General features: G+C 73.1%; 55 protein-coding genes, 1 pseudogene and 1 riboswitch (1 of these 57 cut by a window edge). Of the genes and pseudogenes, 32 read left to right on the top strand and 24 right to left on the bottom strand.

Going from position 1 to position 55,099, the window contains the following annotated elements:
* Both ACFYMO_RS06680 and ACFYMO_RS06675 read left to right on the top strand, forming a co-directional pair.
* Positions 1 to 555: the end of an iron ABC transporter permease gene (locus ACFYMO_RS06680; protein ID WP_388544732.1), read on the top strand. Its footprint begins 1,539 nt before the window's first position; 555 of the gene's 2,094 nt are visible here — the last part of the coding sequence; its start codon lies beyond the left edge, outside the window; it ends in the stop codon at positions 553 to 555.
* Positions 556 to 776: 221 nt separating this feature from the next.
* Entirely contained in the window at positions 777 to 1,187 is a 411-nt protein-coding gene (locus tag ACFYMO_RS06675; protein WP_366774844.1) for a DUF1992 domain-containing protein, read from the top strand.
* A 45-nt stretch (positions 1,188 to 1,232) separates the two neighbouring features.
* On the opposite strand, the gene ACFYMO_RS06670 is transcribed toward ACFYMO_RS06675, so the two are convergent.
* The 10 genes from ACFYMO_RS06670 to ACFYMO_RS06625 form a co-directional block, all read right to left on the bottom strand.
* The gene (locus ACFYMO_RS06670) at positions 1,233 to 2,546 is read right to left on the bottom strand and encodes an alpha/beta fold hydrolase (RefSeq protein ID WP_388544729.1); all 1,314 of its coding nucleotides are present in this window, start codon (positions 2,544 to 2,546) and stop codon (positions 1,233 to 1,235) included.
* Positions 2,547 to 2,584: 38 nt separating this feature from the next.
* Complete coding sequence (cobC, locus tag ACFYMO_RS06665) at positions 2,585 to 3,700, bottom strand: Rv2231c family pyridoxal phosphate-dependent protein CobC (RefSeq protein WP_366774842.1); 1,116 nt, start codon at positions 3,698 to 3,700, stop codon at positions 2,585 to 2,587.
* Positions 3,697 to 4,212 carry a cobalamin biosynthesis protein gene (locus tag ACFYMO_RS06660; RefSeq protein WP_388544725.1) on the bottom strand — a complete coding sequence of 172 codons (516 nt, stop codon included), beginning with the start codon at positions 4,210 to 4,212 and terminating at the stop codon, positions 3,697 to 3,699. The genes cobC and ACFYMO_RS06660 overlap by 4 nt, the downstream gene beginning before the upstream one ends.
* Positions 4,209 to 5,591, bottom strand: a complete 1,383-nt coding sequence (locus ACFYMO_RS06655) for a cobyrinate a,c-diamide synthase (RefSeq protein ID WP_366774321.1) — start codon at positions 5,589 to 5,591, stop codon at positions 4,209 to 4,211. Before ACFYMO_RS06655 ends, ACFYMO_RS06660 begins: the two co-directional genes overlap by 4 nt.
* Positions 5,592 to 5,625: 34 nt before the next feature.
* On the bottom strand, positions 5,626 to 6,234 hold the full coding sequence (cobO, locus tag ACFYMO_RS06650) for a cob(I)yrinic acid a,c-diamide adenosyltransferase (protein WP_388544722.1): 609 nt from the start codon (positions 6,232 to 6,234) through the stop codon (positions 5,626 to 5,628).
* On the bottom strand, positions 6,234 to 8,399 hold the full coding sequence (locus ACFYMO_RS06645) for a putative cobaltochelatase (protein WP_366774323.1): 2,166 nt from the start codon (positions 8,397 to 8,399) through the stop codon (positions 6,234 to 6,236). The genes cobO and ACFYMO_RS06645 overlap by 1 nt, the downstream gene beginning before the upstream one ends.
* 196 nt (positions 8,400 to 8,595) lie before the next feature.
* The gene (locus ACFYMO_RS06640; protein WP_388544718.1) at positions 8,596 to 10,206 is read right to left on the bottom strand and encodes a cobyric acid synthase; all 1,611 of its coding nucleotides are present in this window, start codon (positions 10,204 to 10,206) and stop codon (positions 8,596 to 8,598) included.
* Complete coding sequence (locus ACFYMO_RS06635; protein WP_388545220.1) at positions 10,203 to 11,177, bottom strand: cobalamin biosynthesis protein; 975 nt, start codon at positions 11,175 to 11,177, stop codon at positions 10,203 to 10,205. Before ACFYMO_RS06635 ends, ACFYMO_RS06640 begins: the two co-directional genes overlap by 4 nt.
* A gap of 156 nt (positions 11,178 to 11,333) precedes the next feature.
* Positions 11,334 to 11,460: riboswitch (cobalamin riboswitch) on the bottom strand.
* Between the two features lie 187 nt (positions 11,461 to 11,647).
* Complete coding sequence (locus ACFYMO_RS06630; protein ID WP_366774325.1) at positions 11,648 to 11,860, bottom strand: hypothetical protein; 213 nt, start codon at positions 11,858 to 11,860, stop codon at positions 11,648 to 11,650.
* A 17-nt stretch (positions 11,861 to 11,877) separates the two neighbouring features.
* Positions 11,878 to 13,203, bottom strand: a complete 1,326-nt coding sequence (locus tag ACFYMO_RS06625) for an inorganic phosphate transporter (protein WP_366774326.1) — start codon at positions 13,201 to 13,203, stop codon at positions 11,878 to 11,880.
* Positions 13,204 to 13,490: 287 nt separating this feature from the next.
* On the opposite strand from ACFYMO_RS06625, the gene ACFYMO_RS06620 reads away from it, so the two are divergent.
* From ACFYMO_RS06620 to ACFYMO_RS06600, 5 genes are all read left to right on the top strand, one after another.
* Complete coding sequence (locus tag ACFYMO_RS06620; protein ID WP_366774327.1) at positions 13,491 to 14,648, top strand: alpha/beta fold hydrolase; 1,158 nt, start codon at positions 13,491 to 13,493, stop codon at positions 14,646 to 14,648.
* A gap of 354 nt (positions 14,649 to 15,002) precedes the next feature.
* The gene (locus ACFYMO_RS06615) at positions 15,003 to 16,268 is read left to right on the top strand and encodes a hypothetical protein (RefSeq protein ID WP_366774359.1); all 1,266 of its coding nucleotides are present in this window, start codon (positions 15,003 to 15,005) and stop codon (positions 16,266 to 16,268) included.
* A 196-nt stretch (positions 16,269 to 16,464) separates the two neighbouring features.
* Entirely contained in the window at positions 16,465 to 18,063 is a 1,599-nt protein-coding gene (locus ACFYMO_RS06610; RefSeq protein ID WP_388544714.1) for an ABC-F family ATP-binding cassette domain-containing protein, read from the top strand.
* A 356-nt stretch (positions 18,064 to 18,419) separates the two neighbouring features.
* Positions 18,420 to 18,641, top strand: a complete 222-nt coding sequence (locus ACFYMO_RS06605; RefSeq protein WP_019358282.1) for a helix-turn-helix domain-containing protein — start codon at positions 18,420 to 18,422, stop codon at positions 18,639 to 18,641.
* Between the two features lie 75 nt (positions 18,642 to 18,716).
* The gene (locus ACFYMO_RS06600; protein WP_366774329.1) at positions 18,717 to 19,496 is read left to right on the top strand and encodes an enoyl-CoA hydratase/isomerase family protein; all 780 of its coding nucleotides are present in this window, start codon (positions 18,717 to 18,719) and stop codon (positions 19,494 to 19,496) included.
* A gap of 22 nt (positions 19,497 to 19,518) precedes the next feature.
* Here the strand turns inward: ACFYMO_RS06600 and ACFYMO_RS06595 are convergent, their stop codons facing one another.
* Positions 19,519 to 20,337 carry a hypothetical protein gene (locus ACFYMO_RS06595; protein WP_366774330.1) on the bottom strand — a complete coding sequence of 273 codons (819 nt, stop codon included), beginning with the start codon at positions 20,335 to 20,337 and terminating at the stop codon, positions 19,519 to 19,521.
* Between the two features lie 217 nt (positions 20,338 to 20,554).
* Between ACFYMO_RS06595 and ACFYMO_RS06590 the strand changes: the two genes are divergently transcribed.
* The 5 genes from ACFYMO_RS06590 (at position 20,555) to amaP (ending at position 23,062) form a co-directional block, all read left to right on the top strand.
* Positions 20,555 to 21,007, top strand: a complete 453-nt coding sequence (locus tag ACFYMO_RS06590) for an Asp23/Gls24 family envelope stress response protein (RefSeq protein WP_366774331.1) — start codon at positions 20,555 to 20,557, stop codon at positions 21,005 to 21,007.
* 73 nt (positions 21,008 to 21,080) lie between these two features.
* Complete coding sequence (locus ACFYMO_RS06585; RefSeq protein WP_026004925.1) at positions 21,081 to 21,269, top strand: hypothetical protein; 189 nt, start codon at positions 21,081 to 21,083, stop codon at positions 21,267 to 21,269.
* 4 nt (positions 21,270 to 21,273) lie between these two features.
* Entirely contained in the window at positions 21,274 to 21,654 is a 381-nt protein-coding gene (locus tag ACFYMO_RS06580; protein WP_366774332.1) for an Asp23/Gls24 family envelope stress response protein, read from the top strand.
* Between the two features lie 164 nt (positions 21,655 to 21,818).
* Positions 21,819 to 22,454 carry a DUF6286 domain-containing protein gene (locus ACFYMO_RS06575; protein WP_366774360.1) on the top strand — a complete coding sequence of 212 codons (636 nt, stop codon included), beginning with the start codon at positions 21,819 to 21,821 and terminating at the stop codon, positions 22,452 to 22,454.
* An 11-nt stretch (positions 22,455 to 22,465) separates the two neighbouring features.
* The gene (gene amaP, locus ACFYMO_RS06570) at positions 22,466 to 23,062 is read left to right on the top strand and encodes an alkaline shock response membrane anchor protein AmaP (RefSeq protein WP_366774333.1); all 597 of its coding nucleotides are present in this window, start codon (positions 22,466 to 22,468) and stop codon (positions 23,060 to 23,062) included.
* A 37-nt stretch (positions 23,063 to 23,099) separates the two neighbouring features.
* Here the strand turns inward: amaP and ACFYMO_RS06565 are convergent, their stop codons facing one another.
* The 3 genes from ACFYMO_RS06565 to ACFYMO_RS06555 all read right to left on the bottom strand — a co-directional run bounded on the left by ACFYMO_RS06565 (position 23,100) and on the right by ACFYMO_RS06555 (position 25,821).
* Positions 23,100 to 23,879 carry an SDR family oxidoreductase gene (locus ACFYMO_RS06565; RefSeq protein ID WP_366774334.1) on the bottom strand — a complete coding sequence of 260 codons (780 nt, stop codon included), beginning with the start codon at positions 23,877 to 23,879 and terminating at the stop codon, positions 23,100 to 23,102.
* A 65-nt stretch (positions 23,880 to 23,944) separates the two neighbouring features.
* Positions 23,945 to 24,745, bottom strand: coding sequence for an SURF1 family protein (locus ACFYMO_RS06560; RefSeq protein ID WP_366774335.1), 801 nt, complete (start codon positions 24,743 to 24,745; stop codon positions 23,945 to 23,947).
* Positions 24,746 to 24,771: 26 nt separating this feature from the next.
* A complete protein-coding gene (locus tag ACFYMO_RS06555; protein WP_366774336.1) occupies positions 24,772 to 25,821 on the bottom strand; it encodes a DEDDh family exonuclease in 1,050 nt (349 codons plus the stop codon).
* Positions 25,822 to 26,133: 312 nt separating this feature from the next.
* Here ACFYMO_RS06555 and ACFYMO_RS06550 point away from each other — a divergent pair, with 312 nt between their 5' ends.
* Positions 26,134 to 27,018 carry a sterol desaturase family protein gene (locus tag ACFYMO_RS06550; RefSeq protein WP_366774337.1) on the top strand — a complete coding sequence of 295 codons (885 nt, stop codon included), beginning with the start codon at positions 26,134 to 26,136 and terminating at the stop codon, positions 27,016 to 27,018.
* A gap of 124 nt (positions 27,019 to 27,142) precedes the next feature.
* Here the strand turns inward: ACFYMO_RS06550 and ACFYMO_RS06545 are convergent, their stop codons facing one another.
* Positions 27,143 to 28,693 carry a S8 family serine peptidase gene (locus ACFYMO_RS06545; RefSeq protein WP_366774338.1) on the bottom strand — a complete coding sequence of 517 codons (1,551 nt, stop codon included), beginning with the start codon at positions 28,691 to 28,693 and terminating at the stop codon, positions 27,143 to 27,145.
* 249 nt (positions 28,694 to 28,942) lie between these two features.
* Here ACFYMO_RS06545 and ACFYMO_RS06540 point away from each other — a divergent pair.
* The 3 genes and pseudogenes from ACFYMO_RS06540 to moaA all read left to right on the top strand — a co-directional run.
* Positions 28,943 to 29,278, top strand: a pseudogene (locus ACFYMO_RS06540) (DUF485 domain-containing protein); the annotation flags it as partial.
* A gap of 98 nt (positions 29,279 to 29,376) precedes the next feature.
* Positions 29,377 to 31,023 (top strand): cation acetate symporter, encoded by a 1,647-nt coding sequence (locus tag ACFYMO_RS06535; protein ID WP_366774339.1) that lies wholly within the window; start codon positions 29,377 to 29,379, stop codon positions 31,021 to 31,023.
* A gap of 409 nt (positions 31,024 to 31,432) precedes the next feature.
* Positions 31,433 to 32,422, top strand: coding sequence for a GTP 3',8-cyclase MoaA (gene moaA / locus ACFYMO_RS06530; RefSeq protein ID WP_366774340.1), 990 nt, complete (start codon positions 31,433 to 31,435; stop codon positions 32,420 to 32,422).
* 27 nt (positions 32,423 to 32,449) lie between these two features.
* Here moaA and ACFYMO_RS06525 read toward each other — a convergent pair whose 3' ends face one another.
* From ACFYMO_RS06525 to tyrS, 3 genes are all read right to left on the bottom strand, one after another.
* The gene (locus ACFYMO_RS06525) at positions 32,450 to 32,713 is read right to left on the bottom strand and encodes a hypothetical protein (RefSeq protein WP_388544705.1); all 264 of its coding nucleotides are present in this window, start codon (positions 32,711 to 32,713) and stop codon (positions 32,450 to 32,452) included.
* Positions 32,714 to 32,887: 174 nt separating this feature from the next.
* Complete coding sequence (locus ACFYMO_RS06520; protein ID WP_366774341.1) at positions 32,888 to 33,271, bottom strand: DUF3099 domain-containing protein; 384 nt, start codon at positions 33,269 to 33,271, stop codon at positions 32,888 to 32,890.
* A 116-nt stretch (positions 33,272 to 33,387) separates the two neighbouring features.
* On the bottom strand, positions 33,388 to 34,806 hold the full coding sequence (gene tyrS / locus ACFYMO_RS06515; protein ID WP_366774342.1) for a tyrosine--tRNA ligase: 1,419 nt from the start codon (positions 34,804 to 34,806) through the stop codon (positions 33,388 to 33,390).
* Positions 34,807 to 35,067: 261 nt separating this feature from the next.
* Between tyrS and fabG the strand changes: the two genes are divergently transcribed.
* Together fabG and fabI are read left to right on the top strand one after the other, a co-directional pair.
* Positions 35,068 to 35,772 (top strand): 3-oxoacyl-[acyl-carrier-protein] reductase, encoded by a 705-nt coding sequence (fabG, locus tag ACFYMO_RS06510; protein ID WP_388544702.1) that lies wholly within the window; start codon positions 35,068 to 35,070, stop codon positions 35,770 to 35,772.
* Positions 35,773 to 35,774: 2 nt separating this feature from the next.
* Entirely contained in the window at positions 35,775 to 36,545 is a 771-nt protein-coding gene (gene fabI / locus ACFYMO_RS06505; RefSeq protein WP_276474627.1) for an enoyl-ACP reductase FabI, read from the top strand.
* Positions 36,546 to 36,704: 159 nt separating this feature from the next.
* Here fabI and ACFYMO_RS06500 read toward each other — a convergent pair whose 3' ends face one another.
* Complete coding sequence (locus ACFYMO_RS06500) at positions 36,705 to 37,415, bottom strand: FCD domain-containing protein (RefSeq protein WP_366774344.1); 711 nt, start codon at positions 37,413 to 37,415, stop codon at positions 36,705 to 36,707.
* Positions 37,416 to 37,438: 23 nt separating this feature from the next.
* Here ACFYMO_RS06500 and ACFYMO_RS06495 point away from each other — a divergent pair, with 23 nt between their 5' ends.
* The 4 genes from ACFYMO_RS06495 (at position 37,439) to ACFYMO_RS06480 (ending at position 40,050) form a co-directional block, all read left to right on the top strand.
* Entirely contained in the window at positions 37,439 to 38,857 is a 1,419-nt protein-coding gene (locus ACFYMO_RS06495; RefSeq protein ID WP_366774345.1) for an MFS transporter, read from the top strand.
* 17 nt (positions 38,858 to 38,874) lie between these two features.
* Positions 38,875 to 38,991 carry an SGM_5486 family transporter-associated protein gene (locus ACFYMO_RS06490; RefSeq protein ID WP_254693415.1) on the top strand — a complete coding sequence of 39 codons (117 nt, stop codon included), beginning with the start codon at positions 38,875 to 38,877 and terminating at the stop codon, positions 38,989 to 38,991.
* 173 nt (positions 38,992 to 39,164) lie between these two features.
* Complete coding sequence (locus ACFYMO_RS06485; RefSeq protein WP_366774346.1) at positions 39,165 to 39,419, top strand: hypothetical protein; 255 nt, start codon at positions 39,165 to 39,167, stop codon at positions 39,417 to 39,419.
* Positions 39,420 to 39,534: 115 nt separating this feature from the next.
* Positions 39,535 to 40,050: a histidine phosphatase family protein gene (locus ACFYMO_RS06480; RefSeq protein ID WP_366774347.1), complete on the top strand. Its 516-nt coding sequence runs from the start codon at positions 39,535 to 39,537 to the stop codon at positions 40,048 to 40,050.
* Positions 40,051 to 40,093: 43 nt separating this feature from the next.
* On the opposite strand, the gene serB is transcribed toward ACFYMO_RS06480, so the two are convergent.
* Positions 40,094 to 41,338 (bottom strand): phosphoserine phosphatase SerB, encoded by a 1,245-nt coding sequence (gene serB, locus ACFYMO_RS06475; protein WP_366774348.1) that lies wholly within the window; start codon positions 41,336 to 41,338, stop codon positions 40,094 to 40,096.
* A gap of 377 nt (positions 41,339 to 41,715) precedes the next feature.
* On the opposite strand from serB, the gene ACFYMO_RS06470 reads away from it, so the two are divergent.
* The 4 genes from ACFYMO_RS06470 to ACFYMO_RS06455 all read left to right on the top strand — a co-directional run bounded on the left by ACFYMO_RS06470 (position 41,716) and on the right by ACFYMO_RS06455 (position 46,816).
* Positions 41,716 to 44,415 (top strand): FHA domain-containing protein, encoded by a 2,700-nt coding sequence (locus ACFYMO_RS06470; RefSeq protein ID WP_366774349.1) that lies wholly within the window; start codon positions 41,716 to 41,718, stop codon positions 44,413 to 44,415.
* A gap of 169 nt (positions 44,416 to 44,584) precedes the next feature.
* On the top strand, positions 44,585 to 45,751 hold the full coding sequence (locus ACFYMO_RS06465; protein ID WP_388544695.1) for a GAF domain-containing sensor histidine kinase: 1,167 nt from the start codon (positions 44,585 to 44,587) through the stop codon (positions 45,749 to 45,751).
* A complete protein-coding gene (locus tag ACFYMO_RS06460) occupies positions 45,744 to 46,382 on the top strand; it encodes a response regulator transcription factor (protein ID WP_366774350.1) in 639 nt (212 codons plus the stop codon). The genes ACFYMO_RS06465 and ACFYMO_RS06460 overlap by 8 nt, the downstream gene beginning before the upstream one ends.
* Positions 46,383 to 46,576: 194 nt before the next feature.
* The gene (locus ACFYMO_RS06455) at positions 46,577 to 46,816 is read left to right on the top strand and encodes a chaplin (protein WP_388544692.1); all 240 of its coding nucleotides are present in this window, start codon (positions 46,577 to 46,579) and stop codon (positions 46,814 to 46,816) included.
* 38 nt (positions 46,817 to 46,854) lie between these two features.
* On the opposite strand, the gene ACFYMO_RS06450 is transcribed toward ACFYMO_RS06455, so the two are convergent.
* On the bottom strand, positions 46,855 to 47,685 hold the full coding sequence (locus ACFYMO_RS06450) for a hypothetical protein (RefSeq protein WP_366774351.1): 831 nt from the start codon (positions 47,683 to 47,685) through the stop codon (positions 46,855 to 46,857).
* 105 nt (positions 47,686 to 47,790) lie between these two features.
* On the opposite strand from ACFYMO_RS06450, the gene ACFYMO_RS06445 reads away from it, so the two are divergent.
* The 4 genes from ACFYMO_RS06445 (at position 47,791) to ACFYMO_RS06430 (ending at position 50,958) form a co-directional block, all read left to right on the top strand.
* Positions 47,791 to 48,582, top strand: coding sequence for an ABC transporter ATP-binding protein (locus ACFYMO_RS06445; RefSeq protein ID WP_276474617.1), 792 nt, complete (start codon positions 47,791 to 47,793; stop codon positions 48,580 to 48,582).
* 21 nt (positions 48,583 to 48,603) lie between these two features.
* Positions 48,604 to 49,026, top strand: coding sequence for an NfeD family protein (locus ACFYMO_RS06440; RefSeq protein ID WP_074998031.1), 423 nt, complete (start codon positions 48,604 to 48,606; stop codon positions 49,024 to 49,026).
* A 73-nt stretch (positions 49,027 to 49,099) separates the two neighbouring features.
* Complete coding sequence (locus ACFYMO_RS06435) at positions 49,100 to 50,065, top strand: SPFH domain-containing protein (RefSeq protein ID WP_019358248.1); 966 nt, start codon at positions 49,100 to 49,102, stop codon at positions 50,063 to 50,065.
* Positions 50,066 to 50,190: 125 nt separating this feature from the next.
* Complete coding sequence (locus ACFYMO_RS06430) at positions 50,191 to 50,958, top strand: sulfite exporter TauE/SafE family protein (RefSeq protein ID WP_366774352.1); 768 nt, start codon at positions 50,191 to 50,193, stop codon at positions 50,956 to 50,958.
* 24 nt (positions 50,959 to 50,982) lie between these two features.
* Here the strand turns inward: ACFYMO_RS06430 and ACFYMO_RS06425 are convergent, their stop codons facing one another.
* Both ACFYMO_RS06425 and ACFYMO_RS06420 read right to left on the bottom strand, forming a co-directional pair.
* Positions 50,983 to 51,492 (bottom strand): HNH endonuclease, encoded by a 510-nt coding sequence (locus ACFYMO_RS06425; RefSeq protein ID WP_388544686.1) that lies wholly within the window; start codon positions 51,490 to 51,492, stop codon positions 50,983 to 50,985.
* Between the two features lie 546 nt (positions 51,493 to 52,038).
* Entirely contained in the window at positions 52,039 to 52,578 is a 540-nt protein-coding gene (locus ACFYMO_RS06420; protein WP_366774354.1) for a YbhB/YbcL family Raf kinase inhibitor-like protein, read from the bottom strand.
* 179 nt (positions 52,579 to 52,757) lie between these two features.
* On the opposite strand from ACFYMO_RS06420, the gene ACFYMO_RS06415 reads away from it, so the two are divergent.
* Entirely contained in the window at positions 52,758 to 53,189 is a 432-nt protein-coding gene (locus ACFYMO_RS06415; protein ID WP_388544683.1) for a barstar family protein, read from the top strand.
* A 36-nt stretch (positions 53,190 to 53,225) separates the two neighbouring features.
* Here the strand turns inward: ACFYMO_RS06415 and ACFYMO_RS06410 are convergent, their stop codons facing one another.
* Positions 53,226 to 54,008 carry a sporulation protein gene (locus ACFYMO_RS06410; protein ID WP_366774356.1) on the bottom strand — a complete coding sequence of 261 codons (783 nt, stop codon included), beginning with the start codon at positions 54,006 to 54,008 and terminating at the stop codon, positions 53,226 to 53,228.
* Between the two features lie 106 nt (positions 54,009 to 54,114).
* Between ACFYMO_RS06410 and ACFYMO_RS06405 the strand changes: the two genes are divergently transcribed.
* Positions 54,115 to 54,819, top strand: a complete 705-nt coding sequence (locus tag ACFYMO_RS06405) for a DNA-3-methyladenine glycosylase (RefSeq protein WP_366774357.1) — start codon at positions 54,115 to 54,117, stop codon at positions 54,817 to 54,819.
* Positions 54,820 to 55,099: the final 280 nt, after the last annotated feature.

The raw sequence follows: 55,099 nt of genomic DNA, 5'->3' as shown, positions 1-55,099 counted from the left end.
CGGCTGGTCCTCGTCGGATTCGGCTTCGCCACCGGGACCGCCGCGCTGATCAGCCTGCTCATCATCCTCACCGACCCGTTCAACGCCATCAAGGCCCTCACCTGGCTGTCGGGTTCCACCTACGGGCGGACCCTGGCCGACGCGGTACCGCTCGCCGCGGTGCTCGCCGTCGGCGTCGCCGTCGCGGTCGCCCGGCGCAGGGAACTCGACCTGGTGTCGCTCGACGAGGACACCCCGCGGCTCCTCGGGCTGAACCTGGGGCGTGCCCGGCTCGGCTTCCTCGTCCTGAGCGTGGTGCTCAGCGCCTCCGCGGTGGCGGCCGCCGGTGCCATCGGCTTCGTCGGGCTCGTCGCGCCGCACGCGGCCCGCGCCCTGGTGGGCAGGCAGCACCACCGGGTGATCCCGGTCGCGGTGCTGCTCGGCGCCATTCTGGTCGGCTCCGCCGACCTGCTGGGCCGCACCGTGATCGCCCCTGCCCAGCTGGGTGCCGGACTGGTGACCGCCGTGATCGGTACGCCGTACTTCCTGCACCTCCTGGCCCGCAGCCGCCGGTAGCGCACCGGACCGGGCGCGTTCCCGCCGTGCGGCAGCGGCGGGACGGCGCGGCCGCACGGTGTCCGCACCCCGCCACCGGGCCGCCCCGGAGGGCCGGTTGCCGACGCGGTGTGCCAGCCGTCTGTCCGCCCGCGCCTCCGCCTGGGACAATGGGAGCGACGCCCGCCACGGCGACCGTCGGCAGCGACCACCGACGGCGAACCCGAAGCGAAGGATGCGCCATGACGGAACGCAAGCCACCCGGAATCAGCTTCGAGAGCTGGGCCGACCGGCAGATCAGGGAGGCCCAGGAGCGCGGCGATTTCGCGGACCTGCCCGGCACCGGGAAGCCGCTGCCCGGCCTGGACAAGCCGTACACCGAACAGTGGTGGGTCGAGCGCAAGATGCGCGACGAGAACCTCTCCTACCTGCCGCCGTCCCTCGCGCTCCGCAAGGAGGCGCAGGAGGCCCGGGAGCAGGCGGCGCGGGCGCGCTCGGAGGCGGAGGTGCGGCGGATCCTCACCGAGATCAACGAGAAGATCGACGAGGCAGTCCGCCACCCCCCGGAAGGCCCGCCGCACCGGCTGGTCCCGTTCGACGTGGAGAGCGCGGTGCGCGAGTGGCGCTCGGCCCGCCGCACCGAGGGCCGCTGACACACCCGACGGGCACCCGGGCCGGCCGGCCCGGTTCGCGGTGCCTCACACCTCGCCGCGGGCCATCGCCACCAGGCGCTCCAGCACCGTGCCCTCGCTGACCCGCAGCCCGTCGTGCTCCCACTCGTCGGTCACCCAGGTGCGCACCCGGGCCACGGCGCGCGCGGTGGCCAGCGAGTCGTCGCGGTCGACGTACATGTCGTCGTGGTAGACGGCGGCGTACACCGGCACCTCGTTGCGGGCCAGCCGCCGCGTGTCGTACAGGTCCGGCCAGTCGCCCCGCTCCGCCAGCAGCCGCGCCGCCTCGCGCAGCGGTACCAGCGCCGGGTCGAGGTCGAACATCCACGGATAGATCATCTCCCCGGTGAAGAGCACCGGCCCGTCCGCGGACAGCGCCCGCCCCGCGTCGAACTCCGGGAACTCCGCACGCACCCGCTGCGCGGCCCACCGGGTACCGCCGGTGCTCACCGAGCGCTGCGCCCAGATCGGTTCGTGCAGCGCGGCGAAGAGCGGGTTGGCCGCCAGCGAGACCTGGGCCCGCACGCCCTCCAGGAAGCCGTCCGACAGTTCGGGCCCCGCCGCGCCCCCGATCCAGGCGTCCTCCAGCAGGTAGTGCAGCCGGTGCGATCCCGAGCCCTCGCCCAGCAGCATCCCGAGGTACTGGAACCGCTCCACCGTCAGCGGGCTCCCGTCCGGGAGCCGCACCTCGTGCTCCGCCAGGTGGGCCGCGATCCGCCGCACCGCCGCCACGTCCTGCGGGTAGCGCGCGTAGTGCGCCGCGTTCTTGGCGGCCACCCGCGGGTAGGCCGCGCGGTAGGCGTCCTCGGGGCCGGTGCACAGCCCCGGCAGACCGCCGGTCACGAACGCCTCCCGGATCCCCTCGGGCGCGAACGAGAGATAGGTGAGCGTGCAGAAGCCCCCGAAGCTCTGTCCGAGCGTCGACCACGGCACGTCCTCCCCCAGCAGCCGCTTCCTGATCAGCTCCGCGTCCCGGACGATCGAGTCGGCCCGGAAGTGCGCCAGATGGTCGGCCTGCTGCCGCGCGGTGCCGCGTGCGGCGAGGGACTGCCGGTTGGCGGGGGAGGAACGCCCGGTGCCGCGCTGGTCGAGCAGCAGCACCCGGTAGTGCCGCAGTGCGGCCCGGAGCCAGTCGGCCCGGCCGACGGGACGCGGTGCACCGTTGCCGGGCCCGCCCTGGAGGAACAGCAGCCAGGGCAGTTCTTCGTCCTGGCGGCCCGCGGCGGCCACCTCGCGGGCGAACACCTCGATCTGCTCGCCGTCCGGCCGCGCGTGGTCCAGCGGAACGGCGAAGACGTGGTCCCGCAACACGGTGCCGGGGTGCCGCAGCACGGTGGGCATGGCGTTCCTCCTTCGGTCTGTTCCGGATGCGGGGCGGCTCAGCGCGCGCCCGCGGCGTCCAGTGTCTCCAGCGCGCGCTCCAGCGCCGTCGCGAACCGGCCGGTCGTCGCCGGGTCGCGCACCGCCACCCGGAACCACTCCGGGCCGAGGCCGGGGAAGGTGTCCCCGCGCCGCACGGCGAACCCCAGCTCCCGCAGCCGGTCGCGCAGCGCGGCGGCGCGGGGGTGCCGTACCAGCAGGAACGGGCCCTGCGGTGCCGGGGTCGCCTCCCGCACCCCGGCCGCGGCGAGCGGCGCCAGCCGCTTGCGCAGCCGGTCGCGGTCCGCCGCGAACCGGAGGGCCGCCGTCTGCGCCTCGGCCAGCGCCTCGGGGGCGGTGCACGCCTGCGCCGCGACCAGGGCCGGGGTGGAGACGGGCCACAGCGGCTGCTGACGGGCCAGGGCGCCCACGGTCGCCGGGTCGCCGAGCACATAGCCGACCCGCAGCCCGGCCAGCCCCCACGTCTTGGTCAGGCTGCGCAGCACGACCGTCCGCCCGGGCAGCCGGGCGAGCAGCGGCACCAGCGACTCCCGCTCCCCGGGTACCGCGTCCATGAACGCCTCGTCGACGATCAGCGTGCGCCCCTCGCGGGCGAGTCGCGCCAGCTCCGCGGCGGGGTGCAGCACGGACGTCGGGTTGGTCGGGTTGCCGACCACCACCAGATCGGCCTCGTCCGGCACGGTGCCCGCCGCCAGCCGGAACCCGTCCTCCGGCCGCAGCAGCACCCGCTCCACCCGGTGGCCCGCGTCCCGCAGGGCCGCCTCCGGCTCGGTGAACTGCGGATGCACCACGACCGGGCGGCGGGCCGGAAGGGCCCGGGCGAGCAGCACGAACGCCTCCGCGGCTCCCGCCGTCAGCAGCACCCGCTCCGCGGGCAGTCCGTGCCGCTCGGCCACCGCGGCGCGCGCCGGCCCGCCGTCGGGGTAGGCGGCCAGCGTCGCCAGCGAGGCCGCCAGCCGCTCCCGCAGCCACGCCGGGGGCGTGCCGGTGCGCACGTTGACGGCCAGGTCGGTCAACCCGGCTCCGTCGCCGCGCACTTCCGCGTCCCCGTGGTGCCGCAGTCCGTCCGCGGTCGCCGGTGCGTCCCCGGACGTGCCGGGCCCGTGCCCGTTCACCGCTCCCGCCCCGGGACGGCGAGGGCGGCGACGGCGGCGGTGGCGCGCACCGGGGCTCCCGCCGCCGGACGCGACTTCGTCTTCGGGACCAGCAGCACCGGGGCGCCGCCCCGCACGGTCGTCCCGCCGCCGCCCCCGCAGGCCAGCAGCGCCGCCGCCTCGGCGACCGAGGGCGTGCCCACGGCCGCACGGGAGAAGTCCGAGGGGTGCGGTACCCGCACCCGGGCCAGCGTCCGCGCGTCGTAGGCGATCAGCGGCAGGTCCAGCCGCCGGGCCGCCGCCAGCAGCCCGGGTTCGGCGGCCCGCGCCTGGACGGTCGCGAGTGCCGTCGCGCCGCCGGAGGCGGCCCCGTCCGCCGGGAACGGCGCACGGACGCCGGGCCCGGCGTCCGTGCGCACGGCCGCCAGCACACTCATCACCACGTCCAGCACCTCCTCTGTGTGCACGCCCGCGCAGGTGCCCACGCCGACGGTGACGAGCCGCGGCCCGGCGCCCGTGCCCAGAGCGCTCATACGGCGCTGCCCGCTGGGCTCCCGGCCTCCCACCGCGCCGCGCAGCGCGCCGCGAACCGGGCCGCCATCCGCGGCGCGGCGGCCCAGTGCACATGCAGGTAGGAGGCGTGCACGTTGCCCTGGACGAAGCCCTCGGTGCGGCGTTCGGGCCGCACCAGCCCCCAGGCGGGCACCTGCCCGGCGCCCGGCAGCAGTTCGGTGCGGTGGAACTCGTGCCCGCGTACCCGGGTGCCCGCCTCGGCCAGGGCGCTGTCGGCCACGGCGACCGCCTCGCGGTAGCCCAGTGTCAGCCGCTCGGCCATCCGGCCGCGCGCGTCGAGCACCCCGCACATCGGCTTGCCGTCCAGCTCCCGCGCCAGGTAGAGGAGCCCGGCGCACTCGGCCGCCATCGGTCCGCGGAAGGCCGCGATCTGCTCCCGCAGGGGGCGGTTTTCGGCCAACTCCGGTGCGTACATCTCGGGGAAGCCGCCGCCGACGACCAGCCCCGCGGTGCCGTGCGGCAGCGCCCGGTCCCGCAGCGGGTCGAAGGGGACGACCTCGGCACCCGCGGCCCGCAGCAGCTCGCCGTGCTCGGCGTAGGAGAAGGTGAACGCCTCGCCGCCGGCCACCGCCACCCGCGGTGCCCGGGCCACCGGCCGTGCCTCCAGCTCGGCGGCCGGGTCCCACGCCTCCTCGGGCAGCGGCGGCGCCTGCCGCGCGAGCGCCAGCAGCGCGTCCAGATCGCAGCCGGTGCGCACCTGCTCCGCGAGGGCCGCCACCGACTCCACTGCTTCCGCGCGCCGCTCCGCGACCGGCACCAGCCCCAGGTGCCGGGAGGGCGCACGCACCGCCTTGGCGCGGCGCAGCACCCCCAGCACCGGCACGCCCGAACCCTCCAGGGCCTCCCGCAGCAGCTCCTCGTGCCGGTCCGAGCCCACCTTGTTGAGCACCACCCCGGCGACCCGCACCTGCGGGTCCCAGGAGGCGAAGCCGTGCACCAGCGCGGCCACCGAACGCGATTGCGAGGAGCCGTCCACCACCAGCACCACCGGGGCCCGCAGCAGCTTGGCGACATGCGCGGTCGACGCCAGTTCGCCCTGTCCGGCGGCACCGTCGTACAGCCCCATCACGCCCTCGACGACCGCGAGGTCCGCGCCGGCGGCGGCATGGCCCAGCAGCGGGGCGATCCGATCCGGGCCGCACAGATAGGCGTCCAGGTTGCGGCCGGGGCGGCCGGTCGCCAGCGCGTGGTAGCCGGGGTCGATGTAGTCGGGTCCCACCTTGTGCGGCGAGACGGCCAGCCCTCGCGCGGTGAACGCCGCCATCAGCCCGGTGGCCACGGTCGTCTTCCCGCTGCCGGAGGACGGTGCGGCGATCACCAGGCGCGGGGTGCGGATCACGCGGCGGCTCCCGGCCGCCCGGCAGCGCCGCCGCTCACCACTCGATGCCCCTCTGCCCCTTCTGGCCCGCGTCCATCGGGTGTTTGACCTTCGACATGTCGGTGACCAGGTCGGCCGCGTCGATCAGCTGCTGCGGCGCGTTCCGGCCGGTGATCACCACGTGCTGGTTGCCGGGGCGGTCCCGCAGCACGGCCGCGACCTCCGCCGGGTCCACCCAGCCCCAGTGCATCGGGTAGGCGAACTCGTCCAGCACCAGCAGCCGGTAGGTCTCGGCCGCCAGATCCCGCTTGACCTGCTCCCAGCCCTCCCGGGCCGCCGCCTCGCTGCCCATCTCGCCGTCCTGGACGTTGCGCTGGATCCAGGACCAGCCCTCGCCCATCTTGTGCCAGGTCACGCTGCCGCCCTCGCCCGAGTCGCCGAGCACCTTCAGGGCGCGTTCCTCGCCGACCCGCCACTTCGCGGACTTGACGAACTGGAACACCCCGATCGGCCACCCCTGGTTCCAGGCGCGCAGCGCCAGCCCGAAGGCGGCCGTCGACTTGCCCTTGCCGACGCCGGTGTGAACCGCCACCAGCGGCCTGTTGCGCCGCTGGCGGGTGGTGAGACCGTCCTGGGGCACGACCTCCGGCTGTCCCTTCGGCACTATGCGGCCCTCCCTGTGTGCTTGCCTGCCTGCCGTGCGCCGCGTGCGTCCGTCGAGTGCCGGACCAGGTCCGTCACCGCGTCCGCCCGCAGCTCCTCCAACGTGACCGCCTCGCCGCCCAGTTCGGCGGCCAGCTCGCGGGCCAGCCCCAGCCGCACGTGCCCCGCCTCGCAGTCCACGACCACCGAGGCGGTGCCGTCCGCCGCCAGCAGCCGCGCCGCCTGCCGGGCCCGCACCAGCGGCTCCGGGCCGCCCGTCGCGCGGCCGTCCGTGACGGTGACCAGCAGCGGCCGCCGCGCCGGGTCCCGCAGCCGCTCGACCCGCAGCACCTCCCGCGCCCGCAGCAGCCCGGCAGCCAGCGGGGTGCGCCCACCGGTCGGCAGCGACTCCAGCCGCGCCGCCGCCGCGTCCACCGATGAGGTGGGCGGCAGCGCCACCTCGGCCGCACCGCGCCGGAACGTCACCAGACCCACCTTGTCCCGCCGCTGGTAGGCGTCCAGCAGCAGCGACAGCACCGCGCCCTTGACCGCGCCCATCCGCTGCCGGGCCGCCATCGAGCCGGAGGCGTCCACCACGAACAGCACCAGATTGCCCTCGCGGCCCTCCCGCACGGCCTCCCGCAGATCGTCCCGGCGCAGTACGAGTCCGCTGCCGCGGCGGCCGCGGACGTGCTGGTGCGGGGCTGCCGCCTGCACGGTGGCGGCCAGATGCAGCTTGCCGAGCGTTCCCTGCGGGCGGCGCGACCCCGTGGTGCGGCCGTGCGAGGTCCGGGCCCGCGAACGCCGGCCCGCCGCGCCCTCGCCGAGCCCCGGGACGGTCAGGGTGCGCGCCGCGAACGGCTCGCCGGACGCCGCGGTGCCCTGGGGCGCCGCGGGCGCGTCGGGGTCGGGTACGCCCTGCCCGGAGTCGGGTGCCTGCGCCGAGGCCCCGGGGGAGGGCTGCGGGCCGGACTGCTCGGTGGTCCGCTCGGCGGGGTCCGGCTGCGGCTGCTCGGGGACGGACGGCTCGCCGCCCGCGGCGTTCCGCGACTCCTCCCGCGGCGGCGCCGCGCCACCGCCGCCGCCGTCCGGCCCGCCGCCGTCGGGACCACCGTCCTCGGGGCCGTCCGGTCCGCCGGGTTCTTCCGGACCGTCCGGCCCGGGACCGCCGTCGGGCTCGCTGTTCTCCTCCAGCGTGCGGTCCAGCTTGTCCTCGTCGAGGCCCGGGGCGTCGAACGGGTTGCGCCTGCGCCGGTGCGGCAGCGCCAGCAGCGCCGCCTGCCGGACATCCGCGGACTCGACCCGCGTCCGGCCCGCCCAGGCGGCGAGCGCCACCGCCGTGCGCGCCATCACGATGTCCGCCCGCATGCCGTCCACCTCGAACGCGGCGCAGACGGCGGCGATCTGCCGCAGCGCCACGTCGTCGAGTTCCACGGCGGGCAGCAGCGCCCGGGCCGCCGCGACGCGCTCGCGCAACTCCCGCTCGTCGTCCGCCCAGCGCGCCGCGAAGCCAGCCGGGTCGTCGTCGTGGGCGAGCCGCCGCCGCACCACCTCCACCCGCTCCTCCGGATCCCGGGAGGCCGCCACCTCGACCGTCAGCCCGAACCTGTCGAGCAACTGGGGGCGCAGCTCGCCCTCTTCCGGGTTCATGGTGCCGACCAGCAGGAACCGCGAGGCGTGCCGGACGGAGACGCCCTCGCGCTCCACGTAGGAGGCGCCCATGGCGGCGGCGTCCAGCAGGACGTCGATCAGGTGGTCGTGGAGCAGGTTGACCTCGTCCACGTACAGGATGCCGCGATGCGCGTCCGCCAGCAGCCCCGGCTCGAACGCCTTCACGCCCTCCGCGAGCGCGCGCTCGATGTCCAGCGCGCCCACCAGCCGGTCCTCCGAGGCGCCGACGGGCAACTCGACCATGCGCGCCGCGCGGGCCTGCGCGGCGGCCGTCTCGTGCGGCCCGTCCGGGCACTCCGGGTCGGGCGCCGCGGGATCGCAGCTGAACCGGCAGCCCGCCACCACGGGCACCTCCGGCAGCAGGTCCGCCAGGGCCCGGACAGCGGTGCTCTTGGCGGTGCCCTTCTCACCGCGCACCAGCACACCGCCCACCGCCGGGCTGACGGCGTTGAGCAGCAGGGCCAGCCGCAGGTCGGCCATGCCGACGACCGCGGTGAACGGATACCGGGCGCTCATGCGCTGATCACTCCTTCGAGTGGCGTTCGTGCTGTGCTGGTCGGGTTGGCCGGGCCGGCCGGGCCGAGTCGAACTGGTCCCGGGGGTCCCGCTGGTCCTGCCGCCGGTCGTGTCCGGCGCGTCGGCCGCGCCGCGCCGTGCCGGTGCCGCGCCTGCTGTGCCGCGCGCCGCGCCGTGCCGCCCGGACCCGGGCTTCTCACGGCGCCCCCGGCGGTACGAACGGCAGCCCCTCCGGCACACCGTGTTCGATGAGCCGCAGCAGCGCGTCCGTGTCCGCGTGCTCCTCGATCAGGTCGCCGAGCCGGTCGAGCTGCTCCTCGCGCAGCGCCGCGAACCGGGTGTCCGGCACCGGTTCGAACGCGCGGCCCGCGTCGGCGGCGACCCGCCGCAGGAAGGCGCGGCGGAAACCGTCCGACTCCAGCGAGCCGTGCCAGTGGGTGCCCCACACGGTGCCGACCCGGCAGCCGTCCGCGGGAATCCCCCCAGCGTCGTCAGCGGCGAGCAGAAACGGCTCGCCGCCCAGCACCTCGGCCACCCCGTGGTGGATCTCGTACCCTTCCACCGGCTCGCCCAGCGCCAGCCCGTGCGGACGGGCCAGCGTCTTGTCGAGCGCGAACCGCACCCGTACCGGAAGCAGTCCGAGCCCCTCGACCTCGCCGGCCCGCGACTCGACATCGTCCTCGATGCGCTCGCCCAGCAGCTGGTAGCCGCCGCAGATCCCCAGCACGGGCCGCCCCTCGGCCGCGCGCCGCGCCAGCGCCGCCGCCAGCCCCCGCTCCCGTACCCACTCCAGGGCCCTGACCGTCCCGCGGGTGCCCGGCACCACCACCAGGTCCGCGTCGGCCAGCTCCTCGGGGCGGTCGCTGAACCGCACCACCACCCCGGGCTCGGCCGCCAGCGCGTCCACATCCGTGAAGTTGGACATCAGCGGCACCGGCAGCACCGCCACCCGCAGCACGTCCGCGCCGTACGGGCCCGCGACGGCGGACTCGCGCACGGTCCCGCGCAGCGACACCCGCAGCCCGTCCTCCTCGTCGATGCCCAGCCCGTGCCGGTAGGGCAGCACACCGAGCGTGGGGCGCCCGGTCAGCTTCCGAAGCATCTCCAGGCCGGGCTCCAGCAGCGAGCCGTCGCCGCGGAACTTGTTGACCAGATAGCCCGCGAGCAGCGCCTGGTCCTCCGGTGCCAGCAGCGCCGTCGTACCGAAGAGCGAGGCGAACACCCCGCCCCGGTCGATGTCGCCGACCACCAGCACCGGCAGCCGGCAGGCCCGGGCCAGCCCCATGTTGACGATGTCGCTGCGCCGCAGGTTGATCTCGGCCGGGCTGCCCGCGCCCTCGCAGACGACCGCGTCGTGGGTGCGCCGCAGCTCCTCCAGACAGCCCGCGACCGTCTCCAGCAGTTCCGCGCGCCCCGCGGGCGGCGCCCCCTCGCCGTCCGCCCCGCCCCCGGCGGGCTCCCCGCCGCCCGGGTGCCGCCCGAAGTAGCCCCGCGCCGACATCTCGCCGACCGCCTTGCCCAGCAGGACGACCTGGCTGGTGCGGTCGCCGCCCGGCTTCAGCAGCACCGGGTTCATCAGCGCGCTCGGCTCCACCCGCGCCGCGGCCGCCTGCATCGCCTGGGCGCGGCCGATCTCCGCCCCGTCGGAGGTGACAAAGGAGTTGAGCGACATGTTCTGCGCCTTGAACGGCGCGACGCGTATCCCCTTGCGGGCCAGCCAGCGGCAGATGCCCGCCGTCACCACGCTCTTGCCCGCGTCGGAGGTCGTCCCCGCGACCAGCAGCCCGCCCGTTCCGCGCCCGCTCACCGTGCTCCTCCCGCCGCGCGGGTCCGCCGCAGGCGGCGCACCGCCGCTCCCGTCAGACAGCTCGTCACCAGGGCCAGTTGCCCCACCCGGCGCGACAGCCGCACGGCCCGCTCGATGTCGGCGGTGCGCACGGCGCGACCGGAAGCATTGAGGACGGGCCGGTGCTCGACCCGGCCGCCGTAGGCGAGCGTGCCGCCCAGCCGCACCCCGAGGGCGCCCGCGAACGACGCCTCCACCGGGCCCGCGTTGGGGCTGGGGTGGCGGTGCGCGTCGGCCCGCCAGGAGCGCAGGGCACCGCGCGGATCGGGTCCGGCGAGCGCGGCCAGCACGGCGGTCAGCCGCGCCCCCGGGCCGCCCGCCACGTCGTCCAGCCGCGCAGCGGCCCAGCCGAAGCGGCGGTGCCGCGGGGAGCGGTGACCGACCATCGCGTCCAGCGTGTTGACGGCGCGGAAGCCCACCAGACCGGGGACACCGGCCAACGCGCCCCAGACCAGAGCCCCCACCACGGCGTCCGAGGTGTTCTCCGCGACCGACTCGACCACCGCACGGGCCGCTTCCGGTGCCTCCAGCCGCTGCGGGTCGCGCCCGCACAGCGCGGGCAGCCGCTCGCGGGCCAGTTCCAGGTCCCCGGCCTCCAGCGCGCCGCACACGGCTCGCGCCTCCCTGGTCAGCGACGTCCCGCCGAGAACGGCCCAGGTCGCGGCCGCCGTCAGGACGAGTTCGGGGAGCGGTGCAGCCGGCCCGCCGCGGGCGGCACGGCGCGCGGCACCGGCCGCGGCGACGGCGCCGCCCGCGGCGAGGAGCGTGTGCAGCGCGCCCGCACCACGGTGGTCGCGCCACAGGCGGCGCTCCAGCGCTCCGGCGGCCCGGCCGAAGACGGCCACCGGGTGGCCGCGCCGCGGGTCGCCCAGCAGCGCGTCGGCGGCGAACCCCAGCAGGATCCCGCGCACCCGGACGTCAGCGGAGCCCATCAGCGGACGGGTCCGGCGCACTCACCCACGGCAGCGGTTCCCGCGACGGTGTTCCCCGCGGCGGCGGGCACGTCGGCGGCGGATATGGCGGCACAGCCACGCATCTCGGCGTCCTCACTCAGGGTCCTCGCCCTGGCTCGACTCGACCGGCGGCGAGAGTCTCCTGGCTCCCGGATCCACGCCGCCCCCGGCCTTCCAGCCCGTGCGGGCCGTGGCTTCGTCGGGGGGTGGCGCTCCCCGGTGACAGTGGCGGGACCGCGCCGGATTCACACCGGCTTCCTCTCCATGCCGCCGTTTGGCACGGGAAGTCCACCACGCCGGTCCGGCCCCGTCAACTCGCCCTTGACCTGCGACGGGGCTGCGAGCAGTAACGTCGGTGAGGGGGCACGGGATGCTCCCGTGCCCCCTCACCGACGTCGCCCGCCCGGCCGCGGCTGCCCTGCCGGGGCCGTGGCCGGACGGGTGCGGGCTCAGCCCGCGATCAGATAGATCCCGTACGCCACCGCCGCCAGGCACAGCCCGTAACAGGCGTAGGCGCCGGTGCGGGCCAGTGCCGAGGGAGCGGCGCCGGCGGTGCGCGGCGAGCCGGCGACGATGCCGAGGGTGAAGATGCCGACGAGTCCCACCGTCGCCACCAGGCTGACGCCGAAGACCTGGCCGAGCGCGGCCCAGTCGATGTGCATGCGGTCGTCCCTTCTGCCTAGCTGAGGCTGCTCGCCGACGCGGGGCGGCCGGTCGGTTGCGGGGTCTCGGAGGCCGCTGCCTCCTCGGCGGAGCCGACCGCCACTCCCGCGGGCGGCGGGGGCGGGGCGACGGCACGGACGGCGGTGGTGACCACGCCGGCGGGTACGGACACGGGTGCGGGCTCCGCGGCCGGTTCGACGGCCGGGCCGGGGATCCCGGTGGGCTCCACGGTGGTGGGGGAGTCGCCGTTGACGTTGGTGTGGTCCACCGGCGCGCGCCGCGAGCGGACCCAGATGGCGCCGCAGAGTGCGAGAGTGAGGACGGCGACCGTCGTCACGCCCCAGTCGCCCTGCTCGGCCAGGAGCGCGGCGCCCGCCGCGATCCCGCCGGCGGCGGGGAGGGTCAGTGCCCAGCCGACGACCATCCGGCCGGCGGTTCCCCACCGCACCACGCCGCCCTTGCGGCCGAGGCCGGAGCCCATCACGGCGCCCGAGCACACGTGGGTGGTGGAGAGGGAGAAGCCGATGTGCGAGGAGGCCAGGATGGTGGCCGCCGCGCTGGTCTGGGCGGCGAAGCCCTGCGGCGGCTGGATGTCGGTGATGCCCTTGCCCATGGTGCGGATGATGCGCCAGCCGCCCAGGTAGGTGCCCAGCGCGATGGCGAGCCCCGCCGAGGCGATGACCCACACCGGCGGGTCGGAGCCGGGCGCCAGCGCGCCGCCGGTGACCAGCGCCAGGGTGATGACGCCCATGGTCTTCTGCGCGTCGTTCGTGCCGTGGGCGAGGGAGACCAGTGCGGCCGAGGTGATCTGCCCGGCGCGGTAGCCCTTGGCGGTCCGCTCCTCGTCCGCGTGCCGGGCGACCCGGTAGGTCAGCCGGGTGGCGCACAGGGAGGCCAGGCCCGCCACCACGGGCGCGGCCAGCGCCGGGATGAGGACCTTCATGACGACGACGTCACCGTTGACCGCGCCGGTGCCGACTGCGGCGAGCGTCGCGCCGATCAGTCCGCCCATCAGGGCGTGCGAGGAGCTGGAGGGCAGCCCCGCGAGCCAGGTCAGCAGGTTCCAGATGATCGCGCCCACCAGCCCCGCGAAGATCACTTCGGGCCGGATGCCGGAACCTTCGTCGATGATTCCCGAGGAAATGGTCTTGGCCACCTCGATGGACAGGAAGGCGCCGAGGAGGTTGAGGACCGCCGACATGGCGACCGCCGCCCGCGGGGCCAGTGCCCCGGTGGAGATGGTCGTGGCCATGGCGTTGGCCGTGTCGTGGAAGCCGTTCGTGAAGTCGAACACCAAGGCCGTGACGATCACGATCCCGATGAGAAGCGTGATGTGTTCCATTCACCAGGCACAATCAGTTCGAGGGGCATTGACGTCGTGAACGTAAAGACGGCGAGTGAACGGAAGGTGAACTGGGGCGGGCATTCAAGTGTCGCCCCCTGACGCCTGTTGTGTGGGCCAGGTCACACCGTAGTCAGCGGGCCCCGCGGAGCCAACGCGACGCGACCGCCCGCCGGCCAACACCCCGGCGTGCGCTGCCGCTTCCCTCCCGGTTCCCCCGGCCGGGTGTCACCCTCCCGGCCCGCCCGGCTGGTTTCCCGCCTCCGATCGCGTCAACACTGTGGAGGATGCGCCTGCGAACCGCGGCCCTGGCCGCCACCACCGTGCTCGGTACCGGCGTGGCCACCCTGGCGGCCGGACGGTACGCGGCCGACGCCGCGCTGCGCCCCCCGCGGCCCCGGGGCGACGTCGGCAGCGGGCCCACCGCGGGGTTCGAGGGCACCCGGCTGACGGTGCACTCGCACGACGACGGCAAGGTCGCCGTCACCCGCTCCCTGGCCGCCCAGCTGCCCGGCGTCTATGGCCTGACCGGGCGCGGGGTGCACGCCGTCGTCGGCCCGGTGCTGGCGGACGCGACCGCGGCGCGGCCCCGCCCGCACGCCGTCGTAAGGGAGCTGCGCCGCGTGGACCGGGGTCGGCTGAGCGCCGGCACCACCGTCCGCCTCACCCCGCAGGTGTACGTCGGGGACCCCGGCGAGGCACTCGGGACGGCGTACGCGGACGTCGAGATCCCCGGTGAACTCGGCCCGCTGCCCGCCTGGTTCGTCCCCGGCGACCGCGGCGTCTGGGTGATCGCCGTGCACGGGCTCGGTGCCACCCGTGCGCACCCCCTGGCGCTCGTCCCCTTCTACCGGCGGTTCAGCGTCCCGGTGCTCGACATCGCCTACCGCGGGGACCCCGGCGCGCCCCCGTACCCCGACGGCATCGGGCACCTGGGCAACTCCGAGTGGCGCGACCTGGACGCCGCCCTCCGCTACGCGGTGCAGCACGGCGCCCGGCGGGTGATCCTGCACGGCTGGTCCAGCGGTGCCACGATGGCGCTGCACACCGCCGCGAACTCTCCGCTGCGGGACCGGGTGGCCGGCCTGGTGCTGGACTCGCCCGTACTGGACTGGCCGGCCACCGTGCGCGCGCTGGCCACCTCCCGGGGCACCCCGCGCGCGCTGCTGCCGCTCGTCGTGCGCGCCGTACAGGGCCGCGCCGGTCTGCCCGAGGGACGGGACGTCGCGGTGGTGGACTCCGCGAAGCTCGCCGTGCCCGCCCTGGTGCTGCACGGGCCCGACGACACCGTCGCGTCCGTGGGCAGCTCCCGGGCGCTGGCCGCACGCCGCCCCCGGCTGATCTCCCTGCGCGAGGTCCCGGACGCCCCGCACGCCGCCATGTGGAACGCCGACCCGCCCGGCTACGAGGAGGCGCTGCGCCGCTTCATCACCCCGCTGATCTGAGGTCCCGCCGCTCCGGGATCCCGCCGTCCCGAGGCCCCGCGGGTCCGGAGGCTGCCGATCCGAGGGCCTGCCGGTCCGGTGCCCCGCAGCTCCGGGGCCGCGCCGCCCGGGTGAGGCCGCGTCACCCTGAGTCCTCCTCAGCCGCTCCCGGACGGCTCGCCGGAGGGGATGAACGACCGGAATCGGCACCCCAGGTTTGGGTTTCCACGGCACAGCGTGAAGACTGCTCCTGTGACGACGTCCCGTACCCCGGGGGACAACCGGCTCCGGCTCGTTCCCCGACAACCCGTCGCCGCCGCCCGGCGCACTGTGACGACCAGGCGCTCCGCCAGGACGCCACCGCCCCCGGACGGTGTGCTGCCCCGCGACCAGCTCGCCCGGTATGCCCGCGCCTGCCTCGCCGAGGCCGTGCGCGTGGCCCGCTGGGCCGCCGGGACCGGCCGCTCGCCGCAGTCCGGCACCGAGACCGAACGCGCGGCCGAAGCGCTGCGGTTGACGGTCCCGGTGCTGCGCGCCCACTGGGACCGGGCCAAGCTGGCCGGCCTCATCGAACTCCACGGGGAGACCGCCCGCGCCGGATGGCGGCTGCGGGCCTGGGACCACGACGACAGCGCCGTGCTGCGCGGCTGGGTCGCCCTCTTCGATGCCTGGTCGCTCGCGCACCCCGCCCCGCTGCCGCACGAGCAGAGCCTGGTCGCGGAGATCGTCGAGGCGGTGCCGCAGTTCCTGTCGGTGATGCACCTCTCCGGCGGCCCCGTCACCTTCGACCTGCTGCACGACCTGCTCGCCCAGCGCATCGCCGAGCTGCGGGCCGAACGCGACCAGGAGCCGAACCGCGCGACGGTCGGCGTCGCCCTGCCCGGGCTCCTGGACTGGGCGCTGGACGGGCTCTGCGCCGTCGGTGCGCTGACCCGCTGCGCGGACGAGGAACCCGCTCCGGAGACCGGTGTGCGGCAGGGCTCCGCCGTCCTCACCCCGCTCGGCAACTGGGCGGTGTGGACCAAGCTGGAGCAGATCTGCGTGGCCGCGCAGAGCCCGGCCGGGAACATCGAGCAGTCCGCCGGCGAGATGCTGCGCGGCTGCGCCCGGATGACCCCGGGCCCGGCCCGGGACGAGTACCGCGCCTGGCTCGCCGCGCGCCCCACCTCACCGGCCGTCACCGAGTTGCTGGAGGCCGCCCGGGGCGAGGACGCGCTCATCCGGGGGCTGGCCTTCGAGGCGCTGCGCGTGGTGGGGGCGCCCGCCGAGGAGGCGGTGCAGGAGGCCGCGGAGGAGCCCACCCTGCGCCCCTACGCGCTGCTGTGGCTGGCCGAGCAGGCGGGCACCGATCCGGAGGACCTCTCGGGCGGCGCACCCGGTGTGCTCACCAGGCAGGAGGCGACCTGGCTGTGGGTGGACACCGCGGCCGCCGTCACCGACCACGGTGAGGAGCGCTTGCTGGTCGACCATCTGGGCACCGCCGTACAGGCCTCGGTGCCCAAGCTGCTGGAGGAGGTCCGCGCGACGGGCCACCCGCGCACGGTGCAGGTCCTGGTCGCGCTCGCCGCCGCGCATCCGGACCCCGCACTGGCCAAGGCCGTGCGCCGGGCCGCCTTCCAGGTGCACACCGGAGGGGAGTGACGCGGGGCACGTCCGCTCTCCTGCCGGCCCCGGCCGCACCCGGTGGGCCGCGGTGTGCGGCAGTGCGCCGGAAATGCGTTTGCCTTCCGCCGGTAGACTGGCCCGCATGCCTCATCTCCTCGTGCATTAGGCGTGCGTACGCCGCTTCCGCACTTCTTCCGTACGCACGTCCACAGTCCTGCCTTGGAGTCTTCCAGTGATCACCGCAACCGGTCTTGAGCTGCGCGCCGGAGCACGCGTCCTCATCGAGTCGGCCACCTTCCGGATCGCCAAGGGCGACCGCATCGGCCTGGTGGGGCGCAACGGCGCGGGCAAGACCACGCTCACCAAGTGCCTGGCGGGTGAGGGCACGCCCGCCGCCGGCTCCGTCACCAGCAGCGGCGAGGTCGGCTACCTCCCGCAGGACCCGCGCACCGGAGACCTCGACGTGCTCGCGCGCGACCGCATCCTCTCCGCCCGCGGCCTGGACGTGGTGCTGCGCAAGATGCAGGAGAACGAGGAGCGCATCGCCGCGGGCAAGGGCGCCACACGCGAGAAGGCGATGAAGAAGTACGAGCGCCTGGAGACCGAGTTCCTCACCAAGGGCGGCTACGCCGCCGAGGCGGAGGCGGCGACCATCGCCGCCAGCCTCGGCCTGCCCGACCGGGTGCTGGGCCAGCCGCTGCACACCCTCTCCGGCGGTCAGCGGCGCCGCGTCGAGCTGGCCCGCATCCTCTTCTCGGACGCCGACATCCTGCTGCTGGACGAGCCGACCAACCACCTGGACGCCGACTCGATCGTCTGGCTGCGCGACTTCCTCAAGACCTACCGCGGCGGCCTCATCGTCATCTCCCACGATGTCGACCTGGTGGAGACGGTGGTCAACAAGGTCTTCTACCTGGACGCCAACCGGTCGGCCATCGACATCTACAACATGAGCTGGAAGCAGTACCTCACCCAGCGTGAGGACGACGAGAAGCGCCGCCGCCGGGAGCGGGCCAACGCGGAGAAGAAGGCGGCGGCCCTCAATTCCCAGGCCGACAAGATGCGGGCCAAGGCCACCAAGGCCGTGGCCGCCAAGAACATGGCGCGCCGTGCCGAGAAGCTGTTGTCCGGGCTGGAGGGCGAGCGGCAGAGCGACAAGGTGGCCAAGCTGCGCTTCCCCGATCCGGCGCCCTGCGGCAAGACCCCGCTGATGGCCGAGGACCTCTCGAAGTCCTACGGTTCGCTGGAGATCTTCACCGGCGTCGACCTGGCCGTCGACCGGGGTTCCCGCGTCGTCATCCTCGGCCTCAACGGTGCGGGCAAGACGACGCTGCTGCGGCTGCTGGCCGGGGTCGAGGAGCCGGACACCGGCAAGGTGGTCCCCGGCCACGGGCTGAAGCTCGGCTACTACGCGCAGGAGCACGAGACGCTGGATCCCGAGCGCACGGTTCTGGAGAACATGCGCTCGGCGGCGCCGGACATGGACCTGGTCGAGATCCGCAAGACGCTGGGCTCCTTCCTCTTCTCCGGCGACGACGTGGACAAGCCCGCGGGGGTGCTCTCCGGCGGGGAGAAGACCCGGTTGGCCCTGGCCACGCTGGTCGTCTCCTCGGCCAATGTGCTGCTGCTGGACGAGCCGACCAACAACCTCGACCCGGCCAGCCGGGAGGAGATCCTGGGCGCCCTGCACACCTTCACCGGGGCCGTCGTGCTGGTCACCCACGACGAGGGCGCAGTCGAGGCACTGGAGCCGGAGCGGATCATCATGCTGCCGGACGGGGTCGAGGACCTGTGGGGCCAGGAGTACGCGGACCTCGTCGCCCTTGCTTGATCCATCCGGGATGGATCATTCGGCCGACGGTTGATCCTTCATCTGAGTGAGTGCGGCTGGTACCCCGGCGCGGCCCGACGGCCGCGCCGGATTCGCGTGGCAGAGGTCGGGAGCCGACCACACACACCGCATCGTCACCTCGCTCACCTGCGTTTTTCTCCACCATCCCGACTCGGAACGAGTCGTGCACGTGCATCTGCATGAGGGGCGAGGTGCGTGTTCACGGGTGCTTCCGGCGTGCACAAGTTCCCGAGCCGCCCATGAAGACCTTGCCGAATGGGTGGCCAGATGTGCAGGGAGGGGTGATCATGAGAAGCACAGAGCGTACAGAGCGCACTTCCCATGAGGAGGCACGGGTGGCCGAGACTCTGAAGAAGGGCAGCCGGGTTACCGGCGCCGCGCGCGAGAAGCTCGCGGCAGACCTGAAGAAGAAGTACGACTCCGGGGCGAGCATCAGGGCGCTGGCCGAAGAGACCGGCCGTTCCTACGGGTTTGTGCACCGGATGCTCAGCGAGTCGGGTGTGACCCTGCGCGGACGCGGCGGAGCGACCCGAGGCAAGAAGTCGAGCTCCTCCTGAGGAGGCTTTCGAGCGGACCCTCCGGTAGTTACTCTTCAGTTGGCAATACTGCTGGGTAACCACCGGAGGACCTCGATGACCCTGCTCAACCAGGACGGCGTACACGTCGCCGCCGACGGCGAGGTGGCCACGGTCACCCTCACCAACCCGGCCAAGCGCAACGCGCAGACGCCCGCCACCTGGCGGGCACTGGCCGAGGCGGGGCGCGTGCTGCCGGGCACGGTCCGGGTCGTCGTGCTGCGCGGCGAGGGCAAGTCCTTCTCCGCCGGGCTCGACCGGCAGGCATTCGAGCCCGAGGGCTTCGACGGCGAACCGTCGTTCCTGGACCTCGCGCGTGGCGGCGACGAGGAACTGGACGCCGCCATCGCGGAGTACCAGGAGGCGTTCACCTGGTGGCGCCGCTCCGACCTGATCAGCGTCGCGGCGGTCCAAGGGCACGCCATCGGCGCCGGGTTCCAGCTCGCGCTCGCCTGCGACCTGCGGGTCTGCGCGCGGGACGTGCAGTTCGCCATGCGCGAGACCAGCCTCGGGCTGGTACCCGACCTGACCGGGACGCACCCGCTGGTGCACCTGGTCGGTCCGGCGCGCGCCCTGGAGATCTGCGCCACCGGCCGCTTCGTCCACGCCGAGGAGGCCGAGCGCGTCGGGCTCGCCAACCTGGTGGTCCCCGCCGACGAGCTGGACGGCGCCGTCACCGACCTGGCCGCCGCGCTGCTGGCCGCACCGCGGGGAGCCGTCGTCGAGACCAAGGCGCTGCTCGCCGGTGCCGGTACGCGCGGCTACGACGAGCAGCGCGCCGCCGAGCGCGCCGCCCAGGCACGCCGCCTCCGCGACCTCGCCGGGCTCGGCGACTAGCCGCACGCATCCGTCCGGCGGCTCACCTCAGGTCGACGGCGGCCACCAGGACAGCCGCGGTCACCCCACCGGACGTCCCGAGCGCCCCGCGCGCCGCGGCACCCGCGGCGCGCGCGGTGTCCAGGACGCGCCGGGCGGGCGAGACGGCCACCCTGAGCAGCACATGGCAGGGGCCCGCCGCCGGGTCGCCCTCGATCCGGACGGCACTGAACCGCGGCCCCACGGCGACATGCGAGAAGGCCGTCCCCTGCGTGGGGGCGAGCCGGACCACGCCCTCCACCGCGAGCACGGCCCGGGCGACGCGGTCGGCGGCCTCCTCCCGCTCCGTCTCCGCGGCCGCCGTCCGCCCGTCCGGCCCGGCGCCACGCGTCGCGGGCTCCCGCCCGGAATCCGGGGCCTCCGCGCTCTCCCGCGGGCCGAACTCCTGTCGGCCGTGAACGCGTCCCGCGCCGCCCGCCTCCACCAGCTCGGTCACCCGCAGGTCCACATACTCCAGCGGCAGACCCAGCTCACCCTCGGCCGCCGCCAGCAGGGTGCGCCGCACCTCCTCGGCCGCGGCCGGAACCGGCCGGTCGGCGTACACGGCAAGATTCGCGGTCAGCGTCAGCGGACCCGGCGGCAGGGCACCGGCGGGTGCGGGTACGGCGGACTCGGCGGCGGCGCGCGGGCCGGAGGGGTCCAGCCGCACCGCGCTCAGCCGGGCGCCGGGCACCGACCGGTGCAGCACCGCCAATGCCGCTTCCTCCGCCACCCAGGCGCCGTCCGCCGCCTCGCCCAGCGGCAGGATCCGCCCCAGCCCGAGCTGCTGCCGTACCTCCGTGGTCGCCCGTTCCGCCGCCATGGCGCGCACTTCCCTTCCGTGTCCGCCGCCGTTCCCGTCGCCGTGAGAGAACCTTCCGCGCCGCCGGCGCGCCCGTGCGGACCGCACGGCGTACGGGCGGCAAGGGTCACCCGCATGGAGGAGTGCGCCGGAGCTGCGCGCGCGCCGGCGGCCGGGTTGTGCCTACTGTGAGTGCCGGAGCGGCAGGCCGCTTCGAACCTCCGAGAGGGGCGCAGAGATGTCCGAGACCAGCACGTCCAACCGCTCCGAAAACCGCAGCGGGCCGGGGGCGGCCGGTACCCGGGGCCGCACCACCATCGCCGACGGCGTGGTCGAGAAGATCGCGGGCATGGCGGCCCGCGACGTGGTCGGCGTCCACGCGATGGGTGGCGGCATGGCCCGGACCTTCGGCGCCGTCCGCGACCGGGTCCCCGGCGGCGGCAAGTCGGTCAGCCGGGGCGTCAAGGCCGAGGTCGGCGAGGTGCAGACGGCGCTCGACCTGGAGATCGTCGTCGACTACGGCGTGTCGATCGCGGACGTGGCCCGCGCGGTGCGGGAGAACGTCGTCTCGTCCGTCGAGCGGATGACCGGCCTCGAGGTGGTCGAGGTCAACATCGCGGTGAGCGACGTCAAGCTGCCCGACGAGGAGGACGACGAGGACGAGGACTCCGACCGCAGCCGCGTGCAGTGAGCCGCCGCGACACACCGGGGAAAGTGCTCATGCGCCGCGTGCCCCGCCCCGGCGCCGACCGAAGGAGCGCAGGATGAGTATGGCCTTTGCCGGCCTGATCGCCGGACTGGCACTGGGCTTCGCCGGATACTTCGGCGGGTTCGGAGCCTTTGTGCTGGTCGCGGCGCTGGGGGCCGTCGGCTTCCTGGTGGGCCGGTTCGCGGACGGAGACCTGGAGGCGGGGGACTTCTTCCGCGGCCGGGACGGCGAGCGCCGCAGGTGACTCCGTGACGGATGCCCAGATCTCCGCCGGTGAGCGGGGGGCGACCCGGATCGCCGACCGGGTGGTCGCCAAAGTCGCCGCACAGGCCGCGCGCGAGGCGCTGCGCCAGACCCGGGCCGGGGCGGACCCGTCCGCCGCCGGGCCCTCGGTGGGGCGGTCGGTGCGTCGCACCGCGGTCACCGTGCGGGAGCGGACCGCGCGGGTACGTCTCGGACTGGAGCTCGGCTACCCCTCGGATCTCGGCGCGCAGTGCGGGGCCGTACGCCGCCGGGTCATCGCGCGGGTGGGCGAGCTCGTCGGCATGGACGTGCCGGACGTGGCACTGGACATCGAGCGGCTGGCCTCGGCGCAGTTGCGGGGCGAACGCTCCGGGAGGGTGCAGTGACCCCAGCAGGCGACACGGGCGCTCCGCACCCGGCCGGGTCCGGCCGGCGTGGAGCGGGCGCCACGTCCGGGAAGACCCCGCAGGCCCCAGGGGCCCCCGGATCCCCCGAGGGCTCTGAGACCCCCGAGGCCCCCGACACCCCGGAGGGCCCTTCGGGTCCGGAGATCCCCGGGCCGGATTCGCCCGCCGCGTCGGGGCCGTCCGGCTCCGGCGCCGCTCCTCCCCAGGAGGCGGGCGGTCCCGGAGCGGGCGAAGGGAAGGCAGGCCGGTTCTGGTCGGTGCGCAGGGTGCCGGCCGCCGTCGTCGCGCTGCTGCTGTTCGCCGGCACCGGGATCCTGCTCTACGACGCGGCCTCCGTGCGGGCCGGACGCACGGGTATGGCCTGGCGCCGGACGCTCACCGACGAACTGGCCTCCCGCCGCCTCGACGACGTCTACATGCTGGCGGGTGCCGCCGTGCTCGCCGCACTCGGAGTGTGGCTGCTGGTACTGGCACTCACTCCCGGCAAGCGGTCGCTGCTGACGATGCGGCCGGACGTCCCCCGGGTGCGCGCCGGACTCGAACGCGCCGCGGCGGCACTGGTGCTGCGGGACCGGGCCATGGAGGTCTCGGGAGTGCAGGCGGTGCGGGTCACCGTATCCCGTCGCAGGGTCCGGGCCCGGGCGACGGCGCACTTCCGCGACCTGGATCGGGTGCGCGGCGACCTGGACGGCGCGCTGCGGGCCGGCATCGCGGAGCTGGGCCTGGCCAGACGACCGGGACTGGCCGTCCGGGTGCGGCGGCCGGCGAAACGACGGTGAGGCGAGGAACGATGCTGCGGACTGTTGACCGGGTGCTGCTCGCGCTGGTCGGGCTGGTGCTGCTCGCGCTCGGCCTGGCGGTGCTCTTCGCGGGCTTCGACCTGCCCCGCCGATGGGGGGTCAGCATGCCCGCTGACTGGCCCTGGAGCCGTCCCGAGGACGTGGTGCTGAGCGACGCCGAGCGCACCCGGTGGACCGACGAGGGCTGGTGGTGGCCGGTGGCGCTCGCCGTCCTGGCCGTGCTGTTCCTGCTGTTCCTGTGGTGGCTGCTGGCACAGTTGCGGTGGCAGCGGCTGGACGGAGTCGAGATCGACAGCGGGGACGGCGAGGGCGCCGTTCTCCGCGGGCGGGCCCTGGAGGACGCCGTCGCCGCGGAGGCCGAGTCCCAGCCGGGCATCGACCGGGCGCGTGTCGTCCTGACGGGGAAGCGCGGCCACCCGCGGGCCCGCGTCGGGCTGGTGCTGACCGCGCACGCCAAGCCGGGCCCCGCGGTGCACCGGCTCCACCGCGAGGCACTGGCCCACGCGGTGACCTCGGCCGGGCTCCGCGAGCTGCCGGCCGAGGTCAGGATGCGGGCCGCCCGGCACCGTGCGGAACGCGTGAGCTGATCCCCCAGGCGGTCCGGTTCCGGCCGGCACCCGGTACTCAGAACCCGTGCAGCGCCCCGCCGTCCACCGGCAGCATCACCCCGGTCAGATACGAGGCGGCGGGAGAGAGGACGAACGCAGCCGTCCGGCCGAACTCCTCCGGTGTGCCGTAGCGGCGCAGCGGGATGCCCGAGCAGTTGCGCTCGCGGGCGGCATCCCCGTCCCCGGAGAGGGAGTCCAGGTACTGCATCCGTTCGGTGCCGATCCGGCCGGGCATCAGCCCCAGCACCCGGATGCCGCGCGGGCCCAGCTCGTTCGCGAGGCTCTTGGCGAACCCCGCCAGTCCCGGGCGCAGCCCGTTGGAGAGGGTCAGCCCTGGGATCGGCTCGCGCACGGACCCGGACAGCACGAAGCCGACCACTCCGCCCTCGCCCAGCTCACCGGCCGCCGTGCGGGCCAGCCGCACGGCGCCGAGGAAGACGTCGTCGAAGGCCGTCCGCCACTGCTCGTCGGTGAGCTTGTCGGCGGGTACGCCCGCCTGGGGGCCGCCGACGCTGACGAGGAGGCCGTCGAACCGCCCGAACCGCTCCCGGGCGGCGGCGATCACCCGCGCCGGGGTCTCGGGGTCGGCGTTGTCGGCGCCGATGCCCAGCGCCCGGCCCTCGGCGCCCGACGCCTCCACCCCGAGCTGCGCCGCCGCCTCCTCGGCCGACTTCTCCGAGCGGCCGGTGACGACGACGCGCGCCCCTTCGGCGAGCAGTTGTGCGGCGGTGGCGAACCCGAGCCCGCGGGTGCCCCCGGTGATGACGTAGACGCGCTCTGAAAGTCCAAGGTCCATGGGGAGCAGTCTGCCTGACCGCGCTGTGGCTCCCGAGGGTGCGGTGCCCCGGATTCCCGCCGGTCTCAGACGGGCTCGGTCACCGGCCCCGTCCGCTCGGGGGCTTCGGCCGCCGCGCGCCGCTCCTTGACCTCGCGGCGCACCAGGACGACCCAGCCGACCGGTACCGCGGTGGTGAACAGCCACCACTGCACGGCGTAGGCCATGTGCGGGCCGATCCCGCTGTGGTCGGGCTCGGGCAGGACCTCCGGCTGCTGTCCGCCGGGCCGGGGCGAGGTCTTCGTCAGCTGGATGTAGCCCCCCAGCAGGGGGTGGTCCACCTCCGGGGCCTGCTTCCGGCTGTTGATCAGCATGACCTGGCGGTCGGGCAGCCCCTGGGTGTCCTTGATCCCGCTGGCCTCGGTGGTCTCGTCCGGCATCATCCGTCCGACGACGCCGACCCGGCCCCGCGGCGGCTTCGGCACCTCGGGGAAGGCCGTCAGGTCGCGGTCCGCGCGGATCCAGCCGCGGTTGACCAGGACCGCCGAACCGTCGTCGAGGACGAGCGGGGTGACGACGAAATAGCCGATGGTGTCGCGGTCCGGGCCGGTGCGGTGCCGGACGACGACCTCGTGCGCGGTGTCGTAGGTACCGTGCGCGGTGACCGTGCGGAACTTGTCGCGGTCGGCGGGCCGACGGCCCTTCCCGGTCAGCTCGGTGACCGGAACGGTGGGCGCCGCCAGGCTCGCGGCCACCTCCTCGTTGCGCGCGACCCGGCTCTCGTGCCGGTGCAGCTGCCAGAAGCCCAGCTTGATCATCGCGGGGATCAGCACGAGGCCGAGCAGGGTGAGGATCACCCATTGCCGGGACAGCAGGAAGCGGTACACGTCTACCGACGGTACCCCCCGGCGGTTCACCCCTCCGGTGCGGGGGCCACGTCCTGCAGGAGCTGGGTGAAGGCGGCCTCGTCGACGACGGGCGTGCCGTGGCTGCGGGCCTTCACCACCTTCGAGGTGGGCGAGTCCGGGTCGTTGGTGACCAGGAGGCTGGTGAGCCGGGAGACGCTGGTGGCGATGTGGAGGCCCGCCTCGATGGCCCGGTCCTCCAGCAGGTCCCGGTCCACGGAGGTGTCCCCGGAGATGGCCACCCGCATCCCCTGCACCAGGCGCCCCTCCGGTTCGTAGCGTCCCGGGTTGGGGTACGGGCAGGCCGGGCGCTTGCGCGCGGGCCGCCAGGTGCCGTACCCGCGGCCGGAGGCGCGGTACCCGGCACCCGTCCCGCCGCCCGGGCGGCGCGGGACCACCGCGTCCGACCACTCGGTCAGCTGCTGGCACGCCAGCAGCGGCAGCCGCACCCGCTGCCGCGCCGCCAGATGCAGGCTGGGGCGGAACGCCTCGGCCAGCACCCGCGCGTCGTCCAGCGCGTGGTGCGCCCGCTGCTGGACCACGCCGTAGTGCGCTGCCAGGGATTCCAGCTTGTGATTGGGCAGCGGCAGCGACAGCTCCTTGGACAGCGCGATGGTGCACAGCCGCTGGCGGACCGGTGCCTCGCGTTCGGCACGCGCGTACTCCCGCGCGATCATCGACCAGTCGAAGATGGCGTTGTGCGCGACCAGTACGCGGCCCGCCAGCCGGGTGGCGAACTCCTCGGCGATCTCCCCGAAGAGCGGCGCGTCGGCCAGCGCCTCGGCGGTCAGTCCGTGGATCCAGGTGGGGCCGGGGTCGCGCTGCGGATTGACCGGCGTGTACCAGCGGTCCTCGACCTCGCCGCGTGCATCGAGACGGTAGACGGCCGCGGACACTATCCGGTCGTCCCGCGCGAGGCCCGTGGTCTCCACGTCCACCACCGCGTAGCCGTCCGGATATCCGGTGGGCCAGTCGGAGGGCGGCTGGGAGTCGGCGGCGGGCTGCGCGGGGATGCGCGGGGAGGTCCCGTCCGTGCGTGCCGTCTGGTCTTCGAGCATGGTCACAGAGAATACGGGTCGCTACTGACAGCGCCGCACGCCGTGTCCGCGCGCGCCCCCGCGCCCGGGCCGGCGGAGTCCGGCGGTGCCCTCGAAGCGCTCAACTCCCGTACGGCACGGCCGACGAGGGGCCCCGGTGCCTCCGCGGCGGCGGCCGGGCGGAGCGGACGGGGGCGGGGCCGGGACCCGGCCGGCACTCCTCCGCTCGGCACCCGCTCCGGGAGGGGAGGGGCGGGAGTGGTGTGGCCGGGATTCCATACCAAGCGGTAACAACCTCTGGCGCGGGGCTTCCGGCGGCCTTACCTTGCTGACATGCCGTCTAGCCTGCCCGATGTTGTCCTCTGGTCCATCCCCGCGTTCGTCCTGCTCACCGTCGTCGAAATGGTGAGCTACCGCCTGCATCCGGACGAGGACGCCGCCGGATACGCCGCGAAGGACGCCGCGACGAGCATCACCATGGGGCTCGGCAGCCTGGTGTTCGACGCGCTGTGGAAGATCCCGATCGTCGCCCTGTACGCGGCGGTCTACGAACTCACCCCGCTCCGCGTGCCGATCCTCTGGTGGACCCTGCCCCTGATGCTGCTCGCGCAGGACTTCTTCTACTACTGGTCGCACCGTGGCCACCACGTGATCCGCATCCTGTGGGCCTGCCACGTCGTGCACCACTCCAGCAGGAAGTTCAACCTCACCACGGCGCTCCGCCAGCCCTGGACGACCTGGACCGTGTGGCCGTTCTACATACCGATGATCGCCTGCGGCGTCCACCCGGCGGCCCTCGCGTTCTGCTCCGCCACCAACCTCGTCTACCAGTTCTGGATCCACACCGAGCGGATCGGGAAGCTCCCGCGCCCCGTCGAGTTCGTCTTCAACACGCCCTCGCACCACCGGGTGCACCACGCGTCCCAGGGCAGCTACCTGGACCGCAACTTCGGCGGCATCCTGATCGTCTGGGACCGGCTCTTCGGCTCGTTCGTGCCGGAGACCGACCCCTGCGTCTTCGGCCTGACCAAGAACGTCAACTCCTACAATCCGCTGCGCGTCGCCACACACGAGTACGCGGCCATCGCCCGTGACGTGCGCGCGGCGCGCAGCTGGCGGGAGCGCGGCGGCCGGATCTTCCGCGGCCCCGGCTGGCAGCCCGCGGAGGAGCCCGCCGAGCCGCCCCGGCCCGCCGCGGAACTCGCCGCCGACCGGTAGCCGGGCCGCCGAAGCGGATGACGGGAAAGGGGCCGGACCGCTGGATGCGCGGTCCGGCCCCTCGTGCCGACCGCCCGGGCCGTCGTGCGGCGGGCGGGCGTCACTCCGTCACGGAGTCACGGCGTCACTTGGTGACGGCCGCCAGCGCGTCCACGAGCCCGTGGCCGTAGAAGCTGTTGTTCCCCCGCACACCCGTGCAGGTGGCGGCGTAGGTGCCGCGGTTGCCCGGGTCGTAGCTCTCCGGGCAGGGCAGGGTCTGGGCCTGCGCCTTCAGCAGCCAGGAGACCTCCTGTGCACTGGACTTGGGGTGGGTGCTCTTGATCAGCGCCGCCACACCCGCGACCTGCGGGCCGGCCATCGAGGTGCCCTGGAGGTAGGCGTACTCGCCGTTCGGCATGGTGGACAGCACGCCGCCGTCCTTGGCGGGCTCCTCCGGAGTCTGGAACGCGCGGTCACCGCCGGGCGCCGTCACGTCGATCTCGTACCGGCCGTAGTTGGAGTAGTACGACTTCAGGTTCTCCGGGCCGGTCGCCGAGACGGAGGTGGTGCCCTCCAGCATCGCCGGCACGTCCTTGCAGTGGTCCGGGTCGATGGTCCGCTCGACCGGGGTGCTGTCGTCCGGGCTGCTGTCGTCCTTGATCTCGTCCGCGGCCAGGTCGTTGGACGAGTTGCCCGCCGAGGTGACCGTGGTGACGCCCTTGTGCTGCGCGTACCGGACGGCGCGCTGCACCGACTCCATGATGGCCTTCTGGTCGACCTGGTCGTCGCAGTTGTAGAGCCACGGGTCGACGTAGTAGCTGTTGTTGGTGACCTCGATGCCGTGGTCGGCCGCGAACACCATGGCGCAGACCACGGCCTCGCTGTAGAACAGCGCCGTGTCGGGCTCGCTCACCTTGAGGGAGGCGACCTTCACGTTGGGCGCGGTGCCCGCGATGCCGACACCGTTGCGAGGCGCGGCGATGATGCCCGCCACGTGGGTGCCGTGGTAGTCCTCGCTCGGGTCGTACGGACGCCAGGCGCCGGGCGAGGTGTCGGCCTTGCCGCCGACGCAGTTCGCGGACTGCCTCTTGGAGAAGTTGGCCTTCAGGTCCGGGTGGGTGTCGTCCACGCCGGTGTCGATGACGCCGACGGTGACCTTCCTGCTGCCCTCGTTGACCTTGGCGGCCTTGTCGGCCTTGATGGCCCGCTTGTCCCACTGCAGGGACTCCAGCGGCTCCTGGTCCTTGGCCCGCGCCGCGGTCAGCGACGACTTGGCCTTGGGCTCCTTGACGAAGTGCGGCTTGCCCACCTCGGTGGTGCTCGCCGCCTTGAGCGGAGCGGTGCGGGTGGCGCCCGCCGAGTCGACACCGTCGACGTTGCGCAGGGTCTCGCCGAACTCCGGGTTGCTGGAGTGCGCGACGATGACGCCTATTTTCCGGTAAGTGGCTATGACCTTGCCGTCAGCCTCGCGTATTTCCTTCTTGACACGTTTGACGGTACGGCCACTGGTTTCGGTGTTGACGATGTAGCTGAGCTTCTCGCCGGCCTTCGCCTTGGGTGTCGCGGCCTCGGCCGCGGCCCGCTCGGTGGTCTGCGCGTTCGCGGAGGCCGCGCCCGCCAGGCCGAGGGTGGCGGTCAACACCAGTCCCAGCGGCACCGCCACAGCACGCCGCCGCCTGGATGGTCTCACATGCATGGGGTCTCCATGTCGTCTGAAGTTGTCCACAGACGACGGAAGTTATCTCTGGGAGCCAGGTAACTGCAATGGATTGATGGAGAAAGTCCGAAGGCTGTACACAACCGTGATCGGTCTTATCTGTTTCAACTACCGACCCCTGTTGCGGGCGCGACGCACGATCTACGATGCGCGCACTGCTCATCATTGAGACGTGGGTCACACCCTTTCGAACGCTCCGTCCCCCCTCACGTTCCGTCAGGAGTCACTGTGGACACCGCCCCAGAGCACGCGCACCACGGCCCACCGGGCCCCCGCGACTACACGGACGTCCAGCACAGTGCCGAGTTCGGTGAACTCCGGCGCGGCTACCGCTCGTTCGTCTTCCCGCTCACCGTCGGGTTCATCGTCTGGTACCTGCTCTACGTCCTGCTCTCCAACTACGCGGGCGGGTTCATGGGCACCGAGGTCGTCGGGAACATCAACGTCGCCCTCGTCTTCGGACTGGCGCAGTTCGTGACGACCTTCCTGATCGCCTGGTGGTACTCGCGGTTCGCCGCAGTGAAGCTCGACCCCAAGGCGGAAGCACTCAAGACGCGGCTGGAGGCGGAGAACCTGCAGCGGGCCACCGGGGCCGAAATCGGCCACCAGGCCGCACCCCGGGACGAGGACAAAGGCCAGCTCGCCGGTCAGGAGGACGACGCATGAGTCTCACCCAGCAACTCGCTGCCCCCGCCGCCCAACTGGCCGCCGAGGGCGCAGGCGAGCACCGCACGCTGATCATCACCCTCTTCTCCGTCTTCGTCGCCATCACCCTCGGCGTCACCGTCTGGGCGGGACGCCGGACCAAGGACGCCACCGACTTCTACGCGGGCGGACGCCAGTTCAGCGGTTTCCAGAACGGCCTGGCCATCTCCGGCGACTACATGTCCGCCGCGTCCTTTCTCGGCATCGCCGGAGCCATCGCACTCTCCGGGTACGACGGATTCCTCTACTCCATCGGCTTCCTCGTCGCCTGGCTCGTCGCGCTGCTGCTGGTCGCCGAACCGCTGCGGAACTCCGGGCGCTACACGATGGGCGACGTACTGGCCTACCGGATGCGGCAGCGCCCCGTACGGACCGCGGCGGGCGTCTCCACCATCATCGTCTCGATCTTCTATCTGCTCGCCCAGATGGTCGGCGCCGGCGCCCTCGTCGCACTGCTGCTGGGCATCACCGGCGAGGCAGGCAAGAACCTGATCGTCGTCTTCGTCGGCATCGTCATGATCCTCTATGTGACCGTCGGCGGCATGAAGGGCACCACCTGGGTGCAGATGATCAAGGCGTGCCTGCTGATCGGCGGCACCGTCGTGATCACCGTGCTGGTGTTCCACAAGTTCAACTACAACCTCTCCGCCCTGCTCGGCGCCGCCGCCGAGAACAGCGGCAAGGGCGCGTCGTTCCTGGAACCCGGACTCAAGTACGGCGTCTCGACGACCTCCCGGATCGACTTCATCTCCCTGGGCATCGCCCTCGTGCTCGGCACCGCCGGACTGCCGCACATCCTCATCCGCTTCTACACCGTGCCCACCGCCAAAGCCGCCCGGAAGTCCGTCAACTGGGCCATCGGCATCATCGGCGTCTTCTACCTGATGACCATCGCGCTCGGCTTCGGTGCCGCCGCGCTGCTCAGCCCCAAGACCATCACCGACTCGAACGCCGCGGGCAACACCGCGGCGCCGCTGCTAGCCCAGGAGATCGGCGGCGGAGCGGACTCCACCGGCGGCGCCGTCCTGCTGGCGATGATCTCCGCAGTCGCCTTCGCCACCATCCTCGCCGTCGTCGCCGGACTCACCCTCGCCTCCTCGTCCTCGTTCGCGCACGACCTGTACGCCAACGTCATCCGCAGGGGCAAAGCCACCGAGAAGGAAGAGGTCAAGGCCGCGCGGGTCTCGGCGGTCATCATCGGCGGCGTCGCCATCGGCCTGGGAATCTTCGCCGGCAAGCTCAACGTCGCCGGTCTCGTCGCCCTCGCCTTCGCGGTCGCCGCCTCCGCGAACCTGCCCACGCTCCTCTACAGCCTCTTCTGGAAGCGCTTCACCACCACGGGTGCGCTGTGGTCGATCTACGGTGGACTCGTCTCCTCCGTGGTCCTCGTGTTCTTCTCGCCGGTGGTCACCGGCAAGGAGACCTCCATGTTCCCCGAAGCCGACTTCGCCTGGTTCCCGCTGCAGAATCCTGGCCTCATCTCCATTCCGCTGGGCTTCCTGCTCGGGTGGATCGGCTCCCTCCTCTCCAAGGACGAGGGCGCCGGAGGCGCCAAGTACGCGGAGCTCGAGGTCCGCTCCATGACAGGAGTAGGCGCCCACTGACGCCGGGCGCCCCCTTCGCGGGGGCGCCGTCTCCCTTCGCGGGGTGCGTCCCCCCGTCCGTGTTCGCCGGGTGCGGCTTCGTCGTCGGGGCTTCGCCCCCGAGCCCCCGTTGTCCTCGCCGGACGGGCGTCGGGGCAGCTCCCCCCCGACACGACCGCTCGGCGGCAGCCGAAAACGCTAGGGGGCGTGCCCCCACGAAGCTCGGCCACCCGAGGAGAAGAGGCCCGCGAAAGAGGACGGGCTCCGCGGAGGGGTGCCCCCGGGAGGACGCGCGAAGCGCGGATGGCGGATGCGGCGGACGGCGCGGCAGCGCCCTCGCAGGTGCGACCTCGCAACAGCGGAAGCTGTCGGATGTCACATACGTGACTTACGCTGCGAAGCAGATCACGCATTTGGGAGGGCCGTCAGCATGCTGCTCGACACCTATGGGCGGGTCGCCACCGACCTGCGCGTCTCGCTGACCGACCGCTGCAATCTGCGCTGCACGTACTGCATGCCGGAAGAGGGGCTGCAGTGGCTCGCCAAGCCCGAGCTGCTGACCGACGACGAGATCGTCCGGCTGGTCCGGATCGCCACCGCGGAGCTCGGCGTCACCGAGGTCCGCTTCACCGGCGGCGAGCCGCTGCTGCGTCCGGGGCTCGCCGGTATCGTGGCGCGCTGCGCCGAGCTGCCGGCCCGTCCCAGGATGTCGCTGACCACCAACGGCATCGGGCTGGAGCGCACCGCGCAGGCATTGCGCGAGGCCGGGCTGGACCGGGTCAACGTCTCGCTGGACACGCTCGACCCGGAGACGTTCCGGCGGATGACCCGTCGCAAGCGGCACGCGGATGTGCTGCGCGGGCTGGCCGCCGCGCGGGCGGCGGGGCTGACACCGGTGAAGGTCAACGCGGTGCTGATGCCGGGGATGAACGACCGGGAGGCTCCCGAGCTGCTGGCCTGGGCCCTGGAGGAGGGCTATGAGTTGCGTTTCATCGAGCAGATGCCGCTGGACGCGCAGCACGGCTGGCAGCGCGAGGGCATGATCACCGCCGGGGACATCCTGGCGTCGCTGCGTACCCGCTTCACGCTGACTCCGGAGCAGCAGGAGGAGCGCGGCTCCGCGCCGGCGGAGCGCTGGCTGGTGGACGGTGGCCCGCAGCGGGTTGGGGTGATCGCCTCGGTCACCCGTCCCTTCTGCCGGGCCTGTGACCGCACCCGGCTGACCGCGGACGGGCAGGTGCGCACCTGCCTGTTCGCCACCGAGGAGTCCGATCTGCGGGGTGCGCTGCGCGGCGGCGCTTCGGACGCGGAGGTCGCGGCGCTGTGGCGGCAGGCGATGTGGGGCAAGAAGGCGGGTGCCGGGATCGACGACCCGTCGTTCGTCCAGCCGCAGCGCCCGATGTCGGCCATCGGGGGCTGACCGGGGCAGGCCCGGCGCTCGCCGGGTTCAGTCGCCGTCCGGTGCGTGCCATTCGGTGAGCGGCACGGTGTCCTTCAGGAAGCCGCGTGCGCCCAGGAACTTCGACAGGTGTTCGCGGTGTTCCTCGCAGGCCAGCCAGGTCTTGCGGCGGTCGGGGGTGTGCAGCTTGGGGTTGTTCCAGGCGAGCACCCACACGGCCGGCTCGCGGCAGCCCTTGGCGGAGCAGATCGGGGTCTCGGGACCCTCATCGGAGGGGGAGGCGGAGGGGATCACCGCTTCATCCTGCCTCACGGTCCGGACATTAAGCGACGCCGGGCAGCCACGGGGGGAGCCGCCCGGCGTCGGTCCATCGCTCCGACGGGGGATGCGGAGCGCAACTGAAGTATGGCATGCGGGAGCGGTCGTGGTGCACCGGAACCGCAGGATTGATCTGAGGTTTTCTTGAGGTTTGTGCGAAGAACCAGATCAACTGCGGTCGCTCGCGGTCTCGTTCGAGGCCCGATCCGCGTCGTCCGGTGTGGTTCTGTCGCCCGCTTTCGTCACCCGGGAGCCCTCCAGTGCCCGCTGCTCAGGTTCCGGCGGAGGAGCGGCCGGGGGAGCCGAAGGTGCGTTCTCGCGGCCCGCATTGGCGATCACCACGGCGATGTAGGGCAGGGTCAGTCCGATCACCAACGTGGCCACCGCCAGCGGGCGCTCCACGTTCCACAGCACCACGGTGAGGATGACGGCGAGGGTGCGGACCAGCATGGAGATCACATAGCGCCGCTGCCTTCCGCGCACATCCTCCTGCAGGCCCTGCCGGGCCCCGGTGATCCGGAAAACCTCGTGCTGATGCTGCTTCCGCGTCACTCTCCACCACCTGCTCGCCCGCCGTTCCCCGCGCCGTGCGCGGAGATCCGGACTCTTTCCACGGTACGCCTCGGAGGCGTCCGCCACGAGACCGGGCGCCGCGTGGGCCGGTTCGGTCACAGCCCGCGGATCTCGGCCACCTTGCGGCCCGCCTTCAGGTACAGCGCGTCGGCGAGCCCGTCGGCCTGCGCGGCGACCGCCTCCCGGGCGACCTCCGCGAGCGGGCGCAGCGCCTCCGTCTCGGAGAGCACCACGGACTGCTGCTTCCGGCCCTCCTTCTCGACGATCAGCCGCAGCCCGTTCTGCTTCGCGATGCGGCGGGCGGCCGACGCGCTCGGGGTGAACTCCAGGACCTTGGTCAGCACCGCGGCGACGCCCTCCTCGCCGTGCTCGTCCAGCGCGACGCCGGGGAGCGTCTCCAGGTCGGAGAAGGACTTCTTGGAGAACTGGGCCACGAAGTGGGCGCGGGCCGCCATCGCCGACGGCACCCCGTGCAGCGCCGCGACGACCTCGCCGGCCAGCACCTTCTTCAGGTCCATGGGGTGCAGTGCGCCCGCGTCGATGCGGGCCGTCACCTGGTCGATCTCGGCGTCGGTCCACTCCGTCCAGGCACGCAGGTAGGGGGCCATCAGCCGGTCCGGAATCGACATGATCTTGCCGAAGACCTCGTCGGGAGCGCTGCCGAGCCCCACGTAGTTGCCCTTGGACTTGGACATCTTGGCGCCCGAGCCGTCCGTGCCCTCGACCAGCGGCATGGTGACCACGAGCTGCGGCTGCTGCCCGCGCACCTCCATCATCCGGCGGCCCATCTGGAGGTTGAGCAGCTGGTCGACGCCGCCCAGCTCGACGTCGCAGTCCAGTTCGACCGAGTCGAGGGCCTGGGCGACGGGGTAGAGCAGCTCGGACATCGTCAGGCCGGAGCCCTCCGAGAGCCGGTTGCGGAAGTCCTCCCGCTGGAGCAGTGCGGAGACCGGCACCTGCGTCAGCAGCCCCAGCAGTTCCGGCAGCGTGAAGGGGGCCAGCCAGTCGCTGTTGCGCGCGAAGCGCACCTTCTCGAAGTCGAAGAACGGCCGCACCTGCTCCTGGTATCCGGAGAGGTTCCGCGCGATGTCCTCGTCGGTCAGCGGGGGGCGCTCGGCGGTGCGGCCCGAGGGGTCGCCGATCTTGGCGGTGAAGTCGCCGATGATCAGTGTGACGTCGTGGCCCATCCGCTGGAAGCGGCTGAGCACGATGACCGGCACCGCGTGTCCCAGGTGCACGTCCGCCGCCGTCGGGTCGATCCCCAGCTTGATGTGCAGGCCCTTGCCCTGGGCCGCACGCTCCTCGATCCGCTCGGCCAGCTTCTCCGCCGACGGCAGCAGATCGACCGACCGCGCCCCGATCAGCTCGGCCTGCTCCTCGGCGGGCAGGTCGCTCAGGTCCAGCGAGCGCCGCGCCCCGGTCTCCGCGAGCAGCCGCTCGACGTTCGTGTCGGAGGAGAGGTCCTGGGCCAGCAGCTCGCTGGCGCGCTGTACGGAGTCGCCGAGGCGTGTCACGTCACTGTCCTGGTGTGGTGGGTGCTCGATACGGTCACGGGAGAGTCTATGCGCCCGTACCCGCGCCGGAGGCCGGGGCGGTTCACCCTCGCCGGGGAACGGGCGTTTCTGTAGGGACCCCACAGGAGGCCGCGGATGCCCCTGTCCGTGCCCGAGTGCTCGCGGCCCGGTGGCGCCGGATAGGTTCTGTTTGCGACAGACCGCGACGGCAGTCTGTTTGCGACAGACCGCGACAGCAGAAGCAGGAAGGGTGGGCGCACAGTGAGCCGCTCAGTGCTCGTGACCGGAGGGAACCGCGGCATCGGCCTCGCCATCGCCCGTGCCTTCGCCGAGGCAGGCGACAAGGTCGCCGTCACCTACCGCTCCGGGGAGCTGCCCGAGGGGTTCCTCGGCGTCAAGTGCGACATCACCGAGCCGGAGCAGGTGGAGCAGGCGTACAAGGAGATCGAGGAGAAGCAGGGCCCGGTCGAGGTGCTCGTCGCCAACGCGGGCGTCACCCGTGACCAGCTCCTGCTGCGGATGTCGGAGGAGGACTTCACCTCGGTCGTCGACACCAACCTCACCGGCACCTACCGGGTGGTCAAGCGCGCTTCCCGCGCCATGCTGCGTGCCCGCAAGGGCCGTATCGTGCTGATCTCCTCGGTCGTCGGGCTGATGGGCCAGGCCGGGCAGGCCAACTACGCGGCCTCCAAGGCCGGACTCGTCGGTTTCGCCCGCTCGCTCTCCCGCGAGCTCGGCTCCCGCAACATCACCTGCAACGTCGTCGCGCCCGGCTTCGTCGACACCGACATGACCCGCGCGCTCACCGACGAGCAGCGCGCCGACATCGTCAAACAGGTACCGCTGGGCCGCTACGCGGCCGCGGAGGAGGTCGCCTCCTCGGTCCGCTTCCTGGCGTCCGACGAGGCCGCGTACATCACCGGAGCCGTCATTCCCGTGGACGGCGGATTGGGCATGGGTCACTGAACATGAGCGGAATCCTCGCTGGAAAGCGCGTCCTGGTCACGGGCGTCATCACCGACGGGTCGATCGCCTTCCACGCGGCGAAGGTCGCACAGGAGCAGGGTGCCGAGGTCATCCTCACCGGCTTCGGCCGGCTCTCCCTGGTCGAGCGCATCGCCAAGCGGCTGCCCGAGGCCGTGCCCGTCATCGAGCTGGACGTCAGCAACCAGGAGCACCTGGACGGGCTCGCCGACCGGATCCGCGAGCACTGGGGCCCGGACGCGCGGGTGGACGGGATCGTCCACTCGATCGCCTTCGGGCCGCAGGGCGCCTTCGACTTCCTCGGCGCGGCCTGGGAGGACGTGAGCACCGCCGTGCACGTCTCGGCCTACTCACTCAAGTCGCTCACCATGGCCTGCCTGCCGCTGCTGCACGAGGGAAGCTCGGTCGTCGGCCTCACCTTCGACGCGCAGATCGCCTGGCCGAAGTACGACTGGATGGGCGTGGCCAAGGCGGCCCTGGAGTCCACCAGCCGCTACCTGGCGCGGGACCTGGGCCCGAAGGGCATCCGCTGCAACCTGGTCTCGGCCGGGCCCATCAAGTCCATGGCCGCCAAGTCCATCCCGGGCTTCGAGGAGCTGGCCGACGTGTGGAACCACCGTGCCCCGATCGGCTGGGAGCTGACCGACCCGGAGCCGGCCGGCCGCGGTGTCGTCGCCCTGCTGTCGGACTTCTTCCCCCGCACCACGGGCGAGATCGTGCACGTCGACGGCGGCGTGCACATGATGGGGGCCTGACCCCGCCGGGGCGCGGCCGGGGCCGGTACCGGTCGGCGGTACGGCGGCCCCGTCCCGCGGCTCGCCCCTGCCCTGCGGCGGCTCGGCCCCGCGGCGGGCCCCGGCTGCTGTACGGCTCCGCCCCGCGGTAAGGCCCCCGGCCCGCGGCGGGGCGGTCCGCTACAGCGCCCCGTGTCCCCACTCCGCCGTGTGCGAGGCCGCCTCCTGGGAGGCGGCTTCCGCGTCCTGCGCCCGGATGGCGTCCAGCAGCCGGGTGTGGTCCATGTGGTTCTCCGGGCGCAGCTCCTCGCCCACGTCCTGCCGCAGATAGGCCCGCAGCACCTCGCCGAGGTCGGCGTACACCCCGGTCAGCACCTCGTTGTGGGAGGCGGAGAGCACGCCCATGTGCAGACTCCGGTCGGCGTCGATGAAGCGTTCGACATCGCCGGAGTCCCACGCCGCCTCCCGGCGTTCCAGCATGCCGTCGAGTTCCCGCAGGTCCGCTTCCGTGCGCCGGCGTGCCGCCAGCCGGGCGCCCGCGGTCTCCAGCGCGGACCGCAGTTCTGCCACGTGCCGCAGCTCGGCGCCGGCGAACCGGCGGTGCATCACTCCGGCCAGCTCGCTGGTGGCCAGCACATAGGTGCCCGAGCCCTGCCGGATGTCCAGCAGCCCGTTGTGCGCGAGGGCCCGCACGGCCTCGCGCACCGTGTTCCGGGCCACCCCGAGCTGTTCGACCAGTTCCGGTTCGGTGGGGATACGGCTGCCCACCGGCCACCGGCCCGAGCTGATCTGCTGGCGCAGCGTCGCGATCACCTGGGCGGCCAGGGGAGCGCGCTGGGGCGCCGAGAGCGGGGGCTGCGGGGGAGGGGCAAACGGTTGGGCAGCATTCATCCCATGATTCTATGATGGGCCGCATGGCATCGGCAGACGACGACAGCAGGAACTCCGCAACCACCACCGATCCGGTGACCCGCACCGGCCCCGTGCGCTCCGTCGGCACCCCGGCCGCCCGGTCCGAACCCGGTACCGCCCCGCCCGCGGTCTCCCGCCGACTGCTCGGTCTCGTCGTCGCCGGACTCGTCGTCGCGGCCCTGAACCTGCGCCCCGCCATATCGGGACTCGGCCCGCTGCTGGAGGAGGTGCGGCGCGGGCTGCACATGAACGGCACCGTGGCCGGGCTGCTGACCTCGGTACCGCCGCTGTGCTTCGCCGTCTTCGGCAGCCTCGCCCCGCGGCTGGCCCGGCGCCGCGGCCCCGCGCCCGTCGTGCTGGCCGGCATGGCCGCCATCGCCCTCGGGCTCGCGCTGCGGCCGCTGGCCGGCGGCACGGGCACCTTCCTCGCCGCCACCGCGCTGGCCCTGGCCGGGATCGCGGTGAGCAATGTGCTGATGCCCGTCATCGTCAAGCACTGGTTCCCCGACCGGGTCGGCTCCATGACCGGGCTGTACTCGATGGCGCTCGCCCTGGGCACGGCGGGCGCCGCCGCCGTCACCGTGCCGCTGACCGACGCGCTCGGCGGCGGCTGGCGAGCCGGGCTGGGCGCATGGGCGGTACTGGCAGCGGTGGCCCTCGTCCCGTGGGTGGCGATCTCCCGGGACCGCTCGGCCCGCGCGCCCGAGCCGCGGGCCGCGGCAGAGGCCGTCCCCGCACGCACCGCCGACGGTGAGACGGCGGGGCAGCCCCGCGACGGGGGCCGCACCGAGCCGACCGGTGCGGCGCGCGGCCCGGCTGCTCCCTCGGAGGCCGCGCCGGGGCTGCGGATCGCCGCGTCGCCCACGGCGTGGGCCCTCGCCGTCTTCTTCGGCCTCCAGGCGTCCGCCGCCTACATCACCATGGGCTGGCTCCCGCAGATCTTCCGCGACGCCGGGGTCTCCGCCTCGGCGGCCGGTGTGCTGCTCGCGGTGACCATGGGCATGGGGGTGCCGCTCTCCTTCGTCCTGCCCAAGCTGGCCGCCCGGATGCGGCACCAGGGGCCGCTGGTGGTCGCGCTGGGCCTGTGCGGGCTGGTGGGCTACGCGGGGCTGTGGCTGGCCCCTGCCGCGGGCGCCTGGGCGTGGGCCCTGGTGCTGGGCGTCTCCAACTGCGCCTTCCCGCTGGCCCTCACCATGATCGGGATGCGTTCCCGGTCCCACTCCGGCGTGGTCAAGCTCTCCGCCTTCGCGCAGAGCACCGGCTATCTGCTCTCCATCCCCGGCCCGCTGCTGGTCGGCTCGCTGCACGACCTCAGCGGCGGCTGGCACGCTCCGCTGCTGCTGATGGCCGCGCTGATGCTGGCCCAGATGGCGACGGGCCTGCTGGCGGGCAGGGACCGGGTCATCGAGGAGGGGCGCTGAGTGGGAGACTGGCCCACATGCCAGTGCTCGAACCGAATCCCCCGGAACCGCGGAAGAAGCTGCTGCTGATCTTCGGCGCCATGATGGCGGTCACCGTCGTCATCGGCGTGATCGCCAGCATCGCCGCCGGCTGACCTCCCCACCTCCGCGGCGCACCCGGCCGCGGAGGGTGGTGCCAGCACCACCATCCCCTAGGGGCCCTGCGTCAGGGGCGAGTGGGGGGCTTGCCGGATGGGCCGGGGGTCGCGTGCTCCGTAGTGTCGGAGGCCAGGAGAAGGAAGGCCGAAGCACCCCGGAGGCGAGCCCCATGACGGCCCCCGCGCACCCCATGCCGGACCGGAGCAGGAACCACCGCCCGGCCCAGGGCACCGAACTCCCGCGCCGCGCGCGCGACGCGTCGCAGACCCGGCTGCCCTGGTGGGGCGCGCTGCTGCCGGTCCTCGGCTTCGCGCTGCTGCTGGTCCTCCTGGTGGGCGGGGGGCAGGCGGACGCCGCCCAGCGCGCCGCCGACAGTCCGCTGCTGTCCTTCCTCACCCATCTGTGGGGTTCCGTCCTGGGATGAGCCGCCGCGCGGGGCCGGGCGGCCGGTGTGCGGCGGGTCACCGTCCGTCGACCCTGCCGGACCGACCGGTCAACACCCCGCGACCCGCAGCGCGTTTCGTGCGAAGCTGGGACACATGAGCGTCGATGTGCCCCGCAGTATCGTCCTTCTCCGGCACGCCAAGGCGGATTGGCCGCAGGTGGCGGATCACGAGCGGCCCCTCGCGGAGCGCGGCCGCCTGGACGCCCCGGCGGCGGGCGAATGGCTCGCCGGCCAGGGCATCACTCCGCAACTCACCCTCTGCTCGACCGCCACCCGCACCCGCGACACCTGGAAGCTGGCCGTCTCGCATCTTCCGCAGCGTCCCAAGACGGTGTACGAGGAGCGCCTCTACGAGGCGCCGCCCGGTGCGATCATCGAGGTCATCAACGAAGTCCCCGACGACGTGCACGACTTGCTGGTCGTCGGCCACAACCCCGGCATGCAGTCGGTCGCCGAGGTGCTCGCCGGGGAAGCCGACCGGGAGGCCCAGGAGCGGCTGGCCCGCGGGTTCCCCACGGCGGCCGTCGCCGTCCTGCGGTACACCGGTTCCTGGAAGTCGGTGGAGCCCGGGTGCGCGGAGCTGACCCACTTCTGGGCGCCCCACGAGTGAGGGGAGCCCTCCGTGTGCGGCGCGCCCCGTGGACCCGTCGCGGTCAGAGTGCCTCGGGCCGGCCGGCGCCGGTTCCGTCCGCGGCCTCCACCTCTTCGCGCGTGATGCCCAGCAGATAGAGCACGGTGTCCAGGAACGGCACGTTCACCGCCGCGTGCGCGGCCTCCCGGACCAGGGGCTTGGCGTTGAAGGCGACGCCGAGCCCCGCCGTGTTCAGCATGTCCAGGTCGTTGGCGCCGTCGCCGATGGCCACGGTCTGCGCGAGCGGCACGCCCGCCTCGTCGGCGAACCGGCGCAGCAGCCGCGCCTTGCCCGCCCGGTCGACGATCTCGCCGGTGACCCGTCCGGTCAGCTTGCCGTCGACGATCTCCAGCGTGTTGGCGGAGGCGAAGTCCAGCCCCAGTTCCTCCTGCAGCGCGTCGGTGACCTGCGTGAAGCCGCCGGAGACGACACCGACCTGGTAGCCGAGCCGCTTGAGGGTGCGGATCAGTGTGCGGGCCCCGGGGGTGAGCTGCACCGCCTCGCGCACCCGGTCGACGACCGAGGCGTCGAGCCCGGCCAGGAGCTCGACCCGGGCGTGCAGTGACTGCTCGAAATCCAGCTCGCCGCGCATCGCGCGCGCCGTCACCTCGGCGACCTGCTCCTCACAGCCCGCGTGGGCGGCGAACAGCTCGATCACCTCGTCCTGGATGAGGGTGGAGTCCACGTCCATCACCACCAGCCGCTGTGCCCGCCGCTGGAGCCCCGAGGCGACGACGGCGACGTCGATGCCGTATTTCGCCGCCTCCAGCGCCAGCGAGGTGCGCAGCAGCGCCGTCTCGGTGCCCGAGACGTCGAACTCGACGGCCAGCACCGGGTACTTGGCGAGCCGGAAGATGCGGTCGATGTTCCCGCCGGTGGAGGTGATGCTGGCCGCTATGGCGGCGGTCGACTCCGCGGTGAGCGGATGCCCCAGCACGGTGACGTGCGAACGTCCGGTGCCGCGGGGGCGGTTGTCGCCCGTGCCGGAGATGATCTCGGCGATCATGCCCATCGACTCGGCCCAACTGTGCACGGTCGCGCGCAGCTCGCCCTCGGAGCCGGTGCCGGTGGTGGGCGCGGTGACCAGGGCGCACAGCGTGATGCGGCCGCGGGTGACCAGTTGCTCGATGTCGACGACCTCGACGGCGAAGGCCGCGAGGGTGTCGAAGAGGCCGGCGGTGATGCCGGGCCGGTCCTTGCCGAAGATCTTGACCAGCAGGGTCGGGGTGTCGGCGTACGACGGAGGCTGGGCCACAGGTGTGCTCATGGTCCTCACACATTACCGCCGCGCGGCTGCGGAACCCTGCCGGGGCGGTGCGAGTGCGGCCGGACGCCACGAAGAGTACCGCTTCCGCCCCTCTCGTCATGATCGGTCGGGATCGGTCATGATCGGCTCCGGTCCGTGCGCACATTCGCATCGGAAGCCCTTTCCTGCGACTTCCCGTCGTTCCCTCCCGTCCCCCTCGCCGTGTGCCTGCACGGGTTCCCCGGTGTTCCCCGACGGAACGGTCACAGCCTGGTCCCTACCGCTGGCCCGGCTTCCTGTCGGGCGGCCGAGCCTGAAATAGTTCCTCACGATGTTCGCCATCCCTAGACTCCCTCGCTGCAGGGGGTACCTCGGGGGACAACTTTGTGGGGCATGGAGTGCCGGAACTCGTACTGGAATTGAACGGACAGACCTGGACGCTCGATCCGTCCAGGGCCTACACCCTCGGCCGCGACCCCCAGGGGGACGTGGCGATCGAGGACGCCAGGGTCTCCTGGCGGCACGCCACGGTGCGCTGGGGAGGGCGCGCCTGGGTCATCGAGGACCACGGCAGTACCAACGGCACGTATGTGCAGGGACGGCGGATCCAGCAGTTGGAGCTGGCGCCCGGCATGAGCGTCCATCTGGGCAACGCCACCGACGGCCCGCGGCTCGGCTTCTCGGGCGGGGCGCCCGGCGGGCAGGCTCCGGCGGGCGGGATGTACGGCGGACAGACCGCGCCCCAGCAGCAGGGGCAGCCTCAGCAGGCTGCGCAGGCCGCGGCCCAGTACAGTGCCCCGACTCAGCAGCCGCAGGCCGGGGGAGCGCCCGGCTGGGGCCAGCAGCCCCAACAGCCCCAGCAGCCGCACCCCGGCTGGCAGCAGCAGGCTCCGCAGATGCCGCAGCAGATGCAGCACGCGGCCCCGCCGCAGTACGCGCAGCAACCGCCCCAGCAGCAGATGCCGCAGCAGCACATGCAGCCGCAGGGCGGCCCCGGAACACACGGCATGGGCGGCCCCGCACCGGGGACGGGCGCTCCCGGCGCCGGTGGCCAGGGCGGAGCGCCGCCGCAGGGTGCGGGCGACCGCAGCCCGACCACCTTCCACCAGCTCTCCCTCGGCCGGGTGATGCGCATCGGCCGTGCGCTGGAGAACGAGCTGGTCGTCTCCGACCTCCAGGTCTCACGGCACCACGCGGAGTTCCACTCCTCGCCCGACGGCCGGTGCGAGATCCACGACCTGGGCAGCCACAACGGCACCTACGTCAACGGCCAGCCGATACCGCGCTCCGGCACGGTCGCCATCTCCCCGCAGGACATCGTCGGCATCGGCCACTCCACCTTCCGGCTGGTCGGGGACCGGCTGGAGGAGTTCGTCGACACCGGCGACGTGTCCTTCTCGGCCCGCCACCTGACCGTCAAGGTCGACGGCGGCAAGGTCATCCTCAACAACGTCACCTTCGGCGTCCCCGAGAAGTCGCTGATCGGCGTGATCGGCCCGTCCGGCTCCGGCAAGTCCACGCTGCTGCGGGCGCTGACCGGCTACCGCCCCGCTGACGTCGGCGAGGTCCTCTACGACAACCGGAACCTCTACAAGCAGTTCGCCGAGCTGCGGCAGCGCATCGGCCTCGTCCCGCAGGACGACATCCTGCACAAGGAGCTGAAGGTCCGCACCGCGCTGCGCTACGCGGCCAAGCTCCGCTTCCCCGGCGATGTCGCGGAGGCCGAGCGCAACGCCCGGGTCGAGGAGGTGCTCGCCGAGCTCAAGCTCGACATCCACGCGGACAAGCGCGTCACCTCCCTCTCCGGCGGCCAGCGCAAGCGCGTCTCCGTCGCCCTGGAGCTGCTCACCAAGCCCTCGCTGATCTTCCTGGACGAGCCCACCTCGGGCCTCGACCCGGGCATGGACCGCGACGTGATGCAGCTGCTGCGCGGCATGGCCGACGACGGGCGCACCGTGCTGGTCGTCACCCACTCGGTCGCCGAGCTCGGGTTGTGCGACAAGCTCCTGGTGATGGCGCCGGGCGGCGGCGTGGCCTACTTCGGTCCGCCCGAGGAGGCGCTGAACTTCTTCGGCTACGACTCGTGGGCGGACGTCTTCTCCGCCTTCGAGAACTACCGCGACTACGACTGGATGGGCCGCTGGCAGGGCTCGCAGCACTACCAGATGTACGCGGCCGACATCGACGCCCAGCACCCGCAGCAGGACCCGTACGCGGCCCAGCAGCAGGCCATGCAGCCGACGCGGCTGCAGAAGCCGCAGAGCTGGGGCAGCCAGCTGTGGACGCTGATGAGACGCTACCTCTCGGTGATCTCCGCGGACCGCTCCTTCCTGGTGCTGTCCTTCGTCACCCCGCTGCTCCTCGGCCTGGTCAGCACCCTGATGCCGTCCGACTACGGACTGACGGCGCCGCCGGGCAAGACCAACGGCGACGCGGGCCCCATCCTGCTGATCCTCGCCATCGGCGCCTGCTTCTCGGGCGCGGCCAACTCGGTCCGAGAACTGATCAAGGAACGGGTCATCTACGAACGGGAACGGGCCACCGGCCTCTCCCGGTCGGCCTATCTGATGTCCAAGGTGATCGTGCTGGGTCTGGTCGCGGCCGTACAGGGCCTCCTGATGTGCATCGTCGGCTTCTACCCGCGCGACCTTCCCGAGGAGGGCCTGCTCGCCGCCAACCCGGCCATCGAGATGACGTTGGTGGCCATCGCGCTCGGCGGCACCTCGATGATGTTCGGCCTGATCATCTCCTCCCTGGTGAAGACCTCGGAGAAGACGATGATCCTGCTCGTGCTCTTCGCCGTCGTACAGGTCGTCTTCACCGGTGTGCTCTTCAAGCTCTTCGACAGCCCCGGCGTGGAGCAGTTCGCCTGGCTGATGCCGTCCCGGTGGGCGATGGCGGCCCTCGGCGCGACCGTCGAGCTCGGCCGGCTGATGCCCCAGGACAAGAAGGACCCGACCAACACCGACCCGCTGTGGGACCACTCGCTGGACCAGTGGGTGATGGACGTCGGCGTCCTCGCCCTGATGGGTGTCCTGTGCTACTTCGTCATCATCCGGCTGCTGCGCCGCCACGAGCCGGAGATCATGCGCAAGTGAGCGCCTGACCACGCGGTCCGCACGGAGAAGGGGGCCCCTCGCCCGGGGCCCCTTTTTCGTGTCTCCACTCCTCCGGCCCCGTGCGTCGCCGGACCTAGGACCTCCGGCCCGTCCCGCCCCTGGCCCGGGTCCGATCCGGGCCCCGGTGCCGCCGGGTACCGTGATCGGCATGGTCCCCCGCACAGGGCTCGCCGCGGTCAGCGCGGCACTGCTCGCCATGAACCGCCGGCTCGAGGTGCGTGACGTCCTCCAGACGATCGTCGCCTCGGCCCGCGATCTGCTCGACGCCGAGTACGCGGCGCTGGGCGTCCCCGACGACCAGGGCGGCTTCGCGCAGTTCGTCGTCGCCGGAGTGAGCGACGAGCAGTGGAAGGCCATCGGCCCGCTGCCGCGGCAGCACGGCATCCTCGCCGCGATGCTGCAGGACGCCACTCCCCAGCGGCTCGCCGACGTCCGCAAGGACTCCCGGTTCGGCGGCTGGCCCTCCGCGCACCCCATGATGGCCGACTTCCTCGGCATGCCCATCGCCGACGGCGAGCAGGTGCTGGGCGCGCTCTTCCTCGCCAACAAGCGCTGCGCGCCCCCGCGGGAGCGGAGCCGTCCGGCATCCCGGGAGCGGAACTGCGCCTTCACCGAGGACGACGAGGAACTGCTGCGCCTGCTCGCGCAGCACGCCGCCATCGCGCTGACCAACGCGCGGCTCTACGAGCGCAGCCGCGAGCTGACCATCGCCGAGGAGCGCACCCGGATCGGCCACGAGCTGCACGACGCGGTGGCCCAGAAGCTCTTCTCGCTGCGTCTGACGGCCCAGGCGGCGACGGCCCTCGTCGACCGCGACCCCGCGCGGGCGAAGGCCGAACTGCACGAGGTGGCCCGGCTCTCCGGCGAGGCCGCCGACGAGCTGCGGGCTGCCGTCGTCGAACTGCGCCCCGCGGCGTTGGACGAGGACGGCCTGGTCGCCACGCTGCGTACCCAGGCCCAGGTCCTGGACCGCGCGCACAGCGCCGAGGTGGACTTCGTGTGCGAGGGTGTGCGCGCCCTCCCCGCGGCCCAGGAGGAGGCCCTGCTGCGGGTCGCGCAGGAGGCCCTGCACAACGCGCTGCGGCACGCGGACGCGGGCCGCGTCCGGGTGTCCCTGGTGCGCCGCGGCCCGTCCGCCGTCCTCACCGTCACCGACGACGGCAAGGGTTTCGACCCCGGCGCCGTGCGCTCGGCCGGCCGCCATCTGGGCCTCGTCTCGATGCGCGACCGGGCCTCCGGCGTCGGGGGCACGTTGACTGTCCGCTCGGAGCCCGGCAAGGGCACCGCTGTCGCTCTGGAGGTGCCCGGTGGCTGAGCCGATCCGTGTGCTGCTCGTCGACGACCACCAGGTCGTACGGCGCGGGCTGCGCACATTCCTGGAGGTGCAGGACGACATCGAGGTCGTGGGGGAGGCCGCGGACGGCTCCGAGGGGGTGGCACGCGCCGAGGAGCTGCGGCCGGATGTCGTCCTGATGGACGTCAAGATGCCCGGGACCGACGGTGTCGAGGCGCTGCGCACGCTCCGTGAGCGGGGCATCCCGGCGAGAGTGCTGATCGTCACCAGCTTCACCGAGCAGCGCACCGTCGTCCCGGCCCTGCGTGCGGGTGCCGCGGGGTACGTCTACAAGGACGTCGATCCCGAGGCGCTGGCCGGTGCCATCCGCTCCGTGCACGCGGGCCATGTGCTGCTGCAGCCGGAGGTCGCCGGGGCGCTGCTCACCGACGACCAGAGCCCGTCCGCCGGCCGCGGCCCCGCGCTGACCGAGCGGGAGCGCGAGGTGCTCGGACTGATAGCGGACGGCCGCTCCAACCGCGAGATCGCCCGTTCGCTCGTGCTGTCGGAGAAGACGGTCAAGACGCACGTCTCCAACATCCTGATGAAGCTCGACCTGGCCGACCGGACCCAGGCGGCCCTGTGGGCGGTCCGCCACGGGGTGACGGGGTGACGGGTGGCGACCCAGGTTCCCGCCTCTCGTCGGCCGCCGGGAATCGGTCATCCGTTCCCAACGGGTCGAATTTCATACTGTCGTGTGGTCGTCATCTTTTCGGCGCACCCTCCCGGCTGATGCCCCGTTCTCCATGGCGTGCCCGCGGCGGTCGGCCGCGGCACGGTTCCGCAGACGCACAGGGAGAACACCCCATGATCACTGCCAAGAAGGCCGCCCTCGTCCTCGCCGCCGCCGGCGTCGCCGCCGGGGCCTCCGCCGGCTCCGCGTTCGCCCAGAGCGACGCGCAGGGCCAGGCCGCCAACTCGCCGGGCGTCGGCTCGGGCAACCTCGTGCAGGCCCCGGTCCACGTGCCCGCGAACGTGACGGGCAACTCCGTCAACGTGGTCGGCGTCCTCAACCCCGCCTTCGGCAACCTCACGCACAACAGCTGAGGCACGCGGCCCGGACGCCGGGAGGCGGGCGGCGCCGGTCAGGCCCGTCCGCCCTCCCGGCGCCGCTCCAGCTCCTCCGCGTAGGCGTTGTAGGCCGCCACCTGCGCACGGCGGGCCGTGCGCTCCACCGGGCGCAGCGCCTCGGCGCGGGACGCCATCTCCGCGGCGCTCACCGCGCCGCCGTGCTCCCGCCCGTCACCCCCGCCGTCCCCGTAGGCGATGGAGACCAGTGCCGCGACCCGCTGTCCGAGCTCCAGCACCCGCACGGCGCGCGGCGGATAGCCCGGAGCCAGCAGCTGCCTGCCCGCCTCCATCCGCGCCCGGTACGCCTCCAGGGCCGCGTCGGCCACCGGCCCCGAGCCCGCGACGTCGAGCCGCGTCAGTACCTCGGTCGCCTCCCGCATGGCCTCCGCCAGCTCCCGCTCGGCCTCCGCCAGCGAGGGCACATCGGCCGGCGGAGCCTCCCGCACCGGCAGGCACTCCCACCGCACCTCCGTGTGCACGTCCTCCGGGGCGCCGTCCGCGGGCCCCGCCGCGTGCACCTCCGGCACCAGGCCCAGCGCCGTCCCGTGCACCAGCACGGCCTCCTCGGCCTCCATCGCCCGCGCGTTGAACTCCGGCGGCCCGCTCAGCCCCAGCGGATGCCCCGGCACCGGCAGCGCCACCCGCAGCCCCGCGGCACCCAGCGACCGCAGCTTCCCCAGCGCCAGCGTCAGCCCGACCGGGTCGCCGTCGTCCCCGGGCAGCGCGACGCGATGCCGGGTGTCCTCGGCCACGATGCGCCCGGCCGCCTCGTCGGGTGCGACGAGTCCGGCGAGCAGTGCGTTTCCCCAGGCGGCCAGCCGCCCCGAACGAGGTTCTGTGAGCATGGACCAAGCCTAGGGAACGGGCTTCGCACACGGTGGCGTAGGTTTTCCCCTGGGGAATGTGCCCATAGGCACCTCAACGCGACTGCAATAGGAGACAACGCGCTCATGAGCGAAGTACTGGAGCTGGTGGACGTATCCGTGGTCCGCGACGGACGTGCTCTGGTGGAAGATGTCTCCTGGTCGGTCAAGGAGGGCGAACGCTGGGTCATCCTCGGCCCCAACGGTGCGGGCAAGACCACATTGCTCAACCTCGCCTCCAGCTACCTCTTCCCGACTTCCGGCACCGTCGGCGTGCTGGGCGAACGCCTCGGCAGCGTCGACGTGTTCGAGCTGCGCCCCCGCGTGGGGATGGCCAGCATCGCGATGGCCGAGAAGCTGCCGCGCCGCCAGACCGTGCTGGAGACCGTGCTCACCGCCGCCTACGGCATGACGGCGCACTGGCAGGAGAGCTACGACAAGGTCGACGAGGACCGCGCCCGGGCGTTCCTCGACAGGCTCGGCATGTCCGACTACCTGGACCGCAGGTTCGGTACCCTCTCCGAGGGCGAGCGCAAGCGCACCATGATCGCGCGTGCCATGATGACCGACCCCGAACTGCTCCTGCTGGACGAGCCCGCGGCCGGACTCGACCTGGGCGGCCGCGAGGACCTCGTCCGGCGCCTCGGCCGGCTCGCCCGCGACCCGTACGCCCCCTCCATGCTGATGGTCACCCACCACGTCGAGGAGATCCCGCCGGGCTTCACCCACGTCCTGATGATCCGCCAGGGCCAGGTGCTGGCCGCCGGACCGCTGGAGACCGAGCTGACCTCCCGGAACCTCTCCCTGTGCTTCGGCCTGCCGCTGGTCGTCGAGGCGCAGAACGGGCGCTGGACCGCACAGGGCCTGCCACTGCGCTGAGCGGGCGCCTACCATGGCCGTGTGGACGCATGGGTCTGGTGGCTCGTAGCCGCCGCAGCGCTGGGTATCCCGCTCATCATCACGGCCATGCCGGAGTTCGGCATGCTGGCGGTGGGCGCGGTGGCGGCCGCCGGAGCGGCGGGGATCGGCGGGGGGCCGGTGGCCCAGGTCGTCGTCTTCGCCCTCGTCTCCACGGCGCTGATCCTGGTCGTGCGGCCGGTCGCACGCCGGATGCGCACCGAACGCCCCGCGCTGGCGAGCGGCGTCGACGCCCTCAAGGGACGGCGGGCCGTGGTGCTGGAGCGGGTCGACGGGGACAACGGCCGCATCAAGCTCGCCGGGGAGGTCTGGTCCGCGCGGGCACTGGACACCGACACCGCCTTCGAGCCCGGCAGCCAGGTGGACGTGGTCGAGATCGACGGAGCCACGGCTGTCGTGATGTGATGGCTATGAGCAGCCGAACACGGGCAGTGATTCTTCAGTCAGCGACTTCTGAGATCATGCAGGGGGCAAGGCCATGGACGCCATCATCATCGTCCTGATCATCCTGGTGGTGCTTGTCTTCATCGCACTCATCAAGACGATCCAGGTCATTCCGCAGGCCAGTGCGGCGATCGTGGAGCGCTTCGGCCGGTACACCCGCACCCTCAACGCGGGTCTGAACATCGTCGTCCCGTTCATCGACACCGTCCGCAACCGTGTCGACCTCCGGGAGCAGGTCGTCCCCTTCCCCCCGCAGCCGGTGATCACGCAGGACAACCTGGTGGTGAACATCGACACCGTCATCTACTACCAGGTGACGGACGCCCGGGCCGCCACCTACGAGGTCGCCAGCTACATCCAGGCGATCGAACAGCTCACCGTCACCACGCTGCGCAACATCATCGGCGGGATGGACCTGGAGCGCACCCTCACCTCCCGCGAGGAGATCAACGCGGCGCTGCGCGGAGTACTGGACGAGGCGACCGGCAAGTGGGGCATCCGCGTCAACCGCGTCGAACTCAAGGCCATCGAGCCGCCGACCTCCATCCAGGACTCGATGGAGAAGCAGATGCGCGCCGACCGCGACAAGCGCGCCGCCATCCTCCAGGCAGAGGGCGTCCGCCAGTCGCAGATCCTCACCGCCGAGGGCGAGAAGCAGTCGGCCATCCTGCGCGCCGAGGGCGAGTCGCGCTCCGCGGCCCTGCGCGCCGAAGGTGAGGCCCAGGCCATCCGCACCGTCTTCGAGTCGATCCATGCCGGCGACCCGGACCAGAAGCTGCTCTCCTACCAGTACCTCCAGATGCTCCCGAAGATCGCCGAGGGCGACGCCAACAAGCTCTGGATCGTCCCCAGCGAGATCGGCGACGCGCTCAAGGGCCTCGGCGGTGCTCTGGACACCTTCCGCCCCGACTCCGGCGGCAACGGCGGCGGCACCCCCGCTCCGCCCAGCGTCGCCAAGCCCCCCCGGCCCCCGCGCGAGCAGCCCCCGCTGGACTCCTGACCCCGTCCGCCGTCCGGTCCGCGAAACCCGGACGGTGCCGTCCAGCAGCCGGACCCCCGTACCCAGCCGCAGCCTCTTCGGGCATGATCGGTTCCACTGGAACCGAACACCGGAGGGGCTGACGCGTGACCATATGGGAAGCCGTGGCCGTCTGCGCGGCAGGCGTCGGCGCCGGAGGCATCAACACCGTCGTCGGTTCCGGCACGCTCCTGACCTTCCCCGTGCTGCTCGCCGTCGGCCTGCCCCCGGTGACCGCCAACGTCTCCAACTCGCTGGGGCTGGTCCCCGGCTCGGTCAGCGGAGCGATCGGCTACCGCCGGGAGCTGCGCGGCCAGGGGCGCCGCGTCCTGCGGCTCGGCCTCGTCGCCCTCCTCGGAGGGCTGGCGGGCGCCGTCCTGCTGCTCACCCTGCCCTCCAGCGCCTTCGACACGATCGTCCCGGTACTGATCGCGCTCGCCCTGGTCCTCGTCGTCCTCCAGCCCCGGCTGGCCGCGGCCGTCCGCCGGCGCCGCGAACGGGACAGCAGCAGCGGCCACCCGCACGGCGGTGTGCCGCTCCAGGGCGGAATCCTGTTCGCCAGCGCCTACGGCGGCTACTTCGGCGCGGCCCAGGGCGTCATCTACCTGGCCCTGATGGGGCTGCTCATCCCCGACGACCTGCAACGCATCAACGCGGTGAAGAACGTCCTGGGCGCCGTGGTCAACGGCACGGCCGCCGTGTTCTTCCTCTTCGTCGCCGACTTCGACTGGACAGCGGTGCTGCTGATCGCCCTCGGCTCGGCCGCCGGGGGCCAGCTCGGCGCCAGGGTCGGGCGCAAGCTGGCCCCCGGCGTGCTCCGGGGCGTCATCGTGGTCGTCGGCCTCGCCGCGATCGCGCAGCTCCTGCTGCGGTGATGCGGGCGGGCCCGCCGCCTTCTCTCAGGCCGTCGCCGGCAGCGTCAGCCACTCCGGGAGCGACTCCCCCTCCGCGAGCCCCAGCGCCAGCAGCAGCGCGTCGGCCGGTGTCGGCTCGAACGGCTTGACCAGCAGCTTCATCCCCGCCTCGCCCGGTGTCCTGGCGGCCTTGCGGTGGTTGTCCGCCGCGCACGCCGCGACCGTGTTCAGCCAGGTGTCCCCGCCGCCGTGCGACCGCGGGACGATGTGGTCCACCGTGGTCGCCCGGCGTCCGCAGTACGCGCACCGGTGCCGGTCCCGCACCAGGACGCCCCGCCGCGACCACGGTGCCCGTTGTCGGAACGGCACCCGGACGTACCGGCGGAGCCTGATCACCTGCGGCACCGGCAGCTCCACCTGCGCCGCACGCACCCGCAGCCCGGAATGCGCCTGCTCGACGACGGCCTTGTCCCGCATCACGAGCACCACCGCACGCCGCAGCGACACCGTCGACAGCGGCTCGAAGCTCGCGTTCAGTACCAGCGTCTCCCGCATCCCGACCGCCTCCCCTTCTCCCGTACCCGCCGCTTCGCGCCGGGTGGCACCCACTGTGCCGCTGTCCACCGGGGCCGACAACGCAATTTCGCCGGGGAGTACGGCAGGTGAAGGCGCCGGGAACGGCAGGTCGCGGCGGGGCGTCGCAGGCTGGTCCCGGGCTCGGAGGCTCCGGGGTTCCGGGCTTTCGGGCGAGGAGCCGCCGGGGTCGGCCACGGGAGCCCGCGCTGCGGCCGACGGCTCGGGGAGCCCGCGAAGAAAGAGCGGAACGGCCACCCGGGACGGACGGAGGAAGCAGGCAGTCGGCGCGGTCGTCCGGCCCCCGGCCGGACTCCGGCGGACGGCAGCACTCGTCGGTGCCCGCCGTCCCCGCTCGCGGTGATGGACCGCGCCGCGGTGCCGACTGCCCCGTACACGGTGCGCCGCGCACACGGCGCGGCGCAACGGAATTTTCCGGCCGGACCGGGACCCGGCAGCGGGAACCGGGCTCCGGGGCGCCGACACCCGTGTCGGGGCCCCGGAGCGGCATCCCGGACCGCGGTGGGCTCAGCCCTCGGCCGGGATCTCGTACTCGCTGATGAGCCGGCCCCGCGCCAGGGTGTGGAAGCGCAGATTGAACCCGACGACCGCGGGGGAGGCGTCGGCGTCCGGGCCCAGCTTCTCGGTGTCCACGGCGTACACCGTGAACACATAACGGTGCGGGCCGTCGCCGGGCGGCGGCGCCGCCCCGCCGAAGTCGCGCGTCCCGAAGTCGTTGCGCACGTGCACGGCCCCTTCGGGGAGCCCCTTCATCCCGCCCGTACCGGCGCCCTCGGGCAGCTCGGTCACGGTGGCGGGGATGTCGAAGACGGACCAGTGCCAGAACCCGCTGCCCGTCGGCGCGTCCGGGTCGAAGCAGGTCACCGCGAAGCTCTTCGTCCCCTCGGGGAAGCCCTCCCAGCGCAACTGCGGAGAGGTGTTCCCCTCCGCGTACACCTGTGCGGTACCCAGATGGCCGCCGTCCGGCAGATCGTCGCTCAGCACGCGAATCGACGGCACCTGGGGGTGGAAGTCATGGGGGAGCGGGCGCCGTTGCTGGTCGGTCACGTCGTGAACCTCCTCGTCACGCGAATCGCTGTAACGGCCAGCCTAACGATCCTGACCGCCTCTCTTTGCCACCATGACGGGGTGCGACAGCACACCCCGTACATCCCAGCCCTGTGCCCGCAGGAGTCAACGCCATCAGGTGACTGACCACGACGAGACCCCGAAGCGGTGGTGCGACCATGACCAGCCCCGTGGACCTGCCCGAGCTGCCCCAGGCCGACCTCCCCGGCCTCTTCGACGACTCGGTGCCCCCCGGCGTCTACCGGCTGCCCTCGGTGGGCCCCGACGCGCTGATGCAGGCGGACGCGGCGGGCTGGTTCGGCGCGGTCGTGGATCTGACCGGCGTCGACAACAAAGCGGAGTTCATGGAGCGTTGCGCCACCGGACTGGAGCTCCCCGACTACTTCGGGCGCAACTGGGACGCGCTCGCCGACCTGCTCACCGACCTGTCCTGGTGCGGGAAGCCCGACGGCTACCTGATGCTGGCCACCGGCTGGTCCGGGTTCGAGCACGCCGACCCGGCGGACGCCGCCGCGGCGGCGGAGGTCTTCACCGCGGCGGTCGGCTTCTGGGCGGTACGCGAGACCCCGCTCAGCATCCTGCTCGGCTGAGCGGGGCCTCCCGCCGCGGGGCACCGCGCCGCGGCGTCAGAACCAGTTCCGCTTGCCGCCGACCTCGGCCAGCCACTGGTTGAGGTAGCCCGCCCAGTCGGTCTGCTGGTAGGAGTCGAAGTCCACCGGGAAGGCCCGGTAGGTGTCACTGCCCTCCGAGAACAGGCCGCCCTTCTTGTCCATCTCCAGCACCACGTCCATGCCCCGCGCGTCCGCGACGAACGAGAGCTCGACCTGGTTGAGCCCGCGGTACTGCTCCGGCGCGTAGAACTCGATCTCCTGGTAGAAGGGGAGCTGCTGCCGGGTGTTGCGGATGTGCCCCTTCTCCATGTCCGCGGACTTGAACCGGAACCCGAGCTGCCCGAAGGCGTCCAGGATCGCCTGCTGCGCCGGGAGCGGGTGGATGTCCACCGGGTCCAGGTCACTGGAGTCCAGTGCCCGCGCGATAGCCAGCTCCGTCGTCACGCCGATCTGCATCCCCCGCAGCTGCTGGCCCATGAACGCGGTGACCGGCGTCTCCCACGGCACCTCGAGCGCGAAGGGCACCACGTGCGAGTCACCCTCGTGCAGAGTGAGCTCACCACCGAGGCGCTGGGTACCGAACTCGATGTTCTGGTGCATCTCGCCGTCGTCGGTCTCCACCTCGACCCGGGCCTGCAGGCCCACGGAGAGCGCCTGGATCTCCTGGGTGACCGAGCCGCCCTCAATCCGCACCTCGCCCTGCACCACACCGCCCGGCACCGCGTGCGGCTCCTGCAGGACGGTGTCGACCGAGGCGCCGCCCATGCCCATGCTCGCGAACAGCTTCTTGAAGCCCATCCCCTTGTCCTCCCCTTTTCACTCCGGTCCCGCCTCCCGCCGGGAAGCACCGGAACCGCTCGCGTACGGGACTCTCCCGTACGCGGTTCTTGTACGCTCGGACGGCATGATCGCAGGCCGAGACCGCAAGCCCAGCACGGCCGGCGGCGACCCGCACCTGTCCCGGGACTTCTTCGACCGTCCTGTCCTGGATGTCGCCCCCGACCTTCTCGGACGCGTCCTGGTACGCACGACGAACGAGGGCCGCATGCGGTTGCGCATCACCGAGGTCGAGGCGTACGCGGGGGAGGCCGATCCGGGGTCGCATGCCTACCGGGGCCGGACGCAGCGCAACGCCTCGATGTTCGGCCCGCCGGGGCACGCCTACGTCTACTTCATCTACGGCATGTGGTTCAGCCTCAACCTCGTCTGCGGACCCGAGGGGCGGGCGAGCGGCGTGCTGATCCGGGCGGGCGAGGTGCTGGAGGGAGTGGAGCAGGCGCGGGACCGCCGGCCCAAGGCGAGCAAGGACACGGAACTGGCCAGGGGACCGGCCCGCCTCGCCACCGCGCTCGCGGTGGACCGTGAGCTGAACGGCACCGATCTGTGCACCCGCGACCCCGCCGCACCGCTCGGCATCCTCGACGGCACCGCGGAGGCGACGGGTCCGACGGCCACCACCCGGAGCGGTCCGCGCACCGGCGTGGGAGGCGACGGCGCACACTTCCCCTGGCGCTTCTGGCTCGCGGACGACCCGACGGTGAGCCCATACCGCGCGCACAAGCCGCGGAAGCGCAGGACCTCGCTTGACGCAGGGCCGTCGACCCCCTAACGTTGTACGAGTCGCTGAAAACGGGACGGCTTGCCACGGACCTGGGGTCCGGTGAGAGCTCCCCCGGAAGCGACCACTCACTACCTACGATGTACCCCAAACCGGGGTCGATTTCGGCACGCCGAAATCTGACGCCGATGACTCGATTATGAGTCTCCGGGAGAACCCGCTAAAGTAGTGGACACCGAAAGGGCAAACGTCCGGAGAAACCAGTGAGATGGTTTCGAAGGAAGCGTCCGTTCCTTGAGAACTCAACAGCGTGCCAAAAGTCAACGCCAGA

Origin of the sequence: Streptomyces sp. NPDC007025, assembly GCF_042869455.1 — a bacterium.
Lineage (GTDB): Bacteria > Actinomycetota > Actinomycetes > Streptomycetales > Streptomycetaceae > Streptomyces.
Note: the sequence above shows the minus strand (reverse complement) of the source record. Positions and strands in the feature narration are given on the sequence as shown.

Coding starts and splice junctions, on each gene's coding strand:
- ACFYMO_RS06585 (WP_026004925.1), top strand. CDS start 21,081: ATGAGTATGGCCTTTGCCGGCCTGATCGCCGGACTGGCACTGGGCTTC.
- ACFYMO_RS06455 (WP_388544692.1), top strand. CDS start 46,577: ATGATCACTGCCAAGAAGGCCGCCCTCGTCCTCGCCGCCGCCGGCGTC.
- ACFYMO_RS06645 (WP_366774323.1), bottom strand. CDS start 8,399: ATGAGCGCCCGGTATCCGTTCACCGCGGTCGTCGGCATGGCCGACCTG.
- ACFYMO_RS06590 (WP_366774331.1), top strand. CDS start 20,555: ATGTCCGAGACCAGCACGTCCAACCGCTCCGAAAACCGCAGCGGGCCG.
- ACFYMO_RS06620 (WP_366774327.1), top strand. CDS start 13,491: ATGCGCCTGCGAACCGCGGCCCTGGCCGCCACCACCGTGCTCGGTACC.
- ACFYMO_RS06675 (WP_366774844.1), top strand. CDS start 777: ATGACGGAACGCAAGCCACCCGGAATCAGCTTCGAGAGCTGGGCCGAC.
- ACFYMO_RS06545 (WP_366774338.1), bottom strand. CDS start 28,693: ATGCATGTGAGACCATCCAGGCGGCGGCGTGCTGTGGCGGTGCCGCTG.
- ACFYMO_RS06670 (WP_388544729.1), bottom strand. CDS start 2,546: ATGCCCACCGTGCTGCGGCACCCCGGCACCGTGTTGCGGGACCACGTC.
- ACFYMO_RS06635 (WP_388545220.1), bottom strand. CDS start 11,177: ATGGGCTCCGCTGACGTCCGGGTGCGCGGGATCCTGCTGGGGTTCGCC.
- ACFYMO_RS06415 (WP_388544683.1), top strand. CDS start 52,758: ATGACCAGCCCCGTGGACCTGCCCGAGCTGCCCCAGGCCGACCTCCCC.
- ACFYMO_RS06495 (WP_366774345.1), top strand. CDS start 37,439: ATGGCATCGGCAGACGACGACAGCAGGAACTCCGCAACCACCACCGAT.
- fabI (WP_276474627.1), top strand. CDS start 35,775: ATGAGCGGAATCCTCGCTGGAAAGCGCGTCCTGGTCACGGGCGTCATC.
- ACFYMO_RS06425 (WP_388544686.1), bottom strand. CDS start 51,492: ATGCGGGAGACGCTGGTACTGAACGCGAGCTTCGAGCCGCTGTCGACG.
- ACFYMO_RS06445 (WP_276474617.1), top strand. CDS start 47,791: ATGAGCGAAGTACTGGAGCTGGTGGACGTATCCGTGGTCCGCGACGGA.
- ACFYMO_RS06625 (WP_366774326.1), bottom strand. CDS start 13,203: ATGGAACACATCACGCTTCTCATCGGGATCGTGATCGTCACGGCCTTG.
- ACFYMO_RS06465 (WP_388544695.1), top strand. CDS start 44,585: ATGGTCCCCCGCACAGGGCTCGCCGCGGTCAGCGCGGCACTGCTCGCC.
- ACFYMO_RS06410 (WP_366774356.1), bottom strand. CDS start 54,008: ATGGGCTTCAAGAAGCTGTTCGCGAGCATGGGCATGGGCGGCGCCTCG.
- ACFYMO_RS06485 (WP_366774346.1), top strand. CDS start 39,165: ATGACGGCCCCCGCGCACCCCATGCCGGACCGGAGCAGGAACCACCGC.
- ACFYMO_RS06595 (WP_366774330.1), bottom strand. CDS start 20,337: ATGGCGGCGGAACGGGCGACCACGGAGGTACGGCAGCAGCTCGGGCTG.
- ACFYMO_RS06565 (WP_366774334.1), bottom strand. CDS start 23,879: ATGGACCTTGGACTTTCAGAGCGCGTCTACGTCATCACCGGGGGCACC.
- ACFYMO_RS06660 (WP_388544725.1), bottom strand. CDS start 4,212: ATGAGCGCTCTGGGCACGGGCGCCGGGCCGCGGCTCGTCACCGTCGGC.
- moaA (WP_366774340.1), top strand. CDS start 31,433: ATGCTGCTCGACACCTATGGGCGGGTCGCCACCGACCTGCGCGTCTCG.
- ACFYMO_RS06435 (WP_019358248.1), top strand. CDS start 49,100: ATGGACGCCATCATCATCGTCCTGATCATCCTGGTGGTGCTTGTCTTC.
- ACFYMO_RS06630 (WP_366774325.1), bottom strand. CDS start 11,860: ATGCACATCGACTGGGCCGCGCTCGGCCAGGTCTTCGGCGTCAGCCTG.
- serB (WP_366774348.1), bottom strand. CDS start 41,338: ATGAGCACACCTGTGGCCCAGCCTCCGTCGTACGCCGACACCCCGACC.
- ACFYMO_RS06480 (WP_366774347.1), top strand. CDS start 39,535: ATGAGCGTCGATGTGCCCCGCAGTATCGTCCTTCTCCGGCACGCCAAG.
- ACFYMO_RS06500 (WP_366774344.1), bottom strand. CDS start 37,415: ATGAATGCTGCCCAACCGTTTGCCCCTCCCCCGCAGCCCCCGCTCTCG.
- ACFYMO_RS06405 (WP_366774357.1), top strand. CDS start 54,115: ATGATCGCAGGCCGAGACCGCAAGCCCAGCACGGCCGGCGGCGACCCG.
- ACFYMO_RS06555 (WP_366774336.1), bottom strand. CDS start 25,821: ATGCTCGAAGACCAGACGGCACGCACGGACGGGACCTCCCCGCGCATC.
- ACFYMO_RS06490 (WP_254693415.1), top strand. CDS start 38,875: ATGCCAGTGCTCGAACCGAATCCCCCGGAACCGCGGAAGAAGCTGCTG.
- ACFYMO_RS06550 (WP_366774337.1), top strand. CDS start 26,134: ATGCCGTCTAGCCTGCCCGATGTTGTCCTCTGGTCCATCCCCGCGTTC.
- ACFYMO_RS06535 (WP_366774339.1), top strand. CDS start 29,377: ATGAGTCTCACCCAGCAACTCGCTGCCCCCGCCGCCCAACTGGCCGCC.
- ACFYMO_RS06450 (WP_366774351.1), bottom strand. CDS start 47,685: ATGCTCACAGAACCTCGTTCGGGGCGGCTGGCCGCCTGGGGAAACGCA.
- amaP (WP_366774333.1), top strand. CDS start 22,466: ATGCTGCGGACTGTTGACCGGGTGCTGCTCGCGCTGGTCGGGCTGGTG.
- ACFYMO_RS06600 (WP_366774329.1), top strand. CDS start 18,717: ATGACCCTGCTCAACCAGGACGGCGTACACGTCGCCGCCGACGGCGAG.